Raw genomic sequence first — 57,671 nt, forward strand, 5'->3', positions numbered from 1 at the left:
TATTAATTCCTCAATTTAACAACGCGACAGGGAAAGATATATTTTCAGCACTGTAGTTGTTTTTAGATAATAATTTAAACTTCTGAATACTATCCTTGCTTTCAGCCAGCAATTCTTTTATTTTTGATGGTATTTGTGCGATATATATTGCTTTTAAATTACCAACACGTTTTTCAATAACACGATAACCTACTGATTTTAAATTTTCAATCGCACCTTCTACCTCAGAAGATTGTTCATAAGCCCCTAAGAATATTGCTTTTAATTTACTATCATCAATGTCAATAAGTTCCAGTTCTTCATTACTATTAGCCAGAGGCAAACAATAATTTTCACCAAAATTCATCTGGTTCGTTGTTGTAAATTCATAAGGCAGTAAACAACTGTTTGAATTAGATGTTAATTCAAAGTCAATTCCATCTAACACGGTTATTCTGTATATTCCATCCGCTATTTCTGACACATTTAAGCAACCATCACCAACACATAAAACATCATTAACAGGTTTCTCAGATAAGTCATTAAATGAGGTAATAAAAGAAACGACACGATTCACTTTAGGTGACATCGTCGCCACCGTTCCGGGGTGAGAAAACACTTTTAACTGGTGTTCACCGCTGTTATATAAATCAACACTCTCAGCATCAAATTTAACTGCATATTCATCATATTCAGACAGTGGAATGACTGCTTCATCCTTATAGATAATTTTTTTGTTCGTTCTACTGTCATTTTTATTTAATGATAAATACCCTTTTGCATCATTTTGTACCATCTCATTGACATTATTATCTTCTATATCTATAACTGCGTATGACAATGATTCTTTGCTCGTTATATATATGTCATCCTTAGTTATTATCTGAGTACTCGAAAAACCTCCACTCACTCCCATACTATTATCATTGTTTGACGCATATGCTGACATATTCATTGTTGCATATTGAGTACGGCCACTGGCGCTGGCTCTCGCTTCTTGGTACATATCATCCTGTGATCTATTATAAACATTGCTTAATTCAGCCTCAGTATGAAATGAATCAGAATCAATAATATTGTCTTTACGAATATTCGTTATAAATTGCGTAACCTCTGACTTAGACGTCGTTGTGCCTGTACTTACCTCAAGATTTTCAGACAAAGGTATACTCCACAATATATTAAATGTTAAATCATCACTGGTATCCGTATAATCAAGATTCAAATTAAGATTAGATGAAGCAATAAAAGGTGATGAATAACCAATAGATACAAAATTTTGTGCATCTTCATTATCTAAATCAAAACCATCTTCACTGGAATACTTAATATGCGAATAGGTTGTATATAAACTTTTCCCACCGCCAAATGAGTAAGAATAATTGATTAAACCTCTTATGTAATCCCTTTTTCCATATAGATAATGCGCAAGAGTTCCGTCTTCTAACGTGTCCGTTTCTAGCGTTTCATAAGAAATATTTAACCCTAAAATATTCATATTAATATTTAGGTGTTCAGCATCTTTAAACATGTCATAAACTATTTCAGTCTCAAGCCCTGTTTCTAACCACGAATAAGAGGCGCCTATTGTCGTGCTATTGCCCTCTTGACTGATAATACCCCCAGCTCCTAATAAAAGAGAGTCGATCCATTGATAGCTTACTAACCCTTTGGTATAAGTACTGTTATCTACATTCTGATTATCTAAATCATCTTCAAACCGTTGGTCGGATAGTAAACCAGCAGAAAGAGAAAAATCGATTCCCCCCTCAGCTAGAGAATCATTTCTATTATTATAAACGTTATAAATTTGAGAGTTGATTACCTTCCCGGAGCTAAGCACATCGACTTTAACTTTATAGCGTCCATAAGGTAAATCAGCATAGTTTATTGTGTTTTGTCCTTCTGATGAATTTCTTTGATAAATAAGTCGATCATCTCGATAAACATGAATTCGACCTGTTTTCGCCGCATAAATATTAAGAACTTTATTACTATTTTTATTTCCTATTAGAAGATTCTCTGAACTAGCAAATATAATAGAGTTTTGAGAGAATAAAGCAGTACTATTTAAAAAATCGGTTGAATTTATATTAGGGTCATACTTAAAATACCCCATCTTTAATGTATATGCATCAAAATCCAAATGATACGCCGCCTCATAAATTTGAGAAGAATCTTCACTATTATTAAGATTCACATCCCCTCTTAAATATCCATAAGGTAACCCTAATGTCGCTCTATCATTCAAAGAAACCACTGCATCTTGCTGGTAATAACTGCTTGCATAAAGATCAAATGAGTTAATCAGGCCATTTTTTTCACTTTCTGACGAGTGGTATTTTTTTTCTTCATTTACGTTTTTATAAGATAAAAGATCAGGGGAAACATAAAAATACAGGACTTTATCATTATAATCATAGATAAATTCATATGTTTCAGGCGATAACTGACAACCTTTAATTGAACCAGTACATAGGTCTACACTTTTGACCCCATAAATTAAATCAGATATTATTTGTTCTTCGTATTTTTCTGATACATTATTTATTTTTAGATATTCACGAAATTGTTTTACTGTTTTTTTATTTTCGCTGTCTAACTGGATTGTATTAAAAGAAACAGAAAAAACCATTGATTGACTGAATGAACCATCCAAATTTTTAATTTTAATTTTCGTTTCATTTAATTCAAACGCATTTTCAAAACCAACAGGTAAACTACTCGCAAAGGTATACTGCTCAAATGAAGAAATAAACAAAATTGCAATAATCAATATGTATTTTTTTATCAGCATTATATATCTACCATGACATTAAATTCAATTTCACCACTGCAGGTTTCAGCAGTCCCTGGCAGCGTGATTTCATCAAATCTTTTAAAATCGAAGGTCACTGCATGAGAGCTACTTTTGTTTGTTCCATCATTAGAATTAAAATCATTAAGACTTACAGAGTCGTTAACGACTAATTCAGTGCCATCAAAGTCAATGGTTACGAAACCATTTTGAACAAGTGACTCTCCACCATTAGTAATGCAAACTGCCTCATTCTTCGTCAATGTTGAAAGATAAGAAACGGCAGAAACACCTTTAGGTATTGTTGTTTCAATATTCAAATTTGAAGATACACTTTCAAATTTTTGATTATCTTCCGTTGGGGTTAATACTAATTCATTCGGAATAAACGAGGCTGAAGCAATTGAATCACTGTATATCTGATTAATATCTATTGTTGTGCTTAAATTCAAGACTTCGGTTTTAGCACTTATATGTGAACTAAAAAAAACACATAAAAGAATAATAAAATTAATCATAGACCTACTTATCACATCACCTTCAATAATAAAAATAGACCTACTTTATAAATAAAGTAGATCTATAACTTAATTGAACAAATAATTAAATTAAGCTTGACAAAAGAGTCACAGACCCCTGAACTTTTGCACCAGCAACGTCAGCTTCATCTAAAGGTGTTGTTTGTGCAATTGATACACCTACTGACTCTAAACCAGGAAGGGCAGGGTCACCGACAGCAACAGGTGCACCGTTAATCTGAACTTCAACCGTCGCAGCTGGGTTAGCAACACCGTCGTAAGCAACGTCTGCAGAAACAAGTGTCCAGTTAGTTGCAACTAAAGCACCCACCACTGGAGTTGTAGCATCACCATCATTTGTATGAGATTCAGCAGTAATGATAGACGATACAAACGTACCATCTGTACTTGGAGAAATTGAACCCAGAAATGCATCACCAATACCATTCAAACCGGTAATTACAACCGAATCAGAAGCCAAAGCGCCAGGTACTGTACCAGACCAGACCAGAGTCGCTTGAGCGTTAGTTGCAGCATAAGCACCTGCACTCATTACCATACCTAAACCAGCTAAAGTTACTAAAGCGTTTTTCTTGAAGTTTGTCATCATAAATCCTAAATTAAGTTAATAAATCCAGAGATGAAAGAAGTAATCATTTAAAGTTTAGTACGTTACCTCTCTGGATGGATCGTATTATCAAGAGTTCTGACCAATGAAAGAATGGCTTTTTAAAACTTCAACTATAGAAAGTGCCCATATCTAGTTACTTGTAAGTAATGGCTCGCTCACAACAACACCCTATACACCTCATATATTTCTGATTTTAATGTAAGTTTTTTTTGAATAATCCTACTTCCCAGATTATATTTACTAGTAGGGTAAGAATTAAGGATAGATAATTTATGGATATGAAATTTGCAAGCTACTTACAAAAGATCCGCTCAGAGAAAAAATTAACGCAGCAATCTTTATTGGAGTTGCTAGTTGAATCCGATAATGCATTTTCTAAACTCGATCTAACGACCTTGAGCCGCTGGGAAAGAGGTGTTACAACTCCAAAGCTCGAAAAACAAGTGCTTATTGCTAGATTAATGAATGATGACATAGCCCCTTTACTCGATCCTGATGTTAATATCACGAAAACAAAAAAAAACAGCTTAGATAAGGTGATAAACAAAACGTTAAACCCTTACTCGTCAAGTAAGTCATCTTTTCGTTTAATGAAGTTAGATTCTTTAAAAGAAGAACCTGTATTATCTGAAAAATTGCAAACCTTCCATAAAGATTATTTGGGTATAGATATCCAAGATGATGTTTTTACCAATCAACCCATTCATGCAGACTTGTATATCAATAATAAAGGGGAGCTTATAGGGCACTTACTTTATGGCTACGTACCTATAAATAGCTCTACCGACTCTTTAGATATAAACGCCCTCAACAGCTGCAATTTTATTGAAGTACAACCCAATGAGGATACTATGCTTTATATTATTTCAGCCTATAGTTCATTATCAAGACCACGCTCTATCATCCTTCTTTCTATTTTAGACATTTTACGAAAGAATACATTTATTGGCACCGCTTGCATCAACTGTCATGATGAAGATGGCTTTAACCTTTATGAAAAAAACTCGGCAATAGATATTATAAAAAAAGGGAATGAAGTCGATTTTGGTGGGATAAAGATCTTTGGTAAACGCTATCGATACGTTCAAATTTTAGTGAATACAGAAAGTATACTCGCTTCGAAAGTCGTATCTGATTTGATTCCATTTACTTGCCAATATATTGAGGAATTGCTAACAGATAATTGATAATTTACTTTTTAAGTATCAGTCATCTCGCCTCAAACGCTACAAACTATTCATTTTAAACATAATTACTAATTATCGATTAAAACTGATGCCAATCTAAAAAAGAAGAGATCGTTCAAGCTCAGAGCGATGGTGAGGTCAACATAATATAAATAATTCTCTTTACAACAAATCTAAAAAGCCGATGACATATTAATTCATCGGCTTTTTAAGTATGTGGTTCTTATGATGAGATTAACCAGTTCTAATCAAAGTCACCATACAAAGTTAATGGGTCAACAGGCATTGATACCGGTTGCCAACGGTCGGTAAACGTATATTTCGCATAAAAGAGTAAGTGGTTTGGTTCATAGAAATCAGACCGTTGAATATCAACCGCTGCACCTAAATACCAGCGTTTACTAATGCGTTGCTCTGCTGCTGCTTCTAAAGAGAACCCAAAGCCACCACCTTTGCTACTTGAACCATTAGGAGAGCCATCAATATAAGGTCCATCTTCTTTCGTCCAAGAGTTAGACACTGAACCACTGACTAAATAAGAAAATCCATCATTTAAGCGCTCATAATAATTCACAGGAATAGAAACTGAGAAATATTGTTGTGGGCTGTAATAACCTCCATTCCCATAAGCATATTCACTCAGGTTCTTATCATAGTTTAGATACATTAAGTTTAAACCAAGACTTAAACGTCGATTCTCTTCATTGATAATTTTCCAATACGTACCACCAAGTAAGCCTAAGCGAGTATTATCTTCTACGCTGGTTCCTGTCATTGTGTGGAACTGCGCACTTGCCCAATAACCAACAGATCCGCCAAGGTCGTAACTGCCACCGAGATTAACACCGGTTTTCATCACTCCGCCCCATTCATCGCCTTGATGTTCTTTTACCCCATTAGGCACTGTCATACCGGCATAAGAAAGAGTACTACTGGTTTCTGCTCGTCGAGATAACGTTGCTTTCCAGCCCACATCACCTAAATCTCCAGAAAGGTTCAAACCACCAACAATATTTTGTTGATCGAACCCCAGTGGCGTAGTGCCTATATCCGCACTCCACGAATCTGCGAGCCATCCAATGCCAAAAGCAGATCCAGTGTGCTGTTCATTCATGACCTCCGAAGAATCATAATAATCAATATCACCAGAATTAAGATGTACGATATCAGCACGGAGTTGTAAATGCCCATCGTACTCTGGCATTGGAATAATAGCTTCAATCGGCACTTGTACTGATTTATTCGCACCGTCCCTTGCACTGTAATCTATCCCAAAAGAGACGTAGCCTTGATCACGAGCCTGAATACTATCTAAATCAGATTTCACATTTCGAGTAAGCCAGTTGTCATCCGCATTATTGTATAACTCACGCAAATTTTCTTCTTTTGGATCCTCGCTTGGTTTAAGTTCAAGGTCCAATGCATCATCATCAGTAAATTCAGCGATAGTGGCATCGTTTTTAGGGTTAATTGCATCTTCTATTAATGCATAATGTGCCATGCTTGTAGCAAGGCTCCACTCTTTACCTTCCATCGCAACCGCCATTCCATCACGATAATCAATGGCGTCACTGTCTTGCTTTTGTTTCAGCATTTCAACTAAAGCAATAGCTTCTGATTGATAACCATACGCCATCAAAATTAGAGTTAATTCCATGCTCTGACGGCTACTTAACGCTTGTTTTTCTGAATATAAATACAGTGCTAATTTTTGTGCATCATCGTCTTCACCAAGTGCTTGTTGGGCTTTAAGTTGCCCAAGTAAAGCACCATACTGATATTCTGTATTGAGTTGACTTGCCGATGAATAGTATATTTTAGCGTCTGCATACTCTTCATTTCGAAATGCATACTCAGCAAAAAGTAAATCGCGACGAATCTTTTGATCAAACGAAATAACAGTATATTCACTGTTACTTTCTAAATGATTTTTCCATTCTTTAAATTTTTCATTTTCTTCAAATGTATACAATAATCCGCCATAACGTAACTCCGTTTCCATGTTCCATTTATCTGTCGGTTTAATGCTCTGTAGTTTAATAATCGCTTGTTTTGTAAACCCAAGCTGAAACTGAACATCAATTAACGATAACATTGCATCAGGGTCTGAATTATATTCGATTTCTAATCGCTTAATCTCTTTCTTTGCAGCTTCTGGATCATTTTTAGCAAGAATAAATAATGCACTAAACATTTGATTTTGTTCTAAGCGATTTAAGCTTGAGTTCATTGCTTCACTGCGATCACTTTCAGCTACTGCCGTCAATTGGGCAATAGCTTCAACCGTTTGACCATAGCGAGCCAAATACAAAGCATACGCAAATGACATCTCCGGCGTTCCATTTTTTGACCAAGCCGACATCAATTTATCAGCACGTTGAGTTTGCCCGGTTAATCGTAAAGAATCGGCTACCTCACTACGCTGCCAAGGAGAGACAGGAGGATCTATAACAAGTTTATCCAAGATCGCTTTAGCGTGTTCAATATCCCCTTTATTAATCGCGACAGTAAGCTCGGTCATTAATAAAGATATCTCAACTTCATGAAATCGTTCAGCTAAAATACGCTGTTGACGTGAAGATAATTTACGACCTTTCTCTAACGCTTTCTCGCCCCCATAAAAAGAGATCTGCAAATTAAACCAACCTCGTAATGCCGTTTCATCTAACCGATTTTTGCTTAATGCGGTAGTGTAATAATCTAAAGCTTGCTCTTCATCCTTTTGAGCTAAAGCTAATTCAGCAAGATAATTATATGCATATGGGTCATCTGGCTCATATTTTATTGCTTGGTGGTATTTTCTATTTGCACCATCAAAATTCCCTCTTTGCATCATTTTCTCACCGCGTTCAAGGTAAGCCCAATAACTTGAGGAGTTGATATAACCATTCCATCTATCGACATTTCGAAGATCTTTATCGTATTTTTTTGCTTTTTTAAAATAAGATAAAGCCACTTCTTGTTGGCCTAGTCGTAGATAAACCATACCTAACCCACCTAAAATCTCAGGGTCATTAGGTCGAACTTCTAATGCTGTCAATAATTGCTGTCGAGCATTTAGAATATGCCCTGATTCTAGTTCTTTTAATCCGGTTAACTTAGCGAGGTATTTAGGATCTTTTCTCAACTCTGTTTCTTTTTCAAAGCGCTTATTCGCATCAAGTAATGCTTTTCTGTAGGTTGCATTTGAAGGGTAATAACTGGAAAGTATCGCGTATTGCTGAACAACCTCTTTTGTTATGTAACTGTCATTTAAGCGAGAGATCCATAATGACGCAGCGCTGCCTGATACTGACGACTCTAAAGAAAGACGCTGTAACAGCCTCATGGCAATAGGGTTTGATGGATCGCCTTTTGAGATATGCTCTGCATAAGCAAGCTGAAAATCAGGTACTCCGGGATAGTCTGCATTGAGCTTTTTAAGTCCAATCAGCACCTTTCTTTCATGCCCTTTAACGCCTGACTCTATATCCAAATAGGTCAATTGTAATTCGGGCGTCGGCATACCATTAGGAAATAACGCATTTAATGCTTGTAGCGCTTCTTTATTGCGACCAGAACGGGACAATAAAATGATTTTCTGATAGGCCGCTTTATTATCACCATAAATAGATAAGGCATCTCTAAGCTGCTTGGTGGTTACTGAATTAGGTTGAGTCGCTTCTAATTTTTTTAAAATACCCATGGCTTGGTCAACCTGCCCCAATTTCGCCAAATGCTGAGCTTGAAAACTCAGTCCTTCAGCATTATTAGGGTCAACCGCAAATAAACGTTTGAGTGTTGTTTCAGTAATATCGGGGCGATGAAGTAATTGTGCATATCTTAACTGCTCCACTAACTGTTTAGTCGAATCAACATTAGATACATCACTCTGAAAAACAATAGGATTCATCATCTGTAATTCTGATTTAGGCGTCGCCGCCATAATCGATGATGAACAAAATACTCCTATCACTGCAATAGGAAGTAAACGAGCTATTTTATTAGCAGAAAAGCGTTCTATTGGCATACATGAGTCCAACTAGGAATAACACGACCATCATTACCAAATTGATAAACCCCTTTATGCCAACCTAACCCAAATAAGGTTAGTACACTGTTGTAATAACGGTCTTTCTCAATAGTTGATAGAGATGCCTCAATACCGTGGGCATACTCATCTGCGATTGATGTTGAATCAACGGCATCTAACAGCGGAAGTGTTGAGGCATTAATACCGACTCCGCCTATATTTTTTGTTTTTCCCGTTTGAGTATTAAATATCTCAGGCATTCCTTTACCTTTTTCTAACTCAAGCACGACTGGATGCATTTTATTTAAAATAGCGGCTTTGTTCTTATCACTGTTAGGTAGCATTCCTGCCCATAAATAAGTACGAATTGCGTTATAACTACCAATGGCTTTGGTTTTTTTGTCGTTTTTGAATTGATCATTTTTCCACTCAACCCAATCAGGACTCGATCCTTTAGGCATAGTATCTTTAATCAATCGCACGCTTGATTGATATAACTCAGCCCATTGATAATTTGGAAACAACGTATCCATGCGAGTAAGTAATTGCAATGGAACATAACTAGGATTTAAACGAACGTGATTATCACCCAGAATAAACCCCTGCTTACCAGGCAATAAGACCGTACCAAGACCTGATACAACCGTGGTTTCTTCTCGTAAAATACGGCTCGCAAGCAAATGGCCTAAAGATTGATAATAGAAGTTACCCCATAAGCGACCCGCCTCCATTAAGCTATATGCAATCCACAAATCCGAATCTGACGCAGAGTTTGCATCTAGCACACCTTTACTGCCATTTGGTCTTGTTCCCCACAACCACGCAGGGAGTTGAGCCGTAAGATCTCCGCCTGCTAAGTTTTTTTCAGTCCAATTAAGTAACGAACTAAACGTTGCTTGGTCATTCGCTATTAGTGCAAAAAACAACCCATACGACTGCCCTTCTGACGTTGTAATTAAGCGAGGATCGCTAGTATCAATCACTCTTCCATTCTTAATGTAGTTTTGCTTAAAGCTATTCCAAAGTGCCCATTGGCATTGATTTTCTTTTGTCATTACCACTTGCGATTTAACACGAGGTGAAAGACTCACCTCTTGTGCTGTGATCGTCGGTGTTGTTAATAATGAACCAATAAAAACACTCAATAATGTCAGTCGCGTTTTCATAGTTCATCCTCTTCTGTATTTAAACGACGTTGTGCAATGTGACGAAGTACTCGATATAAAATAATGGTAACCATCACGACCAATAAAGTAGCAAAGAAAGCGATCAATAATGGGTATTTAGAAAAGTGATACCAAATCAATTGTGATATAGGCAGTTCACCCACATAATAATGCTCTCCTACATTAAAGCTGGCGACTTCATCATCACGCAAAGTAATTACTGAACCAAACATAGATGATATTTTTCCACTGTCGTTTAATGCTTCATTAATCAATGCAAACGACTCTGGTGTTTGAGCAAGTAAACTCACCATGGTGCGCTGCGCCGTATAAGGCGATTCGACACTTGTAATTGCGGCAAAATTTCCGGTGGTATTAATACTAATCGAATCGGCAACTTGTTGATTATCGCTCGCTGGGTCTACCCAATTTTTTCCTCTTTGCGATTCATTTTTACTTGGTAAATTAAGTACACGCTCAGAGGAGATTAATTGAATATTCTCAATGTCTTTTTTATCAACAGAGGCTAATTCAGGCATCACTCCAATCGTTAGGATGTCTTTATTTTCTAATGTTTCTTTGTTCCAATTATCGGTAACCGTAACGTTTAGGACTGGGTAGCCTGAGTTTGAACCAAATACGCCCATCATATTCACAAACGTTTGAATTTCTTCATTTGATGGCTTTTGAGGAACAACAACAACGGTATCTGACAAGTCTGCCATTCTTGTAAATGGGTAGCCTGAGTTCGCAAACGCACGCATATTTGGCATTTCGATATAATGTGAAAAGCCAGAGAAATCAATGGTAGAGTCCTCACCAATAACCGCATAATTTTTACTTGGTTGCATGGTTTGGCACTGGTCTTTCCCACCCACAGATGATGCAAAACCAAACTCAAACTTCACTTCATTCTTACTGCCGACTTGAAAAGCTGGGATGCGAACTACGTCACCAGCGCCTAATAAGTCATCATCTAACAGAGGTAATCGTAAGCGCGTATTGTTAGTTGACTCACCTGATGTATTTAAGTTAAACGCTTTTACGAATTGATTGTTCACGCTTAAACTCATGCGAGAACCAGAGTTATCCATCAATGGCGGGGTGTAACGATAATTCAAATCAAATGGAATACCACGACTTTGCCAAGTAAATAAATCTGGCGGTAAACGGAAGTGTACTGAAATAGGCGGAGGAGTCTGCCCCTCTACCTGCAATGACGCGCCTTCTGTCAGTAAATCAGAGAGTGCTACAGCTCTATCTGTATCTATCCAGTTAGGAGCATCATAAGGTTTACGTGGTACAAGTTGCTCTGCCTTGTTGATTTTTGCTGATGGTCCAGTAAATAAATTTTTTCCTAGGGCGAGACCTTTGGCTGCAGTCACTAAATCTTTAGTATCACGGCCAATAACAAGCAATAATTTGACATAAGGATCCGTTGGATGAGAAATCATTTGAATTCTAGGACCATCAACATCCGGAAAGTTCCTTAAAAAATCAGGCTTGCTGTCATTAGTAATAAAAACAATTGCATTACGAGTTGGTAATGCATTATCAATCATTGGAAAATCTGAACCTCGCCATTCAGATAGTGAACCAAAGTATGATGATGCTATACCTGCGGCTTTGATTTCATTGATATCAAGTTTGTCACCAAACACCATAGGTAGCGTTAAATCACCCATGTCTCTTGAATCAAAAAATGGCGCGGGTAATAAACTTAAATCGTTATTTATTTTTGTTTTTTGAGTTGATAAAGAGATAGTACTCTTTGAACTAATTTCAGCCCAAATACTGCTGTCATTTGGATTACTGCATGACATTGAAGCATTTCCGACTAACTCGAATTTAAGTTGGTTATAATCGGTAAATAAACGAGGGTCTAAATTCAAATCTACAGAAGAAGACTTACCTTGCATCCCATTATCAATCGCAACAACACCCGCAAGCTCATTATTGAAGTACACTTTAATATGGGAAACCAAAGAGAGTAATGCTGGTGATGGAATTAACTCAAAATGCAGTGATGCTTGTGAAACCACTTCATCTAAACGAGAGCCAAAGCCAACATAAGCCGTACTTTCACTGCCTTGTAATTGAATCGAATGGCCATAACCAAGGTCACTAAAACTGAATGTCTTTTTAGTTACAATAGGGGACACGCGCGAAGTGACCATTTCTCCACTGATCACTTGTGTTGAGTTATTACTTTCATTAGCCATAAGCGGCGTTACCGCACTCGCCGTAAAACTGATCAAGCCTATCGCCACCGCTATGGCATTTATTTTAGTTTTCATCCACATAACTTCGCACTCTGAAGGTTAACTTTTATAGGTTTAAACGTGAGCACAAACTCACTTATTATTGTTATAAATTGCGCAATCATTTTGACCCATTTAGGGCTATAAGTGATTGTATTTCTGTAGCCTCTTGCTCCGATCTTAAATACGCTAAGCATGCTCATTAAAGGCTTGTCGCTCTGATAACTGTTTTGCCATTTTGTCCATACGTCAGCACGGGCAAACGTACATTGCACGTAATCAATATTTTGTTGTTTCGTCAGTGGCTCAAGTTGTAACCCTAACGCTTTTCCTCGGCTATAAGTCACTTTTGCAGGGAAGACAAAGTGATGTTCACCGCGCTGCAAAATAATGTCTAAAGAGTGTCCATAAAACAGCTCAACCGAGGTTGGTAGTTCAACTCTCAACCCACCCAATGAAAAATCTTTAATGTCGCATCGTATTTTGTGCCCTGATGGCAAATGAATCGACATTGGAATATTAACAACCACTCGGTGATCTTTTCGCACTTGCTTTGACTCTTCTGCAACGGCAACCGCACCACCAAGAATAAGAAGGTTATAAAAAACCCAAAGTAAGTTAACAACCACACTACCAAGTTCGTCATCAGGGCCCCAACCTAAGCGATACAGACCAAAGCCAATGCCCAAAACATTTAAAATCACCAATAACCAATAGGGTTTAGAGATCGTCCAATCGTAATGCGTATCTTCAATCAAGCCGCCTTTTGCTGTGACATTAAACGTTCCTTTATGAGGTGCAAATAAAGCAACAGTTGTAGGCCTTGCGATATACCAAGACAATACCGTTTCATACACTTCCCCCCAAAATGAATAACGATATTCTCCCTGCATACGAGAGTTAGTGATGCTGGCATGTACCATATGCGGCAATACATATAAAATAATCGCTAATGCAGGTGCATAAATAATATACGTATGCATAAGTAAGAACACTAATGGTGCTAGCAAAAAGATAATGCGTGGAATACCTGATAAAAAATGCAACATGGCATTGGCATAACACAAGCGTTGTTGCCACTTTAGCCCTTTACCTAATAATGGATTATCAACACGAAATATTTGTGCCATGCCTCGCGCCCAACGAATACGTTGCCCAATATGAGCAGACAGAGTCTCTGTAGCCAAACCTGCTGACAATGGCTTTCTTAAATACGCTGAGCGATAACCCAAACGATGCATGCGCAATGAGGTATGAGCATCTTCTGTTACTGTCTCAACGGCTATTCCTCCCACCTCTTCTAACGGCTCACGACGCAAAACAGCACATGAACCACAGAAAAAAGAAGCATCCCATAAGTCATTACCATCTTGAATTAAGCCATAAAATAAGCTGCCTTCATTCGGAACATCCCCAAAATTAGATAAGTTTCTTTCAAATGGATCAGGTGAGAAAAAGTGGTGTGGGGTTTGAATTAATCCCAACTTTTCATCATTTAAAAACCACCCCATTGTCATTTGGAAAAAAGCACGGGTCGGAATATGGTCGCAATCAAAAATGGCAACGTATTCACTGGACGTCTGTTTTAAAGCGTAGTTAATATTACCGGCTTTTGCATGTTCATTAGTTGGACGACGGATATACCCCACGCCAATCTCTTCTGCAAACGCTTTAAATGAATCTCTTTTACCATCATCTAAGATATAAATATTCAACTTTTCTTTTGGCCAATCAATGCCTAACGCAGAATACACCGTCGCTCTTACAACATCTAAGTCTTCATTATAGGTAGGGATCATCATATCAATCGTAGGCCACGTTGATTGATCATCAGGTAAAGAAACGGGTTGTCTATTTAACGGCCAGATATTTTGAAAATACCCTAATATAAGTACGATCCACGCATAGGTTTCAGCCATTAGCAAAACACAGCCAAGAAACAGAGCAAGAGGATCATCCCAATTTAAAGAAGAAGTGTAGCGCCACCAAATATAACGACAAGACACCGTTACTGATAAAGTGATTAATAAAATAGTTGGGAACCGTCCAGGCATACGTCTGAACATCATACCCAGTGACCATAATGCCACAATAAAGAACGCTTGAGCTGTTAAACTAAATGGAATGGTAAAACACAGTACCGCGAGGAGAAAAACAACAGTACCGATAGCTATATTGAGAAAGCGGCTCGGTAATGAAGACGCTTTCTTGTTCTTTTGTTTCGAATCAATTGCGTAATGACTTGAACACCCTTCTAACCATACAACAATTGAAGTTAATCCTTTTAATGGAAAATAAAATAAGCGACCAATTTGCTTCCACACTATGTTGATAATTTGGCGAAGAGAAAACCCCTCAGTGAGCCTTCTTGGTTGCACAATAAAGAGGATCCATAATGTTTGGATCAACATTCTGAAAGGGTCAAAAAACTTAAAGCGTGAGAAATCAATTTGTGGGTACCAATAATGAGGTAACTTCCAACTATCAATCCCTGCTATCTTTGATTTGAAAAAACAAAAACAGACAACAAACCACACAGAAAGGATCAACTGACTGATATAAGAAGGTGATTTATCTTGCGTATAAAAATGCAATTGCTTACGAAATTGAACCATAAGCCTAGGTTGAAAAAATAGCGATAACCAACCAAACATAGTGCTATATGCCTTCCATCGTTTTTGCAGAAAAGTGGGCTAAAAGCCAAAATGCAAGTTCATTCAGTCCTTTAGAAAACTGGCTGTGTGGTGCATATTTAATGACGTTACTTAATTGCGAGCAAGCATCTGGCACTGAGGTGTCATGGTGTAATAGCATAGGTAAGCACTGCTCTGCTAACTCTTGTTTAAATACCAACGAAAGATCTACACTATTTTCACTAAGAGGTTGGTACCGATTAATGAGAAAATAAGGATGGTGGCGCTGGTTAAAGCATTGAAAAGAAGCATTTTGTTGAGAGTAGGTGTAATTTTGAATATCTGCGTTAATCACACATAAAACCATATCTGCACTATCAAGTAATGCTGTATGGCTATCATCAAGCTCATTAATACTCGGCAACAACATCAATTGCCATTCATTCACAACTTCAGGCTGAGTTGGAAATACATTCAGTAAGCCATGAGGTAAAGAAGCCACCTCTTGTTTAATCGTTTTAAGCTCATCGACCGTTAATAGTCCATAAGGCACAAAGGATAAATTACTATTACTTACATAAGCAGCTTTTTTCCATGACTCATCGGATAGTACGCGTTTAGACCAACCATCTTTAATTGAAAAATCTAGAGCAAAATGCAAACTCATAAGATTTTCAGAGCGAAAATCAATAACATGAACACTTTCTTCAAGTTGCGTTAATGCTTGAATTAAATTTGCAGCGATAGTTGTTGAACCAACACCACCACGTAACCCCGTTATAATTATTCTTTTCATAATTCAGGTTCTTTTTTACCAACAAAGTGTTCACAACTCGGCTCTAACACATTACTTTCATTTATTTTACTTTTAGATAATAGGTCTAATGCATTCCATGATTTTTTTATTTTATTATAACGTTCAACTTCGCTTAACTCGTTGTATGAACGTTCTTTTGTATCAAAAGCAGAAAACAAAACCGTTATATCTTGACTAATTTTCCTAGCCATAAAGTAGTAACCTTAATGAGTGATGTAATAGATTTTATGTAATGGGACATTCTATTACACATTTGTACTAATATAATACTCAGCGCATGTATCATAAGTGAGACTGAGGTTGATATACATATATAATCATTTATATATCAAATGCACATTCAGAAAAAACATATAAACTAGCTTAAGAAATAAAAAATAATACCATTACAAAACAGACTCAACAAGATTACAAATAAGCAACATGAACACCTCTAAAATAATTAATACCGCTGAGTGATACGCATGATAAAAAATTCATATCCACTTGAAAATACAAGTAAAAAATTAAAATCCAGTGTTTATATAACGACATTCAGCACTAAAACACCGATCGTGAATCACGTATCTGAATTAGTAAAAAGTGAGACTATAAATACATTTATATGCTCAACAACACTAAATACATTCACCAAATCATTAAGTGACTCAAATACATTCTCATTAAAAAAGAGTTTACATTCATATTGTCCAAACATATATTTCAATAACCATGATGCATGTAATTCACTTAAGCATTTATATAACGATATAAATAAAACTCAAATAAAAAATAACTCATCAATAATTTTAGTTATTTCAGACAATATATTCACCTCAAAAAAAGTTAAAAGTGAAATAGCATTCTTTGAAAAAATTCAAACTCTAGCTATTGAGAAATCACTTACTATAAATGTATTAATCTATGGCAGAGATATACATTTAATAAAAAAAATGATCAGCCAACATCCTAACTTATGCGTTGGTTATTCAAGCCTACAAAGCATAGATAAAAAAACCTTTTTATATCATGTTTATTATTGGGGATTGAATACTGGCATGCGAGGAGATAGTGAAACCTATCTTACTCTTAATGATGATCAATCACTCACACCACAATCAAAAATGGGTAATGCTCAAACCGCTTCTCCTCTGAATATCGATGATGAAAGTACAATCTATATCTCACATACAGCGATTGAAAAAAATCAAAAAACATCAGATGCCATGATCTGTTCATCAAATAATGACAGTTTAGAAAAAAGCCTAACAACAATATCCCGAGCAACAATAGTATTAAGCTGTTCAACGAAAAATGAAGTGCGACTATTAGGGATCAGTATATATAAGTTACGAAAAACTTTTGGGCACCATATTAAAATTATAATTAGAGAAATGCAGCCCTGTTTACGTTATTCTGATGAAATGTACTTGCTACAATCAGGTATCAATTTGATCATTCATTTCGGAACTCGATTCTCAAGCATGCTTAGTTCGATAGAGATCTTACGTGGCCAAATACTTACCCGAGCCCTCCCTAGTAGCACAGAAGAATTACTTAACTTTCACTCACAGACAGAGAAAATAAAAGGTTATACGACCAATGACCGCTTTATTGATTACACCAGTGAATCCTTAGTGCATCTAGATATATCCCAAACTGAGTTTGCCCTAATAAAATTAGAACTTCTCCCTAACATTAGTCCTGAAGCTTATCTTAATATGTGCCAAATCCAAAGGGAGGGGGATGTGATGACTGTGTGTACAAGTGCTATTTATCTATTCTTACAAGGCGTTCGCATGACCGATCTTCCTGTAGCATTGCGCAATATTTTTACGCTACCAATTAGGGATATTTTTTCTAGTCAAACCAGCTTTACAACAGTAGGAAGTATAGAGCGTGAACTGCCAAATATTACACAACATGCTGTAATTATTGAGAATAAATCAGCTCCAGAAGAAGGTCTTACTCGCTCTTCTGAGGATTATTCTGCTCCTGTTATTCTCGCAAAACATAAACCATTGGATTTTTAACATTATGAATATTGAAGATTTTATACTTACCGTCTTATTCAGTGGGTTTTCAGGGATAATTATTGGTTACTTTTTACGAGATATTTCCACCGTGGTAGTGCGCCTTTATAACACCTATGTCCGTAAACCAAAATACTTAGTTAAATACAGTTTTGAAGATAATGGGAATGCAGATAAATGAAGACAAACACACTACAACAACCTCTGTATGGGCTTGGTTGGTGGAATATTTATTTCATCATTAAGATTGGCCTATTTACTCAGGATATTATTCGTTTTCATCCACTTGAGAACTTTGCCTTTGTTGCTTTTTTATTGCTGCCATTAAAACCAAGGGCCCTCAAAATCATACGACAATGTATTGCTGTACCTATTGGATTATGGCTAATGCATTTCGATTCTTTTTTGCCGCCTCTAAATCGTTTATGGGGCCAGATAGGACAGTTATTACAATTTAACCTTAGCTACCTTATTGAGCTTGCTGGTCGCTTTATTTCTCCACAAGCATTTCTTGCTTTATTTGTGTTAATTTTTGCTTATTACTTTTTAAACCAAGTGTTCCGTATTTCTGTTTTCGTTATACTTGCTCTGGTTTACATCAGCCTGCCTCAAAGCATATTTAACTCTCAAGCAAAAGAAACGGTTATTGCTCAACAACCAACTATCACCCAAACGACAACGCCTTCACAGCAATCTATTGATGAAAGCGGCCCTGTTAACGATGCGGTACTTAACCAAGCAAAAGAGTTATTCTTTAAAAATGAAGCACAACGAAGAGTTACCTTTCCAAGCGTTGCGCCATCAACTAAATTTGACCTTCTGTTTTTAAGTATTTGTTCTGTCGCATGGGATGACATTGAAATTGCAGGCTTAGAAAATCATCCTCTGTTTAAAGAATTTGATGTTATGTTCGATAACTTCAGTGCTGCGACCTCTTATAGTGGCCCTGCGGTTATTCGATTATTAAGAGCGAGTTGCGGGCAAGAAACACACCAAGAATTATTTTCCGCACCATCATCTAAACAATGCTTCTTGTTTGATAATCTAGCTAAACTTGGTTTCCAAGAAAATCTATTATTAAATCACGACGGTAAATTTGATGACTTCCTAGGGTTACTTAAAGAAGACGGTGATTTACAAGCACCATTAATGTCTCAAGCAGGGTTAGAGCAATATCAATCCGCTTTTGATGGCTCACCCATTTATCGAGATAAAGAAGTGCTTACTCGCTGGCTAGGAAATAGAGAAAATGCACAAGACAGCTCTGTTGTCGCTCTTTATAATACGATTTCATTACACGATGGAAATCGCATTATTAGAGCCAGTGGTAAAGTAGGTTTAGTCAGTTATAAGCTTAGATTAAAGAATCTATTGGATGATTTATATGATTTCTTCCAGACGCTTAAAGCCTCAAAACGTAATGTTGTTGTCATGCTTGTTCCTGAACATGGCGCAGGTATGCGTGGTGATAAAATGCAAATTGCGGGTATGCGTGAAATCCCATCATCTACGATAGTACATACTCCTGTTGGTATGAAGATCTTTGGTGAAAATATCACTCGTACAGGAGATACGGTTCATATTAATGCAGAATCAAGTTACTTAGCCGTCTCAGCATTAGTTAGTCGAATTTTAGCGCAAGATATTTACAGCCAAAAAACGTTTGATCCTAAAGCCCTAACTCAGGGATTACCAAAAACTAAAATGGTTGCCCAAAATTCAGGGACAACAGTAATGGAATATAACAACAAACCCTATGTTTCTCTTGATGGTTCAACATGGTCTGAATACCCAAAAAAATAATGCGTTATAAAAAAGCCCACGCCCTATATTTAGTATAGGATGTGGGCTTTTTTTATGAAAACAGTATTGGTTAACTACACCAACAACGCACTGTTCACTTTAATAATCAGTTTCTTCACTGCTGCTGGCTTATCATCAACCGCAACTAATGGACGATGTGGTTGCTTAGGATTAAAAATAATAAACTCACCAGCCGTTAATGTGACAAATTGCTCATCTTTCACATCGTTACTAAAAGCAATGTCTTTCTCTGCAAGATAGTCATCTTCAATCGACAGTAACGGATAGTCACTGTATCCAAAAGTTTCTGTACCTTCTAATATCAATTGTACATCAAGGTATTTATGATGAATTTCTGAACGACGATGTTCTTTCAATTCCGTTTTATCATTCACAATAAAATAGACTGACTCATCATAAGATAATGGGTAATTCCCAACCTCTGTATTATTGGCTGTTTGCTCTTTTACTTTTTGAATAATCTCAATGATAACAGGGTGTAATGTTGCCCCTTGAATATCGTCATTCCATTTACCTTTAAACAAGATAGCCTCTCAATGATATCAATTATGAAGCTGAAAATAGTAGCATGAGATATTGATATCAGTAAGATATAATGCTGTTTAAACGTGACTTTTAATGAGGCTTCATGGCTAAACCAAACGCAACTTATCTCGTGCGAGTGCACAGTGCGAAAATGCTAATAGACCATGCGATGAAATATTATGCTCTAACCTATGCCGATTTTGATATGCCGCCTCATCTATTTGATTATCAATTAAAATTGATGCCATTAAGTGATCTCGAAGCTCTACTCTGTAAAATTGAATTATTAACTCAAGATCCAGCTTACACAGCAAAACTAACACAATCAGACAGTTTGAAGCAGTTTGGTCCTTTTGTGCAGTTACTAGCAAGCTCGACCAATTTGGGGATGGCAATCAAGCGTATGAACACCATACATAATGCGCTTCAGTCTGGGGTGCAGGTCAATATGCTACTTAGCGGCTCGATTGCAAAATGGCGAATTTTAACGCCAACAATGCTACCTCAAGCTCGTATCCATGAGAGTATTTTAGCAGCGGGATCGTTTGTTCGATTATTAAAACTATTTCATGGCGACGACTATCAACCTGTTGTCATTCACTTATCAGGTAACATGATTGGTAAAACAGGAGAAATCGAGGCTATATTTAACTGCCCTATCGTATGGAACAGCCCTAATACCCAAGTCTGGTTTCCTGCTAAAGACATCACTTGCCCTCGTCGCTTTGAGCTACCAACACCACAAGTGAAAGCATTTACCGTAGAGCAAGCGATGAGTTATATGCTTATTCCACAGCCTCAAGATACGTTAAAAGTGGTATTTGAACTCACTAAATATGCCTTGTTTTTTGGTTATCCTACGCTTGAGTTTGTCGCTCAAAAAATGGGAATGAAGCCACTTACTCTTCAACGTCGCTTACAAGATCAAAGTATTGCTTTTACCGATATAGTTCATCACAGCATTTGTGATGAGGCTACCGCATTAATGGGAAGTGAGTTATCCATACAAGAAATTGCACACCGAGTTGGCTATAAAACTACGGCTTCATTTTCTGTTGCGTTTAAACGTATGTACGGTGTAACTCCTGTTCAATACAGAAAGACACTGCTTTAACAACCCAATAAAAAGATTCAAATACATCAATTTAAATCACGGTTTGATATATAAAAATACATTTAATCGACATATTACTCCGCTACCCTTCATGCTTACTGCTCATTATTATTTAAGGTAAATCATTTATGAGTTTAGTCAGCATGCCCTTCGTTGGATCAGGTCAGGATCTTGGGCTGCATATTGCTGCGAGCGTCGTCATGATAGGAAGTATTATCGCCCTCGCGTATGGTTTCTGGAAACTTCATGAACTACCAATCAACAAAGCACACAGTAAACAACACCAACAAATAGGGTTAATTACCGCCCTCACTTGGATAGGGTTTGTTTGGCATTGGGTCTGGGTTTTAGCCGTGATTTGTGCTTTTGTTGATGCAGAAAAAGCATTGATAAAAATTCGAGATATTTGGCATCAACCGACTTCACCATTACAGACACAAGAGCAAACACCAATAACAGAAATTGCGACTACACAATCAACTCAAGAGGAGAATCACAATGCTTGAGGGATTAGCGGTATGGGCTCTATTTATCTATCTACTTAGAATGGTAGGCATGCCTTGGAATAAGTTTACCCAAGGTTTTGCTTATATTGGTGGCGGATCTTGGCTGTTATTTGTCTGGGCTGGGTTATTAAATTTCACGCCTATGGATCTTTCTGGTGGCTCGGTGGTGCAATCGCCACATATTCAACTTCGCCCTGCGAGTACGCAAATTAAAGGCGTCGTAACCAAGATTTATGTTGAACCAAACCAAGAAGTGACTAAAGGCCAACTGGTTTATGAAATTGATGATGAGATTTACCAAATTGCGCTAAACAAAGCGATAGTCTCACAAGAAGCGAGCGCTGTTGGGCTTGAAGTTGCAAATCAAAACGTGAAACTGGCACGCCAAGCTATTACTGCTTCAGAAAGTGATATTGTGGTTAGCCAAAAACAAATTGAAGCAAAGAACCAAGATCTAAAATATAAGAAACTCACACTACAACGTTATGTTGAACAAAACCGTAAAGTAAAAAATACCATTACTCAAAGTGCATTAGATGAACAAGGAACACTTGTATCTATTGGGGAAATTGATGTTGCCAGTGCTGTTGCTCAATTAGATAAAGCCAAACTGGCTAATGAAAAAGCATTGTTAGATCTAGATAATGCAAAATTAGGTGTAAAAGCCAAAGAAAGTGAGCTAGCGAGTGCAAAAGAAAGCGTTGCTCAAGCACAATGGAACTTAGACAACACCAAAGTCTATGCCCCTGCTGATGGCTACGTGACAAACTTTATTCTGCGTGAAGGTCAATATATTGGTGCGGTTCCACGTATGCAGATGTATACCAATGAGAAGTACGTATTAATGCGCGTTAATCACCAAGCAATACGTAATGTGACGGTTGGTCGCCCTGCTGAGTTTTCTAGCGCAGTTTATCCTGGAAAAGTCTTTGTAGCAGAGGTTGAAGGCATTGTTGAAGCAACAGGGGAAGCACAAGGTAATTTACTAGGCCGAGAAACGAATGTTCGCCAAACGACAGGATTAAACGTTAATAATAAGCACCACTTTGTGCGTTTAAAACTCGAAGAGGGCGAAGGCTATGATATTCCTGTTGGCTCGGTTGGTTTGGCATGGATATCTGGCGAAAAACCAATTGGCTTTATGGCTTTCTTAGATGTAATTCGTGGCATTATCATTCGTATGAAATCACAAATTTACTTCTTCTATTCATTGTAACAATTTAGATGTTTTGGCCCTATAGTTCACTCTCTCGAACTATGGGGCTTTTTATATTTCTACTTTTTGTCGTCGCTAACTAATCCGAAACTCGCTGTAATTAATTCAATGTTTCTTTAATTTCATCAGAGCTAAAACCATGGGAATACAGATACGCATAGGCTTTGCTTTTGTCTTTTGAATTGCTTAAATCAAAGCGTTTTTTGTCTAATCGTAATTGGCAGTTCTCATAAAAATCGATTGAACCATCCATCTCTAATTTTTCAATTTCTTCATCAAAAGTAGAAATATCGATCAGTTTTTGTTTTAGCTCCCGCTTGATAACAGACTTACCTTTTAGTTTACGGGCAAGCTTCTCAATTTCTTTAACGAGATCCGCTTTATCGGCTTTGATTTGCATTTTAGAAGGTAGTGTAGAAGCAATAGAGTGAGACTTAATGGCTTCACGAATATCGGACGATTTAAAGCCATATTTAGTCAAGGTTGTATAAAGTTTATCGCTAGATAATCCCTCAAAATTTATTTGTTCTAATCGACGATTTAATAAACTAAATTCACAGATCTCATCACGGTGGGTAATATATTCGATCGCTTCACTGATCACTGTGGCGCTAATCCCCTTCTCTTTTAACTTCGTAATTATAAATTGACTGCCTTTTTCTGCACTAAATGCTCTTTCTACAAAGTTGATTGCAAAATCTTTGTCTGGTTTTAAATAACCACGTTCAATTAAGTCATTTAGAACCGTATCAATCCACTCTTGGTTATCTGTCTTCGCAACTAGTTTCTTTCTTAACTCATCAATAGTTCTGTCTTTGGCTTCAAGATGATAAAAAGCACTGCCATAGACATTATCAATGGTTTTTGCGGGCTTTACTGGGCGTTGGCTGAACATGATAACCTCTGATTTTATTGTTCTAACAAAAGCTGAATCTAACGTATCTCAGTCTAAGACGCAAAACTAATTCGAATGCTGTATTTATATTAACCTGAAGTATAAGAGATCAAGTCAGGGAAAACACAAATGAACCTCATCCATTTCTTTCCTTATGGAACTTATCATGATATTTCTACTCAATAGTACCAAGCAATTCAATAATGTAAGGCGCAGAATGACTTCTCTTGTCCATGTAAGAAATGTCTCAAAACACTATTCAGACTCAAATAAAAACCAACAAGCATTAAGTGATATCAGTTTTGATTTAAAAGCAGGACAAGTTCTCGGCTTACTCGGTCATAATGGCGCGGGCAAATCGACATTGATAAATGCTCTGTTGGGCACTCATCGTTATGAGGGTGAGATCAGAGTGAATGGTCTGCATCCTATCGATCAACACGCCGAATTAATGCAGTATTTAGCCTACATTTCTGATGTAAATGTGTTACCTGAATGGATGAGTGTAAAACAACTTTTAAAATATACCTCAGGAGTCCACCCTAGCTTTGATATTAATAAAGCGACTTCTGTATTAAGTAACACCAATATCAAATTAAATAGTAAAATAAGCTCGCTATCAAAAGGCATGAAGGTACAAGTTCATTTAGCTATAGTAATTGCAACCGATACTAAAGTTCTGATCTTAGATGAGCCTACCTTAGGATTAGATTTATTATATCGCGACACCTTTTATCAGCACTTAACAACTTGGTTTAATGCAGGAGAGCGCTGTTTAATTATTGCGAGTCATGAAGTGGCTGAAATTGAGCATCTATTAACAGATGTATTGATCTTAAAACAAGGTAAATGCGTGAAGAAAGAGACCATGGATAATATTCCTCAAGGTACATTAGCTGAACTCTTTATTGCCCTTCAAAAGGAATCTATTTAATGCGCACATCATTATATATGTTTGAAAAAGAGCTTGTTGAACACAAAACGATTACTCGTGTCCCTCTGTTTATTCTTCTTTGCGGTGCAGTACTTTTCATTAGTTTAATGATGAACACTAACCTACAAGATAATGTATTTATTTCAGTCGAGACTCAGGGTGACTTCAGCCCGTTTAGCTCTGAGTTTTCAAACGACCTACAACTCGCATTAAGCTTTATCGTTGGTATTTTATCATTAGCTCTCACAACGACTTACCTTTCAAAAACATTACGTAAAGAGCGTAATGAAGGCAGCTCTGCATTTTGGCGCAGCATGCCAATCTCTAGCCAATATACGCACGCGATAAAACTGGCTTTTGGTTTAATTGTAATACCATTGATTTTTTCTGCATTAGTACTTATCGCCAATCTATTCTTTTGGGTAATTAGCTTATCAAGCGACACTCTATTAGTGATGCTTCATGAACACACCTCATTTATATCAGTGATTACCCATTGGCTGCAGTTTATGGGAAGAATGCTACTGGTTAGCGTGGTGATGTTACCTATTGCAGGATTAGTTTTAGCTGTATCTCAAGTCAGTAATTCACCTTTAATCATCTTACTATTAGGCGGTTATGCATTGAAACTGCTGTCAACTTGGGTGCTAAACTGGGATGGTATTGCCGTATTTCTCACTCATATGTATAAGATCCCAACAACGATCTTGCTCTCTTCAGAGCCTTTCATGAGTTTTTCACAAGCAGGGATTGGGTTCTTAAGCTTATATAGTTTACTTGGCGCTATTTCATTGTTCATTAGTATTTCATTGTATCGAACTACTGAGATCTCTTGGCAGTCATTAAACCCACGTTGGTTGTTTAATAAGTAAATAAAAAGGGAGAGATACATAAAGTAGACCTCTCCCTTATTCTTGTTAGCTACTACTTACCTTTAACTACTGTGTTGAAGTCTTGAAGTGGCATTGGTTTAAAGTACAAGAAACCTTGATGTGATGAGATCTGTAACTCATTCAATATCTGTTGTTGATTCTTGTTCTCTACTCCTTCAGCAACCAACTTAATATCCAGATTATTTGCCAATAAGATAATATTTTCCAGTATCTTAAGTGACAGTGAATTGATTTCAATATCATCAATGAATGACTTATCAATCTTAACAAAATCAAATTGATAATAGTTTAAATACTGTAAAGATGAGTACCCTGTACCATAGTCATCCAAAGCAAACATAACACCTATATCTCTAAATTTTTGCATATAAGAAATAATTTTCGTTCTGTTTTCAAACTCTGTTGATTCAGTAAACTCCAGCACCAGTGTGCATTTTTTAGCCAACTGACAGCATAATGAGTATATCTCTTCATTATACAAACACATCTCTGTTAGATTAACACTGATCCTTAACCCGTGATAACCGCTTGTCCCTTTATACTCATTCAGTTGGGTTAGAATCGATTTTGTCATGGATCCCATTAAACCGTATTTTTCAATTTTTGGGATAAAATCCAACGGTGAGATCACTTTTCCAGTAGATGTAATCCAACGCGCTAAGACTTCGCCACCCACAATCTCTTCTTTTTCGTTAACCACTGGCTGTACAAATGGCTTAATCTGGTGTCTCTTTATGACTTTTTTCAATTTATAGTAGTCATAATTAAAGATGGAACTTTTTATCGAAAGCACTTTTGCCAGTAATAGAGCAAATAATACCATCGCAATAAAGAAACGATTATCAATCAAGTAATGCTTTATCGACACTGCAACATTATAATTAAGCAGAATGATGAAATCATATTGATTTGACTCATAAGTATCATCCCCATTGACAGAGTGCTCTCCAAATTGATTATCACTTGATAAGGTATACTCTTCATTCGACAGTAATACATTACCAACTCGACTTTCTTTGAGATCTTCTGCTACCCCTTTCATAAAGAATTGGATACCATTCTCACCATCATATTGATGATAATAAGAAATAGCAGGGAGTCCAGTTAATACATTTTTCTCTTTAATATGAATTTCTTTTTGTGGTACTTCTTTTTTTGAAATATTCAAACCAACTAAAGAGCTACAATAATACCTTCCATCTCTAATAATAGAGATACTATTAATTGCAGGGTTTAAGGCTGTCACTTTTTGTAGAGATAAAATCATCTCATTGCAATTTTTACTTTTTAAATGTTCTAACTCTACTGCAATCTCTTTTGCTTTAGAAAACTTTGATTCAATTTGAACAATTGTATGCTCTACATTTGACTCTACAAATTTCTCATAATCAGCAAAAACAACATATTTAGACACAACAAATACAACAAATACACCAATAATATATTTATTAAAGATATCTTTCATTTACTTTACATCTTCCATTAAAATCGCTCTGTTTCTTCCAGAGTTTTTTGCTTGATACAAAGCTTTATCAGCTAGCTTAAACGCCTTCTTAAAAGAAAAAGCGTGACCCGTTGTTGCCCCAATAGAGACAGTAACATTCATTCCTTCTATCAATTCTCGACAAATTGAATGTCGAATGTCTTCAATACGATTGAGTAATCCATTATGTGATATATGATTCAATACAATCACGAACTCCTCTCCCCCCCATCGTATTGCGACATCATTCTGTCTTACATTTTTCTGTAATCGCTTACAGACTTCTTTGATAACCAAGTCCCCTTTTAAATGCCCATGCTCATCATTAATGTTTTTAAAATGATCGATATCGACAATGATGACCGATTTCCCCGACGTTCTATTTAATTTATTTTCATGGTAGTCACGACGATACAACCCCGTCATTTGATCAATCGCATAGTGATTGAAAAAATGTGATAACAAACTCTCAATGGAAAATACTATGACAATCATCATAAATGAAAATATAAGGCTGATGCATAAAATAAGTACCATATTAATAGATATCGTTAACTGGTTATCTATTGGTGCACAAGGTATCGTTATGCTTTCCTTTTGTATAAATAAACCGCCACTCTTACGATAAGATAAAAACGTCTTTCTTTTATTATTAAAGTCATTCAACCAATGAGTAAAAACATCATCTTTTAAATCAATTAAAACCATTGCCTCTAATGATTTATTAACATACATCGGATAAAAAATAGTTCTTATCTTTTGTAAAGAATATTTCTCAACATAAGGCTCTGTAAATTTCAAATCACATTGTGAAAATGCTTGATAACGTTCAAGCATTTTCTCATTTTCTAATATTCTATTTATCCAATTCTCATCAAATTTATATTTTGAGTTTAAATCAATATGAACATCCCCTAATGGTTTTACATGAGCATTATTTACGTTAGTGGCTGATTTTTGTAATAATGTTATTCCCCAATACCCCTCACCAACATTCAGTTTGATCTCTTCCTCTAAAAGGTTAATGCCTGAAGACAGTTGCTTGATTTTTCCTGTTTCATTTACCATAACAGAGACACCATTAAGCATATGAACACCTTGCTCCATCTCAACCGATAAAGTATTAAGATAAAAAGGTGTTGCCTTCCTAATGGTGTCATATAGCTTGGTTATCTTTTGGTGTGTCTCCATATTGAATGTGTTTGCTTCTAGACGGTTATATTGAAACAAACCATATGTAGATAATGAAAATAGAAAAAAGAACAATTTCCAATTCATATTCTTAGGCATATATTTACTATGTTTCATACTGACCTTGCTCAATCGTCACTCGATTTCGTCCTGCGTTTTTAGATTGATAAAGTGCCATATCTGCCCTCTCTATGGCCTCAACCATCAGTTCTGAATCTTTTTTCTCAACACCACCAATGGATATGGTAATCAGCATATTTTCAATCAATTCACTCTCTATGCATTGACGTAACTTTTCGGCTTTATTAAAAAAATCTTTCATGTGCATATAAGGGAAAATAATCATAAACTCTTCACCTCCCCATCGAATGGCAATATCATTCGCGCGGATATGGGCACGAATACGCTCTGAAACCTGTTTAATCACACAGTCACCAACATCATGTCCGTAGGTATCGTTCACTTGTTTAAAATGGTCAATGTCAATCATAAGAACATATGCACTGTCTAATTGTTCTAGTTTACTTTCATAATAATCTCGACGATATAATTTCGTCATTACATCATAACGCAATTTATTTTTTATTCTTGAAAAACAGATGTATAAAAAATAAACAGCAAAATTAATGATTGTTGATAAATATAAAGAAGAAATAAACATATTACTGATATCGATGCTTACCGGATAAATAGCATTATTTGATGAATACGGTAATACAATATCAAATGTGAAAATATCTAACCCTTTTCCACCTTTAATAAACAACCATTCCTTATTATTAAAATTACTGATTAAACCATTAATCCAGCCTTCCTTGACGTCTACAATAATAACAGACACCAATTTTCGGTCTAAATATATTGGGTAGATAATGGAGTGTATCAATTTATTCGTCCACTCTTCTTTATATACTTCTGTGACTTTTATATCATCAGAATGGAAACCTTTATAGTTCTCGGCTAAGTTTTCCAACTCAATAATACGATCTAACATCAAACTGTCATGTAATGATTTATCATTAAATTTAATGTAGTTTTTTCTTAATGGTTTAAAATAAGAGTTGCCTGTATCTTCATCATTCAGTTTTTCAATAACCGCAACAGTCCAGATATACTTTTTATCTATGACTGTTTCTAAGCTTTGACGAAGTAGAGCAATGGCAGGAGAAAGAACTTTTACCGTTCCTTTTTTATTTACAATAATACCAACATCATCGATTTCATGAACACCTCCATCTAACTGGATTTCATTGGCATTAATATAATAACCATGAAATCGCTTCGTAAGATCAACCACTTCTTGATATTTTATCTTAATGTTTTTATCTAAAATCGAGATGGAAAACACATTAAAATATAATAATGATGAAAAGACGCCAATAAAAATGGCAGGAAAAAGGTGAACTTTATAGCGCTTAAAAAAATAAATATTCTTCATTAGATAACGGCATATCATTTTAAGTAATAACTAATATAGCATTAACGATGTAATGCTCCCATCAATGAAATTATCTATTCCGTTATTGGATTTCTGTATATCCTATACCCAATCGTTTTATTTATATGCGATTTACTCTTACTTTACTTGCTCTATTATTATCAATTGAAAGTACTTCAAAATTCCAATCTTGGTGCTGAACAGAGTCACCTACCGCTGGAACATTACTCGTTAGCCACATGAACATACCTGTTAGTGTTTGATAATCACCTTCTTTTTCTTCAGGTAAACTTCCTAAATTCAACGTGCCTTTCAATACAGTGGTTGGAATAGAACCATCTAAAATCCATTCTGTTTCTGATACTTGATCAGTCCATGCATTATTTGGATTTTCAGATTTAAACTCACCAGCTAATGCTTCTAGTAGATTCTTTTGCGTAACAATCCCTTGCGCGTCGCCATATTCATCGACAACCAAAGCGATTTCTTCGCCTGTTGTTTTCAATAACTCCAATAATTCACTGCCGTATTTGTTTTCCAAGATAGTTAAACAAGGCAATAAATTACGCATTAACCATTTAGTACGGTGCTCTTGATATGCCGCTTTTAGTAAAAATCGTGATGTGGTAAAACCAAGTACATTATCCATGCCACCACGTGTTACAGGATAAATAGAGTACTCTGAACGTAATAATTTGGGTAAGTTCTCATCCCAAGATTGTTCCGTATCGAAATAAACCAACTCATTTCTTGGGATCATTAAAGAAGCGACTCGTCGGTCATCTAATTGAAGAATATTACGTACCATGCTGTGCTCATTTTTTTCAATAACACCTTGCTCAGATCCCTCAGAAAGTAACGCATGAATATCATCTTCTGTAATTGAAGCTTCATCACTATTTGAGCGCCCAAGCAGACGTAAAAGCGCATCGGTTGAAATAGACAGTAAGAATACAAATGGTCGAGAAATAGAAGCCAGTAAACTGATCAACGGTGCAATTAACGTCGCTATACGTTCAGCATGAAATTGGGCAATACGTTTTGGAACTAGCTCACCCACCACGATCGAAACATAAGTGATAATCACAACAGTCGACATCGTAGAAATGGTTGATGCTAAGCTCGCAGATACTCCAAAGGACATGATAAAGTTTGAGATAGGGCCAGAGAACGCGGCTTCACCTAAAATACCATTTAAGATACCAATGCCAGTAATTCCAATTTGTACGGTAGATAGGAATTGAGTAGGCTCTTCACCTAATTTTATCGCTTTAGCGGCTGACTTACTGCCTTCTGAAGCCAGTTTTTGTAATCGACTCTTTTTTGCTGTCATGAGTGCAATCTCAGACATAGCAAACACACCATTAATCACAATTAGAAAAAGTAATATGGCAATATCCAATGTAAACCTCGAATTTAAAAGTAATAAAAATAACGTTCATACGCTATTATTTCCTACACTTATATTCCTGATTTACAATAATGTCAATAGTTATATTAACCTTATTTTAAGTAAATGTTAATGAAAAAACATATACTTACATTTAATGAAACTTATTCATCTCAAAATAAGTAACCTAGCGTAATTTTTTTTATTTTTGATCAAGCCGTTTAATAAATTTAGCAGGAGAACCACCATATAAGCAGTCTGGTGGTACATCATGATTAACCACTGAGTTTGCAGCAATTACAGAACGAGCACCAATAGTCACACCTTGATTAATAACTACACTTCCTCCTATCCATACATCATCTTCAATGACGATAGGCTTACAGAAGGTTTCCCAACGGCGGCGGCTTTTGTAGTCTAATGAATGGGAAGCCGTATAAAACTGAGCATTTGGGCCAATTAATACATGATTTCCAATGGTAATTTCAGCACCATCAAGCATGGTTACATTCATATTAATAAAGGTATCGTTACCTATTGAAATTGTCTTTCCAAATTCACAAAAGAAAGGCGCTTGAATAAAACTATTTCCAAATTCCTTAAATACATTAGGCAAAATGGCTAGCTTGTCTTCTGTTTCAACACTTTGATTAAATTTTTGGAGATGTTGTTGCGTTTGATTACGGATAGCATCGATCTCAGGATCGGCGCCATTAAATTCTCGTCCACTTCTCATTTTTTCAAATTCTGTCATCGTAATCCCCTAGAAGCACAAATCGAATAGACCAAGTAAAGTCTATTCGATTGAATTTATAAAAAAAGAGTAAACCTTCGTCTAAAAAACTTCCTATTTTAACGAAGTTTAATGACTCATTATTGATGTCGATGCTAGCGGTAGTGGCTTAATCAACTTCTGAGCTTTCAAATGTTTCCATACCATTGGTGCAATGCAGATAATCAGAGCAATATTAGAGATAGGCATCGCTAACCAAACTCCATCAATTCCAAACCATTTTGGAAGTATCAGCAAGAAAGGCAGTTGTATAATAATATTACTCATTGAGATCACCATTGCTTTTTTGCCTTCATTCACCGATAAGAAGTAAATAGTAACAAGCACAATAATCCCATCCAAGAACATAGCAAACAGGTGATAGCGGATACCAACAATCGTTTCAGCTATTAATGACTGATCGCCATTAGTAAATAAAGCAGTTGTTAATTCTGGTGAAATATTTAATATCGCAACCCATCCAACCCCTGTTATCGCCACCCATTTAAGTGCCAATTTAAAGATTTGGTACACCTTCTTATTTTCTTTTGCTCCGAAATAGTAGCTAATTGGTGGTTGAGCGCCTTCCGCAATACCCTGTGCAAGAAGGTAATACAGCATGAATAGATAACCAACAATGGCATAAGCCCCCACTGTCGTTGCTGATCCATAATGCATCATTAACGCATTATGCATTGCCACAACAAAGCTACCATATAAATACATTACTAATGCAGATGAGCCCAACGCCAACGACTGTTTTGCTTTATTAACAGAAAATACAATATCTTTAAGCGAAATTTGGATACTTGAGCGCTTAGTAAAGAAGTAACCAATACCAAAGACTGTAACAAATGACTGAGCGATTAATGTCGCCAATGCTGCACCAGAAAGACCCAATCCCATAACACCAATAAATACGTAATCTAAGACAATATTAACTAACGCACCGATCACTAATAAGAACGTCGCTACATTTGGTGATTCATCATTTCTGACTAACATAGGTAATGCTGTTGCACAGGCAGTAAAAAAACCACCAAACATTAATACATTAATGTAATCCATTGCATAAGCAAAGTTTTGTCCTTCAGCCCCCTGCGCAGACAAGATATCTTTAGCAAATAAAACAATAAAGAAGATAGCTATCGCACTTAGAATGGCTAATAGCCAAAAACCCGTAGTCAGTGCTACTTTTGTTTTTTCTAACTTATTTTCACCACGATAAATAGACATTACACTGCCTGTGCCCATGCCTATCATTACGCCTATTGCGCCTAACACACAAATAGCAGGCCATGCCATATTTATGCCCGCAAGGCCTTCAAAACCGATGTAGTGACCAACAAAGATCCCATCGATAATCTGATACAGTCCACTCACCACCATTGCTGCAATAGAAGGGATAGCATAACGCCAAAAAGTACGAGTGATGGATGAATCTGCATGAAATGTTGTCATATTTTACCTCAGTAACAACAAAGAATTTCGCGAGTATATGGCAGAAATAATGATTGAAAAAGTTAGTATCCATCCGATTTTAAGATAGTTAACAAGTTATTATTGCGGATTGCTGCTTTAGACTTATTGACACCTAAAAACTATGTTATAAGCTTATGAAATAGATAAAATTATTCTTTTGAATAAAGAAAAAAAGGGCAAATTATGGTTTCTAAATGGGCAAAACGATTTTTCCAAATGGCTGAGCTGGTCGGTTCCTGGAGTAAAGATCCATCAACTCAAGTAGGAGCTGTGATCACCAAACACAACCGTATTGTTTCTGTCGGTTTTAATGGTTATCCACATGGCGTATCAGACAGTGCTGATACAGATGAGCGTGAACTGAAATATTTAAAAACCTTACATGCCGAAGAAAATGCTATTTTATTTGCTAAACGTGATTTAGAAGACTGCGATATATGGGTAACTCATTTTCCTTGCCCTAACTGCGCAGCAAAAATCATTCAAACGGGTATTTCAAAGGTATATTGCCCAGAACAGACCGACGATTTTTTATCTCGTTGGGGAGAGAAGATCCAGATCAGTCAAGATATGTTTTCTCAAGCTGGTGTAGAGGTGACATGGTTGCCATTGGACGCACTGAAATAAACTAACGTATTAATTCTCTCTTGATTGTAGTGACAAAAATCAAGAGAGAAGGTGTTACCTCACTACGCTTTTTTATCTACTTCTTTAGGAAAGCGTTCGTAATACATTTCCATAAAGTCTTGTCGAATTAACTGCTCTAAATGTGATGCTTTTTCTGTCGGGCAGAAAACCATATAATGCACTTTTTGATCGCCCATTGAGGTTGTAGATATATGGATATGAGGATCTGCCCCTGGCAAATCTACGCCGGCGTGTTTTTCTATCACACCATTGTATCGCTTTGCCACTTCGATAAAATCTTCACAATGAACATCAATTTTTTGTAATAATTCAGGGATCAATGGATACAAGTTATCAAACTCTCTCACACAGATAGAGAAATTATGGTAGACATAGCGCTTCATGAAATTGAGGTTTTTTACTGGGTAAGTAAAAAACATACTATTGGGAAGGGTGGCGGTTTTTCCGGTGTAATCATATTGACCATGATGTAGATCGATTTCTTGAATAACGGTTGCCATCATATTGTGTTCGATAACCTCACCACACAATGTACCTACCTCTATCCAATCACCAATTCGAAATGAACGCGAGCTCGCACGTTGAATTGAACCAGTAAAACAAAGAATAATCTCTTTAGAGGCAACTACTAGCGCAACAGCAATCGCCGTAACTGATAAAGCAAATTCATTAATCTCTGATTGCCAAAGAATAAATAGAATAATAACAATAAAGGTGAATGAACCATTCTTTGTTCGTGAAATCCACTTTCGCTGATCTTCGGTTAAAAAAGGAATATCTCCTCTGATCCGTTTAACAGCATAATGGCGTAATAAAAAGATAAAGCTAATTATTAACACACTAAAAATCATTTTATGTGTTAATAAAAAATCTATGACTAATAACAGTCTATCCACGTCTACCTCTTCTATTTACCGCTGCTTTCTTAAATCAGCGGTAAATATCCCATAGGTAAGCGAGAATTTCATCCCTATCGCTCCATTTCCTCGAACTTGATTCACTTTATCTTAACCAATTTATCTTGATCGACTAATAATTCGTCACATCTGAATATTCACCTTCAATGATTCTTGATTTTTTACCTTCCGAACCATCCATTTTTTTGCTTTGTGTTTTTGACATAATAAAGCCAATAATACTCAACCCAACCGCAAAAAACAGACTTGAAACAAGAACAAAAAAGCCAACAAACAAAGCAACTATCGTTACAAATAACTGTTTCATATTTTTACTCTCTCTATAAATGAGATGCCACTCTATCAACTCATTTCTGAATGAAAGATGAACAAGCTTACTTAAAATAAGTAAATAATGCTCAACAAAGAAACAAACGTTAAAAAACACAACAAATCAACATAAATATCTACAATTTCAGATAGATCACAAAATAATAATCTTCATATACAGAATATTACTTTTAGAAATAGTTATTGATACGTATCAAGTCCTATAAGCCAGATTAACGCACAATACCACTAAATAGTTAACCACTTACAATTTCTAATCTTAACTTTAAAACGAGGTAATTATGACTCAATCGACTGACAAAGATTCTAAAGTCGGTATTGGCAGCTACGTGGCTCTCGCCTTCGCTGTTGTATTTTTTTCTGGCTTAATGCAATCTAATGAATGGTACGGCGTACTCGACTTCACTACACTAAATGGTTCTTTTGGTAGTGTCGCTTATTCTGTTACTGAAACTGTAGATGGCGTTCAAGCGGCAACAACTTCTTTCCGTGGTAAAGGCGGTAGCGGTGCTCGTGACGGTTTCATCTTTGCATTAACTCTTATTCCTACCGTTATGTTTGCATTAGGTATGATCAACGTTCTTGAGCATTACGGTGCACTTAACGCAGCTCGTAAACTGCTTACACCTCTTCTACGTCCTTTAATGGGTATTCCTGGTAACTCTGGTTTAGCTTTAATCGCATCATTGCAAAGTACCGATGCGGGTGCGGCGATGACTCGTCAATTAAAAGACGAAAAGCATTTAACTAAGCGCGAAACCGACATCTTCACTATGTTCCAATTCACTGCTGGTGCAGCAATTGTAAACTTCTTCTCGTCTGGTGCTGTGCTATTTACATTAACCAATCCTGATGGTTCTTTAGCGGTTCCTTCTTCTATCGGCCTAGCTGTTGTTGTTATGTTTGCTTTCAAATTTGTTGGCGCAAACTTATTCCGTATTTACCTAAATATTACTGAAGGTAAAGAAGGCCAAGACGATGACAAACAAGACAAGAAAATGACTGAGGAGACAGCATAATGAGCGACGTTAAAGCAAAAAAACCAATGGTGACAGACATCTTCGTTGAAGGCGCTAAAAAAGGCTGGGTTATTGCCACTACTTCAACCGTTCCTAACGTACTAATGGCGTTTGTAATTATCAAGGCTCTTCAAATTACGGGTGCACTTGATTTAATGGGCTCTATCTTTTCTCCAATCATGGCTATCTTTGGTCTTCCTGGTGAAGCAGCAGCAGTATTAATTGGTGCTTGGATGTCAATGGGCGGCGCGGTTGGTGTGGTTATCACTCTGTTTGACCAAGGTATTCTTAACGGTACTCACATTGCGATTCTTGCTCCTGCGATTTACCTAATGGGTTCACAAGTGCAATACATGGGCCGTATCATGGGTCCTATCGGCACTGAAGGTCGTTACCTTCCTGTTATGATTGCAATCTCGGTATTAAACGCATTCGGTGCAATGTTTGTTATGAACATGATTCTATAAGGATTTAAGATGAATTTTTCTCTAAACGATTATCTAGAAGAACTACGCCCTCTGATTAATGTGGATTGCGGCACTTACACTGTTGAAGGCATTGAAGTCATTGCTAATCAAATGGCTGCAAAGTATGAAGCGATGAACGGCTGGTCTGTTAAGCGCATTAATTGTGGTAAAGCAGGCGTTGGTCTTGAAGTTCGTAACAAGCCTGACGCAGAACACATTGATGTGATGATGATTGGTCACATGGATACGGTTTTCCCTGTAGGTACAGCAGCTGAACGCCCAATGTCTTTTGATGCTGAAAAAGCCTATGGCCCAGGTGTTTCTGATATGAAATCTGGTCTATTAAACGTGGTTTATGCACTGCGTAACCTAGACCAAACCGTACTAGATAAGCTATCAATTTGTGTCTGCATGAACCCAGATGAAGAGACAGGATCACTAGATTCAGTTGACTGGATCCAAGAAACAGCGAAAAAAGCGAAAAGCGTATTGGTTGCAGAAGCAGCTCGTGCAGATGGTGGCTTGGTTAAAGCTCGTAAAGGCATGGCTCGCTACAAAATGACCTTTAACGGTAAAGCCGCTCACGCTGGTAACGAACCAGAGAATGGCCGCAGTGCGATCACTGAAATGGCTAACTGGATCTTAGCAACAAACGCGATGACGAACTTTGAATCAGGCACTACGTTAAACGTAGGCGTGGTTTCTGGTGGTGCAGGCGCAAACATCGTTCCTGATTTAGCAACAGCTATCGTTGATGTTCGTTTCTGGGATAACACAGAATATGACCAAGTAGATACAACGTTAAATGGCATGACCGAAACGCCATTTGTTGACGGTGTATCAATTGAACTTGTTCGTGAAGCGTATAAGCCTTCTATGGTGCCATCTGATCTAACTGAATCACTAATGGCAATGATTGAAGAATCAGCTCAAGAATTAAACATTGATATCAACTGGAAAGAAGTGGGCGGTGGATCTGATGCTAACAACACCGCAATCTTAGGCGTTCCAACGTTAGATGGTCTAGGCCCTATCGGTGCTGGCTTCCACAGCGCTGACGAGTACTTACTACTTGAGTCAATCGAACCACGTATTAAATTGTTAATGAGTGTGCTGACTAAGTTAGCTAAGTAGTCCTTCTACTTATTCAGGGTTAAAAATAAAAACAGCGAGCCTAAGTGCTTGCTGTTTTTTTTATTTTCGTTGAGAACGCCACTAATCTACTGAAAAACCGTGTTATTTAATTAATTCTTCGCTTCTTCAAGCTTATCAATAACAAGATCTTTACCATCTTCTATCTTATCTTGAACTTGTTCAAAAGCATCAGTATCCATAATACTTTCAATTTCATCTGAATAGTTCATTCCAAGGTAGATACCGACACAGATAAATATAAGTGCAAAAATTTTAAACATGACAAAACCTCTAATTAATAATTTAAAAAGCTCTAGAAAATTGAGCTCAATAATTTAGCAGTACAAATCAAAATGATACTTGTAAGAATAATGACTACATAAAACGATAAGAAAACTGAAACCAAATTCAAAATCACGGATAATAACACTGAACTTATTACTGAGATACCAAAAGCAAATAATAATAATGAAACGAGTAATATTAAAAATATTAGTCCATCTTTAACACCTTCAAAATCTGATGAAGAAGGTATTATGTGTGTAATAATAGATGACATAACAAACAACCAAATTACATATTTGACATTACTTTCTGTGAATAATATTACGTGTAAATCTACACTAGAAAACAGATTACTGATGAATAACCCTACGATATCTGTAAACCTTGTGACTTCCAGTAACTCATTATAAATAGGTCTGTTAAATGAGGTAAAATCTATTTCTGAAAATAGCAATTGAGTAAATAAAACGCACAATATTAAGCCTATATATATCGGTGCTAGCCCAATGAATAAATTGCCTATTCTATGATAAACATTCCTTTTAGAGTAGCTATGGTTAACATAACCCAATGTAGGTGTACCATTAAACTGTAATAGCTTAATTTCATTTATTTTATGCCCGAATATCAAACATACAATGGCATGTGAGATCTCATGGGCAGGTACACCAATAAATGCAGTAACAAACCTAAGTTTTGGATAACCTAATCGTGTAAGTTTTGCTGTTGTATATAACTCAACTTGCCTCTGAATGAACAAAAGAAAGAAAAGAGTCATCAATCCTATGATTATTGACATTATTTTACAATTAGCTCAGGTAAATTTGAATCTAAAAGGTAGTGTACTAAATTATTACGTTGATCAAAATGAGATAAAAATTTACTCGAAACATCACTCATTGCTGCTTTTTTTGAACCCGAACTACTACCAATAACTGATATTACTTTTGATGCAATAGCAGGGCTTCCCAAACTAATGTGTATTTTTACACTTTCAGTTCGGATCCCATTATTTTTACTTGTTGTACTATTTGAATTGAAAGTGACTAATTCACATGAAGAGTCTGATTTTAGCTTTAAACCAGAGTTCTGAATCGCACTTTCAATCGATGGTTGTAACATTTTTCTTTCAAAAGAAGAATGCCCTTTATATGTGACAGTCATACACATACTATTTTTAAATGCATTTTGCTTATCCAAAATACTCATTACCTTATTGTATTCATTTTTAGCAATTTCAGACTCTGACATTATAGTTGTCGACTGAATCAGATGTGTTTGCAAAGCTTCAGATGATTGGGTTATAGATAGATAATCTGATAGATTAATTTCCTTTTCGCTTAATAAATACTCAAACTGTTTTGATTGAGAGCGAAGCGTATTTTCATACAAGTTAATAACTTCAGTTTTATCTACACTACCTTGAGCGTAGTAAATACCATGATCTTCTTCTATATGTTTCCACGTTATTTTGGGTAATAATACAGACTGATTCGCCAATTCCGTAGATGATTTTGTTTCCATCGTTCCGCTGTTGCCAACAGTTTTTATTGTTTCATTTAGATTACTAGAAATAGTAGAAGAGAGGCTAAGTGATATCTGTTTTATCGCTTCTTTTTTCGCAGAATCAATACTCTCACCTAATCCTGAACCCATATATTTATTAGAATTAAGCTCAGGATTATCGTACCAAGAAGGTGCTGAAATAACTATGCTAGGTATAAGAGCTAAAAGAATGAGTACTACTTTCATTTTATACACTGCCTGTACTCAGTAATTTCGCATAATACTCTCGTTTATCATTTACTTTTTTTAAGTAATCTCGAGCTTCTTTAGCAGGATGTCCTTTAGATAGTTTATGATAAATCTCATCAGGTGTGAGCTTATTAGCATTCACAGCCAATGACGATAATTTCGAATTACGATTACCATTAATGACTTTTGCAGCAGCACCAATCCCACCATTATATGAAATAATGGCTAAATACGTTCGTGATTGCTTATTTTCGACTCGTTTTAAGTAACGTGTATCTAAAATATTTAGATAAGCAGTACCAATATCAATATTGTATTCAGGATTAAATAAGATCTCAGGGGAAAGTAATTGTTCTTTTCTTAAATATATCTTAGTTACATCTCTACCCGCAGATGTCGGTACAACTTGCATTAAACCATAAGCAGGAATATGAGATTGCGCCATTGGGTTAAAATGACTCTCTGTATGCATAATGGCAAGGATTAGCTCAGGTTCAACCCCCCATTTTTCTGATGTTTTACTTACATGTGGTAAATAAATCATAGCTCTTTTAGCTACCGTATTTTGTGATACAGCCATACTAACACGGGTTACTTTTAGTCCATTTTTTTGTGTATAACTTGATTTCTTTTGTGCCATTAATAATTTTTTAGCACTAACATCTGGTAATACTTTCGCTTTTGACTCTATTTTATTCGGTATAATTTCTGTTTCTGCTAATACACTGTCTTTGGTATAGGCATTTGTTGTTGTTTGATTTTCCAATTCAGAAACTTGGCCTCTAATGATTTTATTTATTTGTTCTTCTGAAAGATCATTACCAACAACCTCAACCACAACGCTACCAGTTTCAAAATCCACAGAACGTTTTACTTGATCATTATTAGAATATTGAACCCACTTTGATTTATTGGTCAGTTCTGGGATATCCCATGTTTTACTTAGTTTTTCTTTTGCTTTATTAAAAGCAGATAAATAAGAAGCCTTCGACTGCTCAAATTTATCAATACTTTCTTTTTTAGAACTCTCAAAAGAAGAAAGCATACTCGCTTTCTTCTTTTCAAAAGCATCAACAGAATCAGATGCATGCACTACAGCTAAGCTCCAAAAACAACTTAAACCGATGACAAGTGATTTTACAAATTTAGCCGTAGTCATTGGATTACATACCTTCTAGTGCTTTAGCGATATCATCTGCTAGCTTCTTATTATCTGCTGGCGATGTTGTAGCTGATAGACCCGCATTATTTTGGTGTGCTTGTTCAACTACATTTTCAACATTTTGTGCAAAAACTTGACGCGGTAGGCCAACATGAACATAGAAGTAACCATCTGCACCACGCATAGAACGAATGATTTCAACACCAATTAATTCAACATTTGCGATAGCTTCCATTTCAACGGTTGTTGCTTGGCTACCACCTACCGATCCTTCAACGCCTAAAGTACCTGTTTTGCTTTTAGCTTTTGTGATGATTTCACTTTTCACTTGGTCTGCTAATTCTTTTTTTGCTTGAAGGATCGCAAGATTTTTTTGATGCGCGATACCACCAGCAGTGTTGCCACTAAAACCAACCGCTGCACGAATATATTCTTCTCGATTTGCTTCTGGGCTACAGATCCAAGCTGGAGCTGGTTTTGTCGCGTCGCCATAGAATGTACACTCATGAACTTGAGCTTGTGGAGCTACTGGTTGCTGTGTTGACTGACAACCAACTAAAGCCATTGCCACTACTGATAAAGCTAAAATTTTTTTCATTGTAATATCTCTTGGTTATTTAATTTTAGGGAGTTTCCACTCCCTGTTTTAATTTATGATTTGTTTGATTAAAAATCGTCTTCATCAATTGTTGGTGCATTCAACAAAGAACTACTATTAGATTTAACCTTGCTTGATGAAGTAGAGTTAGATTCAGAACTTCTCGTCGAATTAGATACATTTTCTATTTCTTGCTCGACATCATTAGTCGCTACAGGTGATGTTTTTGACATTTCAAGTTGTGTTTCTAAAGTTTGATGAACAGCCTGGCTTACTTTATTGCTTTTATTTGCGGCACTTGCTGCTTGATAAGTGGAATACTCCATCTTTAACGCTTCTGATGCGCTACTCGGAGATACACCATAAGCGACAACATAAATCTTTTGTTGAGATATTGGATGTAGTACTGTTTTTGTAAATAATGGTGATAAACCATTTACTTGACGGTTTTCTATTGATTGGCGCGTCGTTTCTGCAAAACTAGTTGCTATCGCTGTATGATCTTTTCCATTCAAGTCACCAGAACGAGTCTGCATCGCTATTTCAGCTTGCTTTTGAGTTTCGACATCTGCATATAATGCCATCGCAGCCTCTTTTTTTGCCATCAAATCAGCAATACCTTTATTTTTACGAATCAATGACGATGATCCTTCAACAGGCATTGAATACGCACCGATAAACCAACGATCACCATCTTTATCAACGTATTGACGAGGGCCTACTAGCGTTGCTGCTTCCTGTGATTTCAGCCAATCCTGTACAGTTAATGCTTTTTTAGGTTTTAACGTAACCGCCTCGCCAGTAACAATTGCTTTAGCTGCTTGCTCTAATTTAGGACTCCAAACCATCAATGTAGATACTTCATACTTTTCTTCCTCAGAATTCCAAGATTCAGCTTGAAGTAATACAGATGCCCCCATGATTGGTGCTTTTGCCAAAGTTTCAACACGACTTGATGATTCTAGTTTTGTCTTGCCTTTAATTGCGCTAGCTTGTTTCATGATCTCAGACATTTCTGTCTGTGCTTCAACATAGCGCTGTTTTGCTTTTTGATACTTCTTAACTTTTTTTTCTTCAAGCTTTCCTGCGCTGTATGATTCATCAATTTTTTTAATTAATGCATCTATATAAGCGTCACGGCGATCCTGCCAAGTTACACCTTTTAACTTTTCAGCTTCAGTTGCATTAACTTCTGCTAATAGTTTCTCTAATGTTCGCTGTTGGGCTTCTACTTTTTTATTTAGTTTTATATATTGTGCATTCAATTCAGCGTGAACATCAGTGCCTGGAGCTGTTAGCTGGTCAACCGCACTCATTTGAGTACGCATGAATTCAACCATTTTCGCTTTAGCGCCCATAGTTGCCATCATTGCGTATTGAGAGCGTTTAGTAATAAATGAATCATCATAAGTTGGATCTTCAGAGTCAAACATCTCTGTGTTGACAACAAACAGACGCTTTTTATTAGCATCCCAACCTTGACTCCAACCTTTTTTATTTAATTCATCTAAAATTTGCTGCTCTGCTGAAACGTAGGTTTCCTCATTAATTTCAGCTTGAACAAAGGGTTCTTCTACCATTGCTGATACCGCTTCTAACGCAGGGGAGTCAGCTTTAGGAATAAAGTCCTCTGCTGTTACATTACTTGATAATGCTAAACTAATTACAATAGCCAAAGGTGTTAGAATTTTTTTCATTTTAATTACCTATTTGTTTCTTCGCCCATGACGAAAATTGAACATGATTTTTTAAAAGATTTAACCAATAATTAAGATCTTCAGATGATTCTGAATGTATTTTTTTCTCTGCTAAATAAAAATAGACCCAAGTTTCTGCATCGTTTGGATTTTGCAAAACATATTGAACTGTAGCAGCATACGCCTCTTTATTTCTTCCTAGAGCTCGATATATATTCGCTAACATTTTCCAGTATTTACTATTATTCGGGTCTAAATTAACAGCTAGAGTTAAGTCATTAATAATTTCTTCTGGATTCTTACCATAATTAAAATTAACAGATGCTTTTTCATATAAGTGCTCTGCTAACTTATTACTTGGATTTTTATTCTCAAACTTTACAAAGCCTTGATTTAACAATGATGTAGATACAACATGATTAATATCAAATTCAGAAAATGGCTTATTTGCTAATCGGCAATATGCTTGAGTGCAAACTTGATTACGATCTGTTGTTCTAAGATTTATTGATATTACATCTTCAAGTACTAACATTTCATATATAGCAGCTAACTTACTCAGCTTTAAGCTATGTAAATATGCCGATAACGTCGAATTGTCCCCTTCAGATAAAGCGTTAATCAATAGTTTTATCACTATATTTTCAACTTCATTATTAGGAATTTTAATACCGTTATTTTTAAATAAATCAGTTTTAACCGTTGCAACATACTCTTGAGTACATGGGGAACGCTTTGAATTCCTATCAAAAACGAGTTGATGCGGTATATTTGATACCACATTATAATTAGCTGAAATTACATTTTTAACATCAGTTCTTAATGGCTCAGAGATCCCTGAAATATCATTCGAAAATGATACGTTTCGTTTTGCAATTTCACTCACTAACTGTTTATAAAATGTTTTCTCTGCTTCTTTTGATTCTTGAGTTCCTGCATATTTCTTATGAGTTAGACATTCTTGTTTAATGACAAAGAATACCCATTGCTCATCATCATAAACACCTGTTTCTTTTTCACTAAATTTAGATTCATAAACATCATAAACGGTATTTGCGTATGATGAATAAGAAACTAGCAATGAAAACAATAGTAACACATGCCTCATTAGCTTCTCACCATGTCAAAATATGCAACATCACGTTCCACTTTTTTCATATGTGGTCTACGACCTTTGCCTTCTTTTTTAAATGTGGAATATATTTCTTTCAGGCTTTGGTCAAAAGCTTCACTTAATGGTCCTGAAAAACGGTAATCTAATGTCATCGTTTTATGTTTTTTATCCCATTTCCAGGTCTCAACATTTCCACTTGTGCCGTTATTTAAAACATGTTTAAAAATATCAACGTCTGTGCGTTTCGCGTTCTTTAACACAATTTGATAAACAATGCCTTTTTCTGCATGACGTGCTAAAGATTGAATTACTTCAACACCCATTTTTTTCTTCATTTGCTTATAAGCAACATGCTCTGAAACTTGTTTAGCTCTTGATACTGGCTGAACATAAATACGGGTTTTCATCGGGTTATTATTTATCGTAAATAATATGTCTCCAGAGTTATTATCTTTAAGGACAATACTCAACACCGTTTCAATACCTTTAGACCCTTTATGGTCTTCTATATGTGATTGTCTTTGCTTTAAATAGAAAGTATGCGTTGCTTTTTTCTTACCATCATTAATTGTAAATCCAAGGCGCTCAAGTTCATCAATCACCCAATCTGACTTCTTATCATTTTCAGAATTAATAGAAAAAACAGGTTGCCCTAGTACTTGAGTATAAAAATTAACATCATTTAATAATTTACCTGCATCAACAATCGCTTCAATAATCACGTAATATTGACCACGAGAAATATCTTCATCAAGCATTTCATAGCTACTTACATAGCCTTCTGTTTTTGTTGATATTGCAACAGCAATTGCATCATTAAATTTGCCAGACTTGCCCTGCATCATAACGCCCTGTGCTTGTTGAACTGCGTTATGAATAGCATCATTTAATGCTTTTTTACGAGCCTCTGTTTCACCGACCTTCATTGATGCTAAACCTTTAGATTCTACGGTTTTAGCACCTTGTTTGACTTGAGCAATAGATTGATTACTTGCATCAGTGGCAATGATAATTGTATTGCCTGAATGACTATTACCAGAATTAGCGGTTGAGCGAAGTGATGCTGCCTGTTTAAGATCAGTTTGTGTAATAACAATTGCAACAAAATAGTCACCATCGTATTTACCTGATTTCAATTGTTTAGCAGCAGAAAGTTGACCTTTGAAACTAGTATTAACGACATCAACGAAACTTTCTCGAGAAAACTCTTGAGTGCCATTTTCATCTGATACTGTAATATATTTCATTGAAGCACTAGTATTACCGCTCATGGTTACGCCATTGATCATTTCAGATAATTGACGTAATGCCTCCATTCTTGCTTCTTCAAGGCCTTTATTTTCATTTGAACGATTTGATGTACCCATAGCTACTACGTAATAACCATCAATTTTATTTTTACCCGTGCGAGTTCCGCCTCCATCTTCTAGCATAGAGAAAACATCATCCATTGGTTCCGCAGATAAGGTGCCAATAGTAAATAAATTTATTGTTGCAGTGATTAAAATACCTGCATAAATAGTACGTAGTAGTTTAAGCATTATTATAGTTTCCAGTCTTCTGGGGTACCTACTGATACTGCATAGATTTTATTGCGCTTAAGGTAATCTTTACCCATCGCTTCTAGTTTCTTTTTCACATCATCAGCATCAAGGTCATCTTCTTTCCAAATAAACATAACGCCTGAGCCACCATTGGTCTTTGGTGTTACTTCACCAGAGGCGATTGGTATATCTAAACCATCATCACTTAAAAATAAAACTACTGGCTGCTTAGTCGCAAAACCTTGATCGATACCGGCATCAATAGCAAAACGTCCATTTCTAAAGTTTGTTACACGACCACCAACTGGGTAGTAATCCATTGTTCTATTAACTAATACTTGAATTGCTTTTTGAGCAGCTTCTTTATAGGCTTCTTGAAGCTCATTATGATTTCGGTAATCAAACCCCCCTAAAAATTTACCTTCCATAGCAAAAAATCGTTTAGCTGGCATATTGTGACGAATTGGTTCGAACGAATGGATTATTTTACCCGATGTTGGGTCAACGACTTTTGTTGTCACTAAACTTCTAAAGATGATCTCATTGTGATCACTCATTTTTTTAATCACAGTTCCCAATGCAATTGAAGTCTCAAAAACATATTCAGGATTTAATTGTTCACCACGTTGAATAGTTCCTTCTTCGACGGTATTTTCAGCTTGAAAAGCAACTTCATAGTCACAAGCATCACAATTACGAGTTAATACTTCATAGCGCTTAGTCCTTGCCAGCTCATTCTCTAATAATTTAGCAATGATCCCATTGTCAATTTGTGTTGTTTTCGCATCCTTTTCAAAACGCACATGATCTACGTACGCTGCAATACTCATTTTATTAAATGCTTTTACATCGTAATTACTTGGTAATTCAATATTTTCACTTTCGAATAAAGCGTCTCTACTGACTTTCTCTATTTGAGAATTTGATTCAATATCAGCTTCAGAATTTACTTTTAAACTAGTTGATTGGCAGCCAACCAAAAATAAAGATACGACTAATAAATATGAGATCTTTTTCATTTTATCCTCTCAAAAAAAAAGCCGGTAAATATTCACCGGCTTTAATAAGTTTTTAATTGAAATTATTGTGCTGAGCTAAAAGCAGAAATGATTTTGTAGTTTTCATATGCAGAAACTACAGTTTTATCCAGATAAATAACCTGTTCAGCAGTTAAAGAAACCGCATCTTTTTCATCCATTAGTTTTGAGAAATCAACATCAGATAACATTGCAGTTGTGTCAGCTTCTAAGAATACCGCTGAATTTTTTAAAGCAACTAAGGCTGCGTCTTTCAGACCTAGCATTATTTCGTTACCTACAGATGATTGATTGAACTCATCAACAATTTTTTTCTGCTCTGGACTTAATGCATCATATACAGCACGTTTTTCTTCTTCTGTTTCCATTGCCTCTACTGCTGAGAAGTAGTTATTTAAATCTGGTGTTGCCATTAACTCATCAGTATATCGTTCATATACAGGCTTTGCCGTCAGAAATGCAGTATTCACGACTAAACGAATTGCTTCTAATTGTTGAATATCTGATGCTTTATAACCAGCTTCGTTAGAAGCTAGCAGAAGCACATTACCTTGTTCACGAAGATCTTCATAAGACACAGTCTCAGAACCACCTATCATTGAACAACCAGATACCATTGTTGCAGCTAAAACCATTGCTAATACTGTCTTTTTCATAATTCCTAACTTATTATAATTAATAGCATCAACTAAAGTGATACCATACCATCAAGTTTTTTTAAAATACCATCCTGCTAATTAAAATCAATATAAGTTTATTTATTTTATTTTTTATTTGATTCCGGTCACTATATGGGACCCAGGTTAAATAATCAAATTAACATAATTACCTACAATGTTTATCAGCTTATTCGCTAGTCTGTTACATTTAAAGAGTAATCTAATGGCCTAGTATGGTCGCTATCATTGACTCTCTTTAAAAAATATATACTAACTGCTATTGTCTTCTTACTGGTCACGGTAGTGGCTACTGTTGTGAGTGTATGAAATACATAAAAAACTTTAGTCATGTAATTTAGATTAGCAATTTGATTTTAGCTTCGATGAAATTAATTGCCATATTCGTCGAGAGCTAACTAATGAAAGTTTGCTGTGGTAAAAGTCTTTACAGAGATAAGAAGTTTCGTAAACTTGTCCTACTTCTATTGAGAAGAAAAATGTAACCAAGAGGCTTTGATCCATTTTTTACTATTGAGGGCTACTTTTAATACTGCATGATGTTGGTATGACGAATAAAAACAGCGAGCCTAAGTGCTCGCTGTTTTTTTTGTTTCTTATGTTCAATACACCACTGTCTTCATATATTGCTTAGGTGTCATACCAAACTGCTGATGAAAACGCTGACTGAATCGACTTTCCGATTGATAACCACACTGCAGTGCTAAATCTAACTGGCTTTGTTTCTTTTCTTGCATTAATCCCAATGCGTGACTCATTCGAACATTCGATAACACAGTTCTAAAATTGGTGCCATCTCGCTGTAATCGACGGATCAACGTTGCGCGGCTCATTGAAAAATCATCGCATACACTTTCTAATTGATACGCTTCTGCTGGATCTTTAGCAAAATACGCACTCAGTTCATTTTGAAAAGAAGCAAACGTGGGTGAGAATAAAACATGCAACACACCCAATTCTGCCAATTGCTGATATAAAGCCAGCAAGTGAAATTGCTGTGTTTTTAAGCTTAACTTTTGAGTATTCATATCGGTTAAGAATGTAAATCCATAAGCTAGTAATGGGGACACGGTGATCGCATGAGTATGTAAGCGGGTGCTTTCATTTTTTTGGCTCTCTTCTAACATATCTTTAGGCGGAGTTAGAAAAAAACAGATCTGAACAGAATAAAAGTTCTCTGTAGAAGATTTATTAATAAAATTTAGGCCTTGGTTGGCTGACGTAAGCAACCAAGAGTGTGAATCGATCTCAAATTGTTCAGACTCTTGAAAGACGGTTTTTACGCCAGATTTAACCCAAATAATACTAGGGGCATAAATATGAACATTACGTAAATGTTGATCACTCTGACCAGAGTAAGTTTGCACTCTAAATACCGGTTCATTCAACATTACTTTATCCATTTTATCCCCCTATTTTACCAATTTAAATTCATATTAGCGCACGTATGTCGCGGTTAATACGGCTTTGTCTAATGCCATGCTATTTAGAGTATAACCAACTACCGCAGGTGAAATATCGGCAGGTAAATCGATTTTCTCTTGTGGTAATGCCCACACTGTATATTGGTATCTGTGCATGCCATCGCCAGCAGGAGGACAAGCGCCACCATAGCTCATAGTGCCAAAGTCATTTTTCGTTTGTAATGTATTTTTCATTGCCGAACCTTGTTCAACACTACTTACGCTTGCAGGAATGTTAAGCGCTAACCAGTGCCACCAACCGCTACCTGTAGGTGCATCTGGATCAAACACAGTAATAGCAAAACTCTTTGTTCCTTCTGGCGCATCTTTCCAGCTTAGTTGTGGAGAGATGTTGTCACCAGTACAGCCCATGCCTGAGAAGGTAAATTTGCTATTCATCAGTTGACCTTCATGGATATCAGTACTTGATACTTCAAAAGCTTGGCTAGAGAATGAGGCAAGAGTAAGTAATACTAATAATGCTTTGTTCATAATAATTTCCTTCACTGTTTTATAGAGTGTTCTAAATAAGTACAGGACCATTATTATTGATTCACCCACCATTAAATTACCATAAAGTATCAAATGTAAGTCAATATCAATTAATTTTGATACTTTCCGTTTTTTGTGAGGTTGTAATCTATTTAGCCTCCTTTTTATAGAGCCAAAGAAAAAGCCACTTAGCAAAATACTAAATGGCTTTTGAGCGCATATACTTAGGAGCAATATGCTTTAGGGGATAAACGTATATTAAGCTAGAATCTCCCTCTGAAAAAGTGAACACTTCACCCAAAATCATTTCCCCTTTATACTGGTTCAATAATGATTGATTAAGAACGAGTGATGCATGAAAACCAGTGATATTCTGCTTGGAAAACTCAATACTGAATTTAAAACCGTATCAGCAATGATTGAGATCTATTGTAAGAAAAACCATCACTCTGAAGCACTGTGTAAAGAGTGCCAGCAACTGATGGATTATGCTGAAGTTCGTTTAGATCGTTGCCCTTACGGCGAAAACAAACCCACCTGTAATACTTGCCCTATTCATTGTTATAAACCTGAACCTAAAGAACAAATGCGTTTAGTAATGCGCTTTTCTGGGCCACGAATGCTATTAAATCACCCCATTTTAGCTATCCGCCATTTGTTGTCTGAGAAAAAAAACATCAATCCTAAGCCTTCACCAAATTGCTCTAATCGCCATATCCGTTTACAAAAAGGTGAGAAAAAATGAATTGGACTTTAGATCAACTCAACGCTTTTGTGACCTCTGTAAAATGCGGTTCATTTTCTGCTGCGGCACGCAAAATGGGGAAGGCGCAATCGCGAATTAGTACCGCAATTGCCAATCTAGAAGCCGATCTTGGATTTGATCTCTTCGATAGAAGTGCTCGCTTACCGGTTTTAACTCAAGATGGCGAAGACATGTTTATTGAGGCTCAGGCAATTCTTGAACAGTGTGAACGCTTACAAGCCCGAGCTGATACCGTCGCTACTGGTGAAGAGATTGCATTAACCGTTGCTCTCGATGAAGCCGTTCCTATTGATGTATTTGAGGATTACTTTCAAAAGTTATCTCTAAAATTTCCATTATTAAAGCTGACGATCATTAATGGATCTCAAGCAGATATTGCTGAATGGGTCGATGATAAAAAAGCAGATCTTGGTTTTCTATTTCGCGTAAATACCTTATCTGACTCTTTAGAATATCTGTCTCTTGGTTTTTTTAACCAAGCGCTTATCGTTTCACCACAACACCCATTAGCTAAAATTGAAAAACCGACATTGGTTCAATTAAATCAACACCGTCAATTGGTTATTAGAGATCGCGTCGGTCACTCTCATGAAAAAGCCATCTCAGCCAATCATTGGTATATAGACAGCTATTACTACATTACGGCCTTAGTGATCCGCAATGTTGGATGGGCGTTGGTTCCTGAGCATGTTTTAGAATCAGACTGGTATCGTAACCAAACTACTCGACTGTCGGCTTTTCATATCCCTGATGCATTACAAATTGAGATCGGGGTTGTAAAGCGTCGTGACAGTGGCATGGGAAATGTCATGGAATGGATGCTTGATGAAATTGAACATACATTTGAAAAATTATAAAAGATGAATAATACCATTCTGGATAAGTAGTTGTTCAGCTAATTGCGTAGGAAAAATCGATTTTAACAAGCGAGAATGATCAAATACTTATGTAGATTGGTATAAATAATGAAAGCTCTATTCTCTTAATCCTAGCCATATCTACTGGTACACGTTAAACAAAAAGGCGGACACAACATAGTGAGCCGCCTTTCTTTTACTTCTACATTATTTAACCCTAAACAAACTATGCTTTACGGTTTTTTAAATCAATTAGCACATCGAGCATTGAAGGCAATATTTGATGACCAAGTTTAATTACTTCTGCACTTGGTTCTACTAGATCTGGAATTTGATAGGTGATCATATTTGCTGCTACTGCGGCGAGTGTTCCGTTATTAGAGTCTTCAAACGCAAGGCAAGCATCAGCAACAATACCTAAACGTTCTGCCGCTAAGAAGTAGATCTCTGGGTGTGGTTTACCATGCTCAACTTCACAACCTGTTGCTAGTACATCAAAGTAACCATCAATACCTGCTAATTCCAGTTTTTTAATCGCAATATCATGCTGTGTTGATGTAGCAACCGCCATTGGGATTTTATTCGCTTTTAGCCATTCTAAAAGCTCAATAACCCCTTCTTTTACAGGGATTGCTTGGTGCTTAACTACTGCCGTGTAACGTACTCGCCATTCTTGGTTTAATGCTGGGTAATCTACACTTGGGCCATAACCCTCACGGAAAAGCTGTTCAATTCGTTTTGCATTACAACCAATAATAGAAAGATACAGCTCTTCAATAAAGGGAACATTTTGAGCTTCACACGCCTCTTTAAAGATCCCCATACACACACGTTCTGTGTCTAATAGCAGTCCATCCATATCGAAAATTGCAGCTTGAAACGTCATGAGAAACCTTATGTTTTAATAACAAAAATAGAAGACTTTACGTATAAAATTACCATGCTATACGTTTGAGAATGTTCATACTAAGCTAAAACTATTGGATAAAAAAGTGAACTCTTCTTTTAAGCTCACTTCCTCTTTTAAATTAAACAAAATAAAGATTGTAGAGTAATTTACTACGCAGAAAATACCACTCGAACAGCAAGAAGAATAAGCACAAGACCAGATAGGCGATCAATCCATTTAGCTTGAGCTCTTAGTTTATCCACAATCTTAGGCGCTGATAATAAACAACTAATTACGGTGTACCACAACCCATCAACAATAATAGGTGTAATAACAATAATTGCTTTGTCTAACGGTTCAATACCAACAGCAACAAATTGACTGAACAGGGCTAAAAAGAACAGGGCAATTTTAGGGTTTAGAAGCGAGATAAATAAGCCTTCTTTTGCTGACTCAATAATCGTAACTTGTTGTCCTGATTCAAGCCTTGCAGCAATTCCACCCGTGGAACGCAGAGCGCCTAGACCTAAATAAGCCAAATAAGCAGCACCTAAATAGCTTATGCCTTTGAATAACATTGGTGATTGCTGTAACACTACCGCTAAGCCAATAACGGTAATAAAAGCGTAACAACCTATACCTATTGAATGTGCCCAAGCGGCTGCTATACCATTAATTCGCTTACCGGATAAAGTATGTTTCGCTACCGTAGCTAAGCTTGGCCCTGGAGACATAGCTCCCAGCAATGAAACCAAAAATAATGAAAACCAAATAGTTAATGTCATTTCTTCTCTAATTCCTCTTTACAATATTGTCTCATTCACAATAAAATCGCACATTCGGTTAAATAGACGAGTTTATAATGAAAAGGTTACTACCACTTTTGTTGCTAGGGGCAACTGCATCAACGCAAGCAACAGACACTTTACACCAAATCTATATTCAGCCAAGTCTTGTAAACCTAAACATTCTTGATACCCATGGTAGTGGTTTAATGACTCAAATTGGTTATAGCCATAATATAACACCAATGATTGCGATGGATCTTAGTTACTACACGACTGCATCAATGAGTGATATCGCTCTTAAACAAGATAAAGCCTCAGCAACAGGCTTGACAGGAGCAATGAAAATTACCTTTCCAATGACGTATTACGGGTCATTTTATAGTAAAGCCGGATTAAATAGAGCCAATTTAACCTATACTTATAATCAACTGGTTGATAATTACGAACAGACGACGATTAGAACAACACAAAAATCAACTTCTGTTAAACCTTTTATTGCCATAGGCACTACAATGCCAATATTTCCTTCAATGACACTCAATATTGAATATCAATATATGCCATTAGCTGGCGATGATTATATGTCGTCTATTGGTGCTGGCATCAATATGGCGTTTTAATCGAATAATATATAAAAATGGGCGCTTCCAATCACTTTGGAAGCGCCCATTTTATTTATATTGTCTGTAAGTTATGCAGCTGCTGCTTCTTTCGCATCCGCTTTATTTTTCAAGAAAGCGTAAGTAAAACCAGTTACCGCAGTACCAGCGGCAATTGCGACTAAGTACATGAACACTGGCGTAATCGCGTTTGGAATAAGAAGTACGAACAGACCACCGTGTGGAGCAAGTAGCTGAGCACCAAACAGCATAGATAAACCACCCGTTAATGCACCACCCGCCATACAGCTTGGGATAACACGCATAGGGTCTTTCGCTGCAAATGGGATCGCACCTTCAGAGATAAAGCATAAACCAAGTACAAATGAGGCTTTACCTGCTTCACGTTCACCCGCTTCAAACTTGTTCTTAGCAAGGAATGTCGCTAAACCCATACCTAGCGCAGGAACCATACCTGCCGCCATGATAGCCGCCATTGGACCGTACGTTTGTGAAGCCAGAAGACCAACACCAAATGTATATGCTGCTTTGTTTACTGGACCACCTAAGTCGAAACACATCATACAACCAAGAATCACACCCAGTAATACAGCGTTAGTTGAGCCCATGTTGTTTAGGAACTCTGTCAGTGCAGACATAATGCCTGATACAGGACCACCAACAACGTAAATCATCACCAGACCAGTAAATAAACTCGCCACAAATGGAATGATTAGAATTGGTTTAAGCGCTTCCATTGATTGAGGAAGAGACACTTTATCCGCAATGAATTTAGCTGAGTAACCTGCAATGAAACCGGCAGCAATACCACCAAGGAAACCCGCACCTGTTGAGCTAGCCAACATACCACCGATTAGACCTGGAGCCAGACCCGGACGGTCAGCAATTGAGAATGCGATAAAACCAGCAAGAACAGGGATCATTAGCGCAAATGCTGCTCCACCACCAATATCCATTAATGTAGCAGCTATTGTACCCGGCTCTTTAAATGCTTCGATACCAAAGACAAATGACAGTGCAATTAGCAAACCACCAGCAATAACAACAGGAAGCATATGTGAAACCCCTGTCATCAGGTGTTTGTACATGCCTTTTTTCTCTTCGGTTTGAGAAGATTGTGCTTTACCTGATGATTGGAAAACAGCCGCATCTGAGAAGGCTTTATTCATCTCTTGTTCTGTTTTCTTCAGCGCTAAACCTGTGCTTGTTTTGTACAGACGTTTACCATTAAAGCGATCAAGTGCAACTTCAATATCAGCAGCGATGATAACTAAATCAGCCTCTGCAATTTCTTGGTCCGTTAACTGATTTTTTGCACCCACAGAGCCACGAGTTTCTACTTTAATAATGTGGCCTTGACGTTTACCTTCTTCTTCTAGCGCTTCAGCTGCCATGAAAGTATGCGCAACACCCGTTGGACATGCCGTAATCGCTACAATTTTCTTAGGTCCTGTCGCGTCAGTCGATGCCACTGCCTCTGAAACCGTCACTTCAGAAGCGGTTAGTTCTTTTGCATTATTTACTGCATTTTCTAGCCAAACTTGCGAGTTAATTGCACATTCAGAAATTGACCCTTGGTGTACTTTTTTACCAACAAAGCGAGACGTATCAACCACCGAATTTGCGGCAATAACAATTACATCCGCCGTATCAATGACTTCTTGAGTTAACACCTCGACGGGTAACACGCTTGATTGACATTCAATCGTCGCTTTCCAATTTAGTTTGGTTGCTGCTTGTTCTAATAAACCTGCTGCAATGATGCTGTTTGCTACACCGCTTGGGCATGCAGTAACGATAGCTATATTTTTCATAATCTGTCCTTAAACTAAGTCTAAGCGCATTACTGCACGTTTGTAGAAATAGGGTTGTGTAGGGTTACTTGTTTTTGTAATTCTTTTACGTCTTCGACATTTGGTACACCAACGCCAACCTGCGATACAGCTAAAGCAGATAAAGCGGTAGCAAAAGATAAGATGTGTGAACGATCCCAATCTTGCTGCATGTGGCCCCAACAAAGACCAGCAACTAACGTATCACCAGCACCAACCGTGCTTACTACGCTCATTTTAGGTGGTTGAGAGTACATCCATTCAGCTTGCTCTTGGTCATTTTTACCAAGCCACATTACGCCTTTTGAGCCTAATGACACGACGATATTTTCAATGCCTTTTTGTGCAAGATCTTGAGCCGCTTGCTGACACGCTTCTGGAGTATCTAACTCACGACCCACAAATTCAGATAGCTCTTCATCGTTTGGTTTAATTAACCAAGGGTGAGCCTCTAAACCTGCTGCCAATGCTGCACGACTGCTATCAAATAGTACTTTTTTACCCATTTGATGCAGCTTTTCAATCCACTCAGCACACAGTTCAGGAGAAATGCCTTTTGGTAAGCTGCCTGCTAATACGAAAAATTCATGTGTTTTAGCTAATTCAAATAAACGAACTTCAAACTCGGAAATCGCTTGTTGTGATACCTCAACACCCGGGAAGTTGATGTCACTCACTCGACCATCTTGCTCTACTAATTTCACATTGATACGAGTTGCACCATCAACACGGATAAACTCATCGTTGGCTTTCATCTCTTCAAACAATTGGCAGAAAAGTTCTTCATTATCACGGCCTAAAAATCCAGTAACCGTTACCTCAGCGCCTAAATCAGACAGTACTTTTGCAACGTTGACACCTTTACCAGCTGCATGAAGTGAGCCTTTACTTACTAAGCTCACAGAGCCAACCGATAACGCATCTAAACTGCCGGTTAAATCTAAAGCAGGGTTTAGTGTGATAGTAACTACTTTGCTTTTTTGATTAATGCTCATCAATTAACCCTCGCCTAAACCAGAAGCTATCGCAGCACCAATGCCAGCAAGCGCTTCTTTTGCATCAGCACCATCGGCAGTAAATTGCAGTTCATGACCGTGTTTAACGCCAAGCGCAATCACTTTCATTAAGCTTTTCGCATTCACTGCTTTTCCGTCACCATTTACGTTTAATACGGTGATTTTTGATTCGTATTTTTTCGCTTCAGCAACAAGCATTGCGCCCGGGCGAGCGTGTAAACCGTGTGCATTTTTAATTTTAAAGGTTGCGGTATTATCAGCATCAACACTTACTGCTGTTTCTTCAATAGAAGTAGAGAACATCGCAAGTAACTGCTCAGACGTTGCAGATAGAATCGACTCTTGCTGCTGCTCAGCAACCACTTTAGTGATCGTTGTTAAAAACGATTTATGAGAAGCGTTACAAGAAGCAATCGCAATCAAACCTTTTACAGGCAAGCCATTAAACTCGCACCCATTTGCTGTCGTTACGATAGACATACCAGAGCGTTTAACGCCTTTGTCAGTACTTACCAACCATAAACCTTTACCTAGATGCGTAGGCTCTTTAGTTACTAACTCTGCAACAAATTGGCTTTCTGCATTACCACTGTTTTTTAGTAAACCACCTGCAACCGCACTCATTTGGATCATATCGCTTGCAGGGAATAATAATTGGATAAGTGATGCATCGAAATCGGCTTCAAACTGCACTTCACCATTTAATAATGCAATGATGTCAGCTTCTGTTTTTGCTTGTTTTAGCTTCTCTTCTACGCCATCAGCAGACAGTACTTTAGTCAGTTGCTTTAAAATACCTAGGTGCTCATCTGATTTAGCCGCAATACCAATGGCTACATAAACCACATTACCATCACCCCAGTTAACGCCTTGTGGGAAATGATGGAC

At 36.7% G+C, this 57,671-nt stretch carries 50 protein-coding genes (2 of these 50 running past the window's edge); 15 read left to right on the top strand and 35 right to left on the bottom strand.

Features of this window, described 5'->3' with window-relative positions; genetic code table 11:
- The 4 genes from PVK70_RS00675 to PVK70_RS00690 all read right to left on the bottom strand — a co-directional run.
- Position 1: a 1-nt sliver of a hypothetical protein gene (locus tag PVK70_RS00675; RefSeq protein ID WP_130046670.1), read on the bottom strand. The gene continues 722 nt to the left of window position 1, outside the view; a 1-nt sliver of its 723-nt coding sequence is all that appears in the window; its start codon straddles the left edge of the window (only 1 of its three bases is visible, at position 1); its stop codon lies off the left edge, out of view.
- Between the two features lie 9 nt (positions 2 to 10).
- Positions 11 to 2,776, bottom strand: a complete 2,766-nt coding sequence (locus PVK70_RS00680; protein WP_130046671.1) for a TcfC E-set like domain-containing protein — start codon at positions 2,774 to 2,776, stop codon at positions 11 to 13.
- Complete coding sequence (locus PVK70_RS00685) at positions 2,776 to 3,294, bottom strand: hypothetical protein (RefSeq protein WP_130046672.1); 519 nt, start codon at positions 3,292 to 3,294, stop codon at positions 2,776 to 2,778. Before PVK70_RS00685 ends, PVK70_RS00680 begins: the two co-directional genes overlap by 1 nt.
- A gap of 85 nt (positions 3,295 to 3,379) precedes the next feature.
- Positions 3,380 to 3,904: a hypothetical protein gene (locus PVK70_RS00690; protein ID WP_242504715.1), complete on the bottom strand. Its 525-nt coding sequence runs from the start codon at positions 3,902 to 3,904 to the stop codon at positions 3,380 to 3,382.
- 293 nt (positions 3,905 to 4,197) lie between these two features.
- Between PVK70_RS00690 and PVK70_RS00695 the strand changes: the two genes are divergently transcribed.
- Positions 4,198 to 5,112: a helix-turn-helix transcriptional regulator gene (locus tag PVK70_RS00695; RefSeq protein ID WP_130046673.1), complete on the top strand. Its 915-nt coding sequence runs from the start codon at positions 4,198 to 4,200 to the stop codon at positions 5,110 to 5,112.
- 244 nt (positions 5,113 to 5,356) lie between these two features.
- On the opposite strand, the gene PVK70_RS00700 is transcribed toward PVK70_RS00695, so the two are convergent.
- The 6 genes from PVK70_RS00700 to PVK70_RS00725 are packed head-to-tail and all read right to left on the bottom strand — an operon-like array spanning position 5,357 to position 16,192.
- On the bottom strand, positions 5,357 to 9,121 hold the full coding sequence (locus PVK70_RS00700) for a cellulose synthase subunit BcsC-related outer membrane protein (RefSeq protein ID WP_130046674.1): 3,765 nt from the start codon (positions 9,119 to 9,121) through the stop codon (positions 5,357 to 5,359).
- Positions 9,112 to 10,290 carry a cellulose synthase complex periplasmic endoglucanase BcsZ gene (bcsZ, locus tag PVK70_RS00705; RefSeq protein WP_130043593.1) on the bottom strand — a complete coding sequence of 393 codons (1,179 nt, stop codon included), beginning with the start codon at positions 10,288 to 10,290 and terminating at the stop codon, positions 9,112 to 9,114. Before bcsZ ends, PVK70_RS00700 begins: the two co-directional genes overlap by 10 nt.
- Positions 10,287 to 12,587, bottom strand: coding sequence for a cellulose biosynthesis cyclic di-GMP-binding regulatory protein BcsB (bcsB, locus tag PVK70_RS00710; protein ID WP_422836525.1), 2,301 nt, complete (start codon positions 12,585 to 12,587; stop codon positions 10,287 to 10,289). The genes bcsZ and bcsB overlap by 4 nt, the downstream gene beginning before the upstream one ends.
- The gene (gene bcsA / locus PVK70_RS00715; protein WP_130043591.1) at positions 12,584 to 15,205 is read right to left on the bottom strand and encodes a UDP-forming cellulose synthase catalytic subunit; all 2,622 of its coding nucleotides are present in this window, start codon (positions 15,203 to 15,205) and stop codon (positions 12,584 to 12,586) included. The genes bcsB and bcsA overlap by 4 nt, the downstream gene beginning before the upstream one ends.
- A gap of 4 nt (positions 15,206 to 15,209) precedes the next feature.
- Positions 15,210 to 15,980 (bottom strand): cellulose biosynthesis protein BcsQ, encoded by a 771-nt coding sequence (gene bcsQ, locus PVK70_RS00720; RefSeq protein WP_130043590.1) that lies wholly within the window; start codon positions 15,978 to 15,980, stop codon positions 15,210 to 15,212.
- Positions 15,977 to 16,192 carry a hypothetical protein gene (locus tag PVK70_RS00725; RefSeq protein WP_130043589.1) on the bottom strand — a complete coding sequence of 72 codons (216 nt, stop codon included), beginning with the start codon at positions 16,190 to 16,192 and terminating at the stop codon, positions 15,977 to 15,979. Before PVK70_RS00725 ends, bcsQ begins: the two co-directional genes overlap by 4 nt.
- A gap of 273 nt (positions 16,193 to 16,465) precedes the next feature.
- Here PVK70_RS00725 and bcsE point away from each other — a divergent pair, with 273 nt between their 5' ends.
- Positions 16,466 to 18,013 carry a cellulose biosynthesis protein BcsE gene (bcsE, locus tag PVK70_RS00730; protein ID WP_130043588.1) on the top strand — a complete coding sequence of 516 codons (1,548 nt, stop codon included), beginning with the start codon at positions 16,466 to 16,468 and terminating at the stop codon, positions 18,011 to 18,013.
- Between the two features lie 177 nt (positions 18,014 to 18,190).
- Positions 18,191 to 19,816: a cellulose biosynthesis protein BcsG gene (bcsG, locus tag PVK70_RS00735; RefSeq protein ID WP_130043587.1), complete on the top strand. Its 1,626-nt coding sequence runs from the start codon at positions 18,191 to 18,193 to the stop codon at positions 19,814 to 19,816.
- A gap of 74 nt (positions 19,817 to 19,890) precedes the next feature.
- Here bcsG and PVK70_RS00740 read toward each other — a convergent pair whose 3' ends face one another.
- A complete protein-coding gene (locus PVK70_RS00740) occupies positions 19,891 to 20,361 on the bottom strand; it encodes a YhcH/YjgK/YiaL family protein (protein WP_130043586.1) in 471 nt (156 codons plus the stop codon).
- A gap of 104 nt (positions 20,362 to 20,465) precedes the next feature.
- Between PVK70_RS00740 and PVK70_RS00745 the strand changes: the two genes are divergently transcribed.
- The 3 genes from PVK70_RS00745 (at position 20,466) to PVK70_RS00755 (ending at position 23,198) form a co-directional block, all read left to right on the top strand.
- A complete protein-coding gene (locus PVK70_RS00745) occupies positions 20,466 to 21,476 on the top strand; it encodes an AraC family transcriptional regulator (protein WP_130043585.1) in 1,011 nt (336 codons plus the stop codon).
- 128 nt (positions 21,477 to 21,604) lie between these two features.
- On the top strand, positions 21,605 to 21,982 hold the full coding sequence (locus PVK70_RS00750; RefSeq protein ID WP_130043584.1) for an MFS transporter: 378 nt from the start codon (positions 21,605 to 21,607) through the stop codon (positions 21,980 to 21,982).
- Positions 21,975 to 23,198, top strand: a complete 1,224-nt coding sequence (locus PVK70_RS00755; RefSeq protein ID WP_130043583.1) for an HlyD family secretion protein — start codon at positions 21,975 to 21,977, stop codon at positions 23,196 to 23,198. The genes PVK70_RS00750 and PVK70_RS00755 overlap by 8 nt, the downstream gene beginning before the upstream one ends.
- Positions 23,199 to 23,298: 100 nt before the next feature.
- On the opposite strand, the gene PVK70_RS00760 is transcribed toward PVK70_RS00755, so the two are convergent.
- Positions 23,299 to 24,093: a RecX family transcriptional regulator gene (locus PVK70_RS00760; protein ID WP_130043582.1), complete on the bottom strand. Its 795-nt coding sequence runs from the start codon at positions 24,091 to 24,093 to the stop codon at positions 23,299 to 23,301.
- Between the two features lie 217 nt (positions 24,094 to 24,310).
- On the opposite strand from PVK70_RS00760, the gene PVK70_RS00765 reads away from it, so the two are divergent.
- Both PVK70_RS00765 and PVK70_RS00770 read left to right on the top strand, forming a co-directional pair.
- Entirely contained in the window at positions 24,311 to 25,027 is a 717-nt protein-coding gene (locus PVK70_RS00765; protein WP_130043581.1) for an ABC transporter ATP-binding protein, read from the top strand.
- Entirely contained in the window at positions 25,027 to 25,899 is an 873-nt protein-coding gene (locus PVK70_RS00770) for a hypothetical protein (RefSeq protein ID WP_130043580.1), read from the top strand. Before PVK70_RS00765 ends, PVK70_RS00770 begins: the two co-directional genes overlap by 1 nt.
- 52 nt (positions 25,900 to 25,951) lie before the next feature.
- On the opposite strand, the gene PVK70_RS00775 is transcribed toward PVK70_RS00770, so the two are convergent.
- From PVK70_RS00775 to PVK70_RS00800, 6 genes are all read right to left on the bottom strand, one after another.
- Positions 25,952 to 27,385: an EAL domain-containing protein gene (locus PVK70_RS00775; protein WP_130046675.1), complete on the bottom strand. Its 1,434-nt coding sequence runs from the start codon at positions 27,383 to 27,385 to the stop codon at positions 25,952 to 25,954.
- Complete coding sequence (locus PVK70_RS00780; protein WP_130046676.1) at positions 27,386 to 28,711, bottom strand: GGDEF domain-containing protein; 1,326 nt, start codon at positions 28,709 to 28,711, stop codon at positions 27,386 to 27,388. It lies immediately after the preceding gene.
- On the bottom strand, positions 28,701 to 29,891 hold the full coding sequence (locus tag PVK70_RS00785; protein WP_242504941.1) for a GGDEF domain-containing protein: 1,191 nt from the start codon (positions 29,889 to 29,891) through the stop codon (positions 28,701 to 28,703). Before PVK70_RS00785 ends, PVK70_RS00780 begins: the two co-directional genes overlap by 11 nt.
- A 262-nt stretch (positions 29,892 to 30,153) precedes the next feature.
- A complete protein-coding gene (locus tag PVK70_RS00790) occupies positions 30,154 to 31,434 on the bottom strand; it encodes a hemolysin family protein (protein WP_130043576.1) in 1,281 nt (426 codons plus the stop codon).
- Between the two features lie 190 nt (positions 31,435 to 31,624).
- Positions 31,625 to 32,176 (bottom strand): sugar O-acetyltransferase, encoded by a 552-nt coding sequence (locus tag PVK70_RS00795; RefSeq protein WP_130043575.1) that lies wholly within the window; start codon positions 32,174 to 32,176, stop codon positions 31,625 to 31,627.
- A gap of 108 nt (positions 32,177 to 32,284) precedes the next feature.
- On the bottom strand, positions 32,285 to 33,655 hold the full coding sequence (locus PVK70_RS00800; RefSeq protein WP_130043574.1) for an MATE family efflux transporter: 1,371 nt from the start codon (positions 33,653 to 33,655) through the stop codon (positions 32,285 to 32,287).
- A 204-nt stretch (positions 33,656 to 33,859) separates the two neighbouring features.
- Here PVK70_RS00800 and PVK70_RS00805 point away from each other — a divergent pair, with 204 nt between their 5' ends.
- A complete protein-coding gene (locus PVK70_RS00805; RefSeq protein WP_130043573.1) occupies positions 33,860 to 34,303 on the top strand; it encodes a dCMP deaminase family protein in 444 nt (147 codons plus the stop codon).
- A 62-nt stretch (positions 34,304 to 34,365) separates the two neighbouring features.
- Here PVK70_RS00805 and PVK70_RS00810 read toward each other — a convergent pair whose 3' ends face one another.
- Positions 34,366 to 35,175 carry a mechanosensitive ion channel family protein gene (locus PVK70_RS00810; RefSeq protein WP_130043773.1) on the bottom strand — a complete coding sequence of 270 codons (810 nt, stop codon included), beginning with the start codon at positions 35,173 to 35,175 and terminating at the stop codon, positions 34,366 to 34,368.
- Positions 35,176 to 35,353: 178 nt separating this feature from the next.
- Complete coding sequence (locus PVK70_RS00815; RefSeq protein WP_130043572.1) at positions 35,354 to 35,548, bottom strand: hypothetical protein; 195 nt, start codon at positions 35,546 to 35,548, stop codon at positions 35,354 to 35,356.
- A gap of 304 nt (positions 35,549 to 35,852) precedes the next feature.
- Between PVK70_RS00815 and PVK70_RS00820 the strand changes: the two genes are divergently transcribed.
- From PVK70_RS00820 to PVK70_RS00830, 3 genes are read left to right on the top strand one after another with little or no spacing between them, the layout of a single operon-like run.
- Positions 35,853 to 36,590 carry a nucleoside recognition domain-containing protein gene (locus tag PVK70_RS00820; protein ID WP_130043571.1) on the top strand — a complete coding sequence of 246 codons (738 nt, stop codon included), beginning with the start codon at positions 35,853 to 35,855 and terminating at the stop codon, positions 36,588 to 36,590.
- Entirely contained in the window at positions 36,590 to 37,057 is a 468-nt protein-coding gene (locus PVK70_RS00825; protein ID WP_130043570.1) for a YjiG family protein, read from the top strand. Before PVK70_RS00820 ends, PVK70_RS00825 begins: the two co-directional genes overlap by 1 nt.
- A gap of 9 nt (positions 37,058 to 37,066) precedes the next feature.
- Complete coding sequence (locus PVK70_RS00830; protein ID WP_130043569.1) at positions 37,067 to 38,191, top strand: M20 family metallopeptidase; 1,125 nt, start codon at positions 37,067 to 37,069, stop codon at positions 38,189 to 38,191.
- Between the two features lie 1,083 nt (positions 38,192 to 39,274).
- Here PVK70_RS00830 and PVK70_RS00835 read toward each other — a convergent pair.
- The 10 genes from PVK70_RS00835 to PVK70_RS00880 form a co-directional block, all read right to left on the bottom strand.
- Positions 39,275 to 40,228, bottom strand: coding sequence for an LPP20 family lipoprotein (locus PVK70_RS00835; RefSeq protein ID WP_130043568.1), 954 nt, complete (start codon positions 40,226 to 40,228; stop codon positions 39,275 to 39,277).
- 1 nt (position 40,229) lies between these two features.
- Entirely contained in the window at positions 40,230 to 41,390 is a 1,161-nt protein-coding gene (locus tag PVK70_RS00840; RefSeq protein WP_130043567.1) for a transglycosylase SLT domain-containing protein, read from the bottom strand.
- Positions 41,391 to 41,394: 4 nt separating this feature from the next.
- Positions 41,395 to 41,991, bottom strand: coding sequence for an LPP20 family lipoprotein (locus tag PVK70_RS00845; protein ID WP_130043566.1), 597 nt, complete (start codon positions 41,989 to 41,991; stop codon positions 41,395 to 41,397).
- Between the two features lie 68 nt (positions 41,992 to 42,059).
- On the bottom strand, positions 42,060 to 43,688 hold the full coding sequence (locus PVK70_RS00850) for a hypothetical protein (protein WP_130043565.1): 1,629 nt from the start codon (positions 43,686 to 43,688) through the stop codon (positions 42,060 to 42,062).
- A 1-nt stretch (position 43,689) separates the two neighbouring features.
- Positions 43,690 to 44,796 (bottom strand): tetratricopeptide repeat protein, encoded by a 1,107-nt coding sequence (locus PVK70_RS00855; RefSeq protein ID WP_130043564.1) that lies wholly within the window; start codon positions 44,794 to 44,796, stop codon positions 43,690 to 43,692.
- The gene (locus PVK70_RS00860; protein WP_130043563.1) at positions 44,796 to 46,343 is read right to left on the bottom strand and encodes a hypothetical protein; all 1,548 of its coding nucleotides are present in this window, start codon (positions 46,341 to 46,343) and stop codon (positions 44,796 to 44,798) included. The genes PVK70_RS00855 and PVK70_RS00860 overlap by 1 nt, the downstream gene beginning before the upstream one ends.
- Positions 46,344 to 46,345: 2 nt before the next feature.
- Complete coding sequence (locus PVK70_RS00865) at positions 46,346 to 47,365, bottom strand: penicillin-binding protein activator LpoB (protein WP_207215646.1); 1,020 nt, start codon at positions 47,363 to 47,365, stop codon at positions 46,346 to 46,348.
- A gap of 62 nt (positions 47,366 to 47,427) precedes the next feature.
- Positions 47,428 to 48,039, bottom strand: a complete 612-nt coding sequence (locus tag PVK70_RS00870; RefSeq protein WP_130043562.1) for a hypothetical protein — start codon at positions 48,037 to 48,039, stop codon at positions 47,428 to 47,430.
- A gap of 623 nt (positions 48,040 to 48,662) precedes the next feature.
- Entirely contained in the window at positions 48,663 to 49,463 is an 801-nt protein-coding gene (locus PVK70_RS00875) for a helix-turn-helix domain-containing protein (RefSeq protein WP_242504717.1), read from the bottom strand.
- A 33-nt stretch (positions 49,464 to 49,496) separates the two neighbouring features.
- Positions 49,497 to 50,015: a YbhB/YbcL family Raf kinase inhibitor-like protein gene (locus PVK70_RS00880; protein ID WP_130043561.1), complete on the bottom strand. Its 519-nt coding sequence runs from the start codon at positions 50,013 to 50,015 to the stop codon at positions 49,497 to 49,499.
- 355 nt (positions 50,016 to 50,370) lie between these two features.
- Here PVK70_RS00880 and PVK70_RS00885 point away from each other — a divergent pair, with 355 nt between their 5' ends.
- Together PVK70_RS00885 and PVK70_RS00890 are read left to right on the top strand one after the other, a co-directional pair.
- The gene (locus tag PVK70_RS00885; protein WP_130043560.1) at positions 50,371 to 50,760 is read left to right on the top strand and encodes a nitrous oxide-stimulated promoter family protein; all 390 of its coding nucleotides are present in this window, start codon (positions 50,371 to 50,373) and stop codon (positions 50,758 to 50,760) included.
- Complete coding sequence (locus tag PVK70_RS00890; protein WP_130043559.1) at positions 50,757 to 51,638, top strand: LysR family transcriptional regulator; 882 nt, start codon at positions 50,757 to 50,759, stop codon at positions 51,636 to 51,638. Before PVK70_RS00885 ends, PVK70_RS00890 begins: the two co-directional genes overlap by 4 nt.
- A 226-nt stretch (positions 51,639 to 51,864) precedes the next feature.
- Here PVK70_RS00890 and PVK70_RS00895 read toward each other — a convergent pair whose 3' ends face one another.
- Both PVK70_RS00895 and PVK70_RS00900 read right to left on the bottom strand, forming a co-directional pair.
- Entirely contained in the window at positions 51,865 to 52,524 is a 660-nt protein-coding gene (locus PVK70_RS00895; protein ID WP_130043558.1) for an HAD family hydrolase, read from the bottom strand.
- Between the two features lie 173 nt (positions 52,525 to 52,697).
- Entirely contained in the window at positions 52,698 to 53,312 is a 615-nt protein-coding gene (locus PVK70_RS00900) for a LysE family translocator (protein WP_130043557.1), read from the bottom strand.
- Between the two features lie 77 nt (positions 53,313 to 53,389).
- Here PVK70_RS00900 and PVK70_RS00905 point away from each other — a divergent pair, with 77 nt between their 5' ends.
- On the top strand, positions 53,390 to 53,935 hold the full coding sequence (locus tag PVK70_RS00905) for an outer membrane beta-barrel protein (RefSeq protein WP_130043556.1): 546 nt from the start codon (positions 53,390 to 53,392) through the stop codon (positions 53,933 to 53,935).
- 71 nt (positions 53,936 to 54,006) lie between these two features.
- On the opposite strand, the gene fruA is transcribed toward PVK70_RS00905, so the two are convergent.
- The 3 genes in view from fruA to fruB are tightly spaced (at most 29 nt apart) and all read right to left on the bottom strand, a layout consistent with a single transcriptional unit that may run on beyond the window.
- Positions 54,007 to 55,749 (bottom strand): PTS fructose transporter subunit IIBC, encoded by a 1,743-nt coding sequence (gene fruA / locus PVK70_RS00910; RefSeq protein ID WP_130043555.1) that lies wholly within the window; start codon positions 55,747 to 55,749, stop codon positions 54,007 to 54,009.
- A gap of 29 nt (positions 55,750 to 55,778) precedes the next feature.
- Positions 55,779 to 56,762, bottom strand: a complete 984-nt coding sequence (gene pfkB / locus PVK70_RS00915; RefSeq protein ID WP_130043554.1) for a 1-phosphofructokinase — start codon at positions 56,760 to 56,762, stop codon at positions 55,779 to 55,781.
- Between the two features lie 3 nt (positions 56,763 to 56,765).
- Positions 56,766 to 57,671, bottom strand: the 3' portion of a protein-coding gene (gene fruB, locus PVK70_RS00920; protein ID WP_130043553.1) for a fused PTS fructose transporter subunit IIA/HPr protein. Its footprint extends 231 nt past the window's final position; only the last 906 of its 1,137 coding nucleotides appear in the window; its start codon lies beyond the right edge, outside the window; the stop codon is at positions 56,766 to 56,768.

Origin of the sequence: Aliivibrio sp. A6 (genome assembly GCF_028765505.1) — a bacterium.
GTDB classification, from domain to species: Bacteria; Pseudomonadota; Gammaproteobacteria; order Enterobacterales; family Vibrionaceae; genus Aliivibrio; species Aliivibrio finisterrensis_A.

Bases quoted from the DNA above. Each gene is read 5' to 3' on its own strand.
- PVK70_RS00680 (WP_130046671.1), bottom strand. From the start codon at position 2,776: ATGCTGATAAAAAAATACATATTGATTATTGCAATTTTGTTTATTTCT.
- PVK70_RS00685 (WP_130046672.1), bottom strand. From the start codon at position 3,294: ATGATTAATTTTATTATTCTTTTATGTGTTTTTTTTAGTTCACATATA.
- PVK70_RS00690 (WP_242504715.1), bottom strand. From the start codon at position 3,904: ATGATGACAAACTTCAAGAAAAACGCTTTAGTAACTTTAGCTGGTTTA.
- PVK70_RS00695 (WP_130046673.1), top strand. From the start codon at position 4,198: ATGGATATGAAATTTGCAAGCTACTTACAAAAGATCCGCTCAGAGAAA.
- PVK70_RS00700 (WP_130046674.1), bottom strand. From the start codon at position 9,121: ATGCCAATAGAACGCTTTTCTGCTAATAAAATAGCTCGTTTACTTCCT.
- bcsZ (WP_130043593.1), bottom strand. From the start codon at position 10,290: ATGAAAACGCGACTGACATTATTGAGTGTTTTTATTGGTTCATTATTA.
- bcsB (WP_422836525.1), bottom strand. From the start codon at position 12,587: ATGAAAACTAAAATAAATGCCATAGCGGTGGCGATAGGCTTGATCAGT.
- bcsA (WP_130043591.1), bottom strand. From the start codon at position 15,205: ATGTTTGGTTGGTTATCGCTATTTTTTCAACCTAGGCTTATGGTTCAA.
- bcsQ (WP_130043590.1), bottom strand. From the start codon at position 15,980: ATGAAAAGAATAATTATAACGGGGTTACGTGGTGGTGTTGGTTCAACA.
- PVK70_RS00725 (WP_130043589.1), bottom strand. From the start codon at position 16,192: ATGGCTAGGAAAATTAGTCAAGATATAACGGTTTTGTTTTCTGCTTTT.
- bcsE (WP_130043588.1), top strand. From the start codon at position 16,466: ATGATAAAAAATTCATATCCACTTGAAAATACAAGTAAAAAATTAAAA.
- bcsG (WP_130043587.1), top strand. From the start codon at position 18,191: ATGAAGACAAACACACTACAACAACCTCTGTATGGGCTTGGTTGGTGG.
- PVK70_RS00745 (WP_130043585.1), top strand. From the start codon at position 20,466: ATGGCTAAACCAAACGCAACTTATCTCGTGCGAGTGCACAGTGCGAAA.
- PVK70_RS00750 (WP_130043584.1), top strand. From the start codon at position 21,605: ATGAGTTTAGTCAGCATGCCCTTCGTTGGATCAGGTCAGGATCTTGGG.
- PVK70_RS00755 (WP_130043583.1), top strand. From the start codon at position 21,975: ATGCTTGAGGGATTAGCGGTATGGGCTCTATTTATCTATCTACTTAGA.
- PVK70_RS00760 (WP_130043582.1), bottom strand. From the start codon at position 24,093: ATGTTCAGCCAACGCCCAGTAAAGCCCGCAAAAACCATTGATAATGTC.
- PVK70_RS00765 (WP_130043581.1), top strand. From the start codon at position 24,311: ATGACTTCTCTTGTCCATGTAAGAAATGTCTCAAAACACTATTCAGAC.
- PVK70_RS00770 (WP_130043580.1), top strand. From the start codon at position 25,027: ATGCGCACATCATTATATATGTTTGAAAAAGAGCTTGTTGAACACAAA.
- PVK70_RS00775 (WP_130046675.1), bottom strand. From the start codon at position 27,385: ATGAAAGATATCTTTAATAAATATATTATTGGTGTATTTGTTGTATTT.
- PVK70_RS00780 (WP_130046676.1), bottom strand. From the start codon at position 28,711: ATGAAACATAGTAAATATATGCCTAAGAATATGAATTGGAAATTGTTC.
- PVK70_RS00795 (WP_130043575.1), bottom strand. From the start codon at position 32,176: ATGACAGAATTTGAAAAAATGAGAAGTGGACGAGAATTTAATGGCGCC.
- PVK70_RS00800 (WP_130043574.1), bottom strand. From the start codon at position 33,655: ATGACAACATTTCATGCAGATTCATCCATCACTCGTACTTTTTGGCGT.
- PVK70_RS00805 (WP_130043573.1), top strand. From the start codon at position 33,860: ATGGTTTCTAAATGGGCAAAACGATTTTTCCAAATGGCTGAGCTGGTC.
- PVK70_RS00810 (WP_130043773.1), bottom strand. From the start codon at position 35,175: ATGATTTTTAGTGTGTTAATAATTAGCTTTATCTTTTTATTACGCCAT.
- PVK70_RS00815 (WP_130043572.1), bottom strand. From the start codon at position 35,548: ATGAAACAGTTATTTGTAACGATAGTTGCTTTGTTTGTTGGCTTTTTT.
- PVK70_RS00820 (WP_130043571.1), top strand. From the start codon at position 35,853: ATGACTCAATCGACTGACAAAGATTCTAAAGTCGGTATTGGCAGCTAC.
- PVK70_RS00825 (WP_130043570.1), top strand. From the start codon at position 36,590: ATGAGCGACGTTAAAGCAAAAAAACCAATGGTGACAGACATCTTCGTT.
- PVK70_RS00830 (WP_130043569.1), top strand. From the start codon at position 37,067: ATGAATTTTTCTCTAAACGATTATCTAGAAGAACTACGCCCTCTGATT.
- PVK70_RS00835 (WP_130043568.1), bottom strand. From the start codon at position 40,228: ATGAAAGTAGTACTCATTCTTTTAGCTCTTATACCTAGCATAGTTATT.
- PVK70_RS00840 (WP_130043567.1), bottom strand. From the start codon at position 41,390: ATGACTACGGCTAAATTTGTAAAATCACTTGTCATCGGTTTAAGTTGT.
- PVK70_RS00845 (WP_130043566.1), bottom strand. From the start codon at position 41,991: ATGAAAAAAATTTTAGCTTTATCAGTAGTGGCAATGGCTTTAGTTGGT.
- PVK70_RS00850 (WP_130043565.1), bottom strand. From the start codon at position 43,688: ATGAAAAAAATTCTAACACCTTTGGCTATTGTAATTAGTTTAGCATTA.
- PVK70_RS00855 (WP_130043564.1), bottom strand. From the start codon at position 44,796: ATGAGGCATGTGTTACTATTGTTTTCATTGCTAGTTTCTTATTCATCA.
- PVK70_RS00860 (WP_130043563.1), bottom strand. From the start codon at position 46,343: ATGCTTAAACTACTACGTACTATTTATGCAGGTATTTTAATCACTGCA.
- PVK70_RS00865 (WP_207215646.1), bottom strand. From the start codon at position 47,365: ATGAAAAAGATCTCATATTTATTAGTCGTATCTTTATTTTTGGTTGGC.
- PVK70_RS00870 (WP_130043562.1), bottom strand. From the start codon at position 48,039: ATGAAAAAGACAGTATTAGCAATGGTTTTAGCTGCAACAATGGTATCT.
- PVK70_RS00875 (WP_242504717.1), bottom strand. From the start codon at position 49,463: ATGGATAAAGTAATGTTGAATGAACCGGTATTTAGAGTGCAAACTTAC.
- PVK70_RS00880 (WP_130043561.1), bottom strand. From the start codon at position 50,015: ATGAACAAAGCATTATTAGTATTACTTACTCTTGCCTCATTCTCTAGC.
- PVK70_RS00885 (WP_130043560.1), top strand. From the start codon at position 50,371: ATGAAAACCAGTGATATTCTGCTTGGAAAACTCAATACTGAATTTAAA.
- PVK70_RS00890 (WP_130043559.1), top strand. From the start codon at position 50,757: ATGAATTGGACTTTAGATCAACTCAACGCTTTTGTGACCTCTGTAAAA.
- PVK70_RS00895 (WP_130043558.1), bottom strand. From the start codon at position 52,524: ATGACGTTTCAAGCTGCAATTTTCGATATGGATGGACTGCTATTAGAC.
- PVK70_RS00900 (WP_130043557.1), bottom strand. From the start codon at position 53,312: ATGACATTAACTATTTGGTTTTCATTATTTTTGGTTTCATTGCTGGGA.
- PVK70_RS00905 (WP_130043556.1), top strand. From the start codon at position 53,390: ATGAAAAGGTTACTACCACTTTTGTTGCTAGGGGCAACTGCATCAACG.
- fruA (WP_130043555.1), bottom strand. From the start codon at position 55,749: ATGAAAAATATAGCTATCGTTACTGCATGCCCAAGCGGTGTAGCAAAC.
- pfkB (WP_130043554.1), bottom strand. From the start codon at position 56,762: ATGAGCATTAATCAAAAAAGCAAAGTAGTTACTATCACACTAAACCCT.